Annotated in this window: 55 protein-coding genes and 2 pseudogenes (2 of these 57 running past the window's edge); 26 read left to right on the top strand and 31 right to left on the bottom strand. The window is 68.3% G+C overall.

All coding sequences use genetic code 11. The features are described 5' to 3' along the window. The 3 genes from ACBJ59_RS43005 to ACBJ59_RS42995 form a co-directional block, all read right to left on the bottom strand. Nucleotides 1–668, bottom strand: partial view of an aldose epimerase family protein gene (locus ACBJ59_RS43005; protein ID WP_375115860.1) — the 5' portion only. 265 nt of this gene lie to the left of the window's left edge; the window shows 668 of its 933 coding nt (coding positions 1–668); the start codon lies at nt 666–668; its stop codon lies off the left edge, out of view. After that, nucleotides 665–1,627: a LacI family DNA-binding transcriptional regulator gene (locus tag ACBJ59_RS43000; RefSeq protein ID WP_364128232.1), complete on the bottom strand. Its 963-nt coding sequence runs from the start codon at nt 1,625–1,627 to the stop codon at nt 665–667. The genes ACBJ59_RS43005 and ACBJ59_RS43000 overlap by 4 nt, the downstream gene beginning before the upstream one ends. A 266-nt stretch (nt 1,628–1,893) precedes the next feature. Further along, nucleotides 1,894–2,688 carry an NAD-dependent epimerase/dehydratase family protein gene (locus ACBJ59_RS42995; RefSeq protein WP_375115859.1) on the bottom strand — a complete coding sequence of 265 codons (795 nt, stop codon included), beginning with the start codon at nt 2,686–2,688 and terminating at the stop codon, nt 1,894–1,896. Nucleotides 2,689–2,920: 232 nt separating this feature from the next. Between ACBJ59_RS42995 and ACBJ59_RS42990 the strand changes: the two genes are divergently transcribed. The 5 genes from ACBJ59_RS42990 (at nt 2,921) to ACBJ59_RS42970 (ending at nt 7,668) form a co-directional block, all read left to right on the top strand. After that, entirely contained in the window at nt 2,921–4,135 is a 1,215-nt protein-coding gene (locus ACBJ59_RS42990) for an extracellular solute-binding protein (RefSeq protein ID WP_375115858.1), read from the top strand. After that, the gene (locus ACBJ59_RS42985; protein ID WP_364128224.1) at nt 4,132–5,061 is read left to right on the top strand and encodes a sugar ABC transporter permease; all 930 of its coding nucleotides are present in this window, start codon (nt 4,132–4,134) and stop codon (nt 5,059–5,061) included. Before ACBJ59_RS42990 ends, ACBJ59_RS42985 begins: the two co-directional genes overlap by 4 nt. After that, nucleotides 5,058–5,918, top strand: coding sequence for a carbohydrate ABC transporter permease (locus ACBJ59_RS42980; RefSeq protein ID WP_375115857.1), 861 nt, complete (start codon nt 5,058–5,060; stop codon nt 5,916–5,918). The genes ACBJ59_RS42985 and ACBJ59_RS42980 overlap by 4 nt, the downstream gene beginning before the upstream one ends. A 67-nt stretch (nt 5,919–5,985) precedes the next feature. After that, nucleotides 5,986–6,753, top strand: a complete 768-nt coding sequence (locus ACBJ59_RS42975) for an IclR family transcriptional regulator (protein ID WP_375115856.1) — start codon at nt 5,986–5,988, stop codon at nt 6,751–6,753. A 12-nt stretch (nt 6,754–6,765) separates the two neighbouring features. Then, nucleotides 6,766–7,668: a 5-dehydro-4-deoxyglucarate dehydratase gene (locus ACBJ59_RS42970; RefSeq protein ID WP_375115855.1), complete on the top strand. Its 903-nt coding sequence runs from the start codon at nt 6,766–6,768 to the stop codon at nt 7,666–7,668. A gap of 81 nt (nt 7,669–7,749) precedes the next feature. Here the strand turns inward: ACBJ59_RS42970 and ACBJ59_RS42965 are convergent, their stop codons facing one another. Then, a complete protein-coding gene (locus tag ACBJ59_RS42965; RefSeq protein WP_375115945.1) occupies nt 7,750–8,055 on the bottom strand; it encodes a pentapeptide repeat-containing protein in 306 nt (101 codons plus the stop codon). Between the two features lie 83 nt (nt 8,056–8,138). Next, nucleotides 8,139–9,605 carry an aldehyde dehydrogenase (NADP(+)) gene (locus ACBJ59_RS42960; RefSeq protein WP_375115854.1) on the bottom strand — a complete coding sequence of 489 codons (1,467 nt, stop codon included), beginning with the start codon at nt 9,603–9,605 and terminating at the stop codon, nt 8,139–8,141. Between the two features lie 89 nt (nt 9,606–9,694). Between ACBJ59_RS42960 and ACBJ59_RS42955 the strand changes: the two genes are divergently transcribed. From ACBJ59_RS42955 to ACBJ59_RS42945, 3 genes are all read left to right on the top strand, one after another. Continuing rightward, nucleotides 9,695–10,963 carry a glucarate dehydratase family protein gene (locus ACBJ59_RS42955; protein ID WP_375115853.1) on the top strand — a complete coding sequence of 423 codons (1,269 nt, stop codon included), beginning with the start codon at nt 9,695–9,697 and terminating at the stop codon, nt 10,961–10,963. A 541-nt stretch (nt 10,964–11,504) separates the two neighbouring features. Beyond that, the gene (locus ACBJ59_RS42950; RefSeq protein WP_375115852.1) at nt 11,505–12,713 is read left to right on the top strand and encodes a hypothetical protein; all 1,209 of its coding nucleotides are present in this window, start codon (nt 11,505–11,507) and stop codon (nt 12,711–12,713) included. 597 nt (nt 12,714–13,310) lie between these two features. After that, nucleotides 13,311–13,808 (top strand): DUF402 domain-containing protein, encoded by a 498-nt coding sequence (locus ACBJ59_RS42945; RefSeq protein WP_375115851.1) that lies wholly within the window; start codon nt 13,311–13,313, stop codon nt 13,806–13,808. Between the two features lie 283 nt (nt 13,809–14,091). Here the strand turns inward: ACBJ59_RS42945 and ACBJ59_RS42940 are convergent, their stop codons facing one another. Beyond that, a complete protein-coding gene (locus ACBJ59_RS42940; protein WP_375115850.1) occupies nt 14,092–14,733 on the bottom strand; it encodes a response regulator in 642 nt (213 codons plus the stop codon). Further along, nucleotides 14,730–15,929: a sensor histidine kinase gene (locus ACBJ59_RS42935; protein ID WP_375115849.1), complete on the bottom strand. Its 1,200-nt coding sequence runs from the start codon at nt 15,927–15,929 to the stop codon at nt 14,730–14,732. Before ACBJ59_RS42935 ends, ACBJ59_RS42940 begins: the two co-directional genes overlap by 4 nt. A 113-nt stretch (nt 15,930–16,042) precedes the next feature. Here ACBJ59_RS42935 and ACBJ59_RS42930 point away from each other — a divergent pair. The 3 genes and pseudogenes from ACBJ59_RS42930 to ACBJ59_RS42920 all read left to right on the top strand — a co-directional run. Then, nucleotides 16,043–16,696 (top strand): annotated as a pseudogene (locus tag ACBJ59_RS42930) (ABC transporter ATP-binding protein); the annotation flags it as partial. Between the two features lie 62 nt (nt 16,697–16,758). Continuing rightward, nucleotides 16,759–17,523: an ABC transporter permease subunit gene (locus tag ACBJ59_RS42925; protein ID WP_375115848.1), complete on the top strand. Its 765-nt coding sequence runs from the start codon at nt 16,759–16,761 to the stop codon at nt 17,521–17,523. Between the two features lie 280 nt (nt 17,524–17,803). Beyond that, complete coding sequence (locus tag ACBJ59_RS42920; protein WP_375115847.1) at nt 17,804–18,580, top strand: ABC transporter permease subunit; 777 nt, start codon at nt 17,804–17,806, stop codon at nt 18,578–18,580. Between the two features lie 415 nt (nt 18,581–18,995). On the opposite strand, the gene ACBJ59_RS42915 is transcribed toward ACBJ59_RS42920, so the two are convergent. The 3 genes from ACBJ59_RS42915 to ACBJ59_RS42905 form a co-directional block, all read right to left on the bottom strand. Next, nucleotides 18,996–20,681, bottom strand: a complete 1,686-nt coding sequence (locus ACBJ59_RS42915) for a ribonuclease J (protein ID WP_375115846.1) — start codon at nt 20,679–20,681, stop codon at nt 18,996–18,998. A 54-nt stretch (nt 20,682–20,735) separates the two neighbouring features. Beyond that, nucleotides 20,736–21,653: a 4-hydroxy-tetrahydrodipicolinate synthase gene (gene dapA, locus ACBJ59_RS42910; RefSeq protein ID WP_375115845.1), complete on the bottom strand. Its 918-nt coding sequence runs from the start codon at nt 21,651–21,653 to the stop codon at nt 20,736–20,738. Between the two features lie 712 nt (nt 21,654–22,365). Next, the gene (locus ACBJ59_RS42905) at nt 22,366–22,812 is read right to left on the bottom strand and encodes a GNAT family N-acetyltransferase (protein ID WP_375115844.1); all 447 of its coding nucleotides are present in this window, start codon (nt 22,810–22,812) and stop codon (nt 22,366–22,368) included. Nucleotides 22,813–23,817: 1,005 nt separating this feature from the next. Here ACBJ59_RS42905 and ACBJ59_RS42900 point away from each other — a divergent pair. Together ACBJ59_RS42900 and ACBJ59_RS42895 are read left to right on the top strand one after the other, a co-directional pair. Further along, complete coding sequence (locus ACBJ59_RS42900; RefSeq protein WP_375115843.1) at nt 23,818–24,534, top strand: GntR family transcriptional regulator; 717 nt, start codon at nt 23,818–23,820, stop codon at nt 24,532–24,534. Nucleotides 24,535–25,574: 1,040 nt separating this feature from the next. After that, nucleotides 25,575–26,231, top strand: coding sequence for a RadC family protein (locus tag ACBJ59_RS42895; protein ID WP_375115944.1), 657 nt, complete (start codon nt 25,575–25,577; stop codon nt 26,229–26,231). Between the two features lie 1,090 nt (nt 26,232–27,321). On the opposite strand, the gene ACBJ59_RS42890 is transcribed toward ACBJ59_RS42895, so the two are convergent. Next, entirely contained in the window at nt 27,322–28,122 is an 801-nt protein-coding gene (locus ACBJ59_RS42890; RefSeq protein ID WP_375115842.1) for an alpha/beta fold hydrolase, read from the bottom strand. A gap of 57 nt (nt 28,123–28,179) precedes the next feature. Between ACBJ59_RS42890 and ACBJ59_RS42885 the strand changes: the two genes are divergently transcribed. The 4 genes from ACBJ59_RS42885 to ACBJ59_RS42870 all read left to right on the top strand — a co-directional run bounded on the left by ACBJ59_RS42885 (nt 28,180) and on the right by ACBJ59_RS42870 (nt 30,158). Continuing rightward, nucleotides 28,180–28,653, top strand: a complete 474-nt coding sequence (locus ACBJ59_RS42885) for a MarR family winged helix-turn-helix transcriptional regulator (protein ID WP_375115841.1) — start codon at nt 28,180–28,182, stop codon at nt 28,651–28,653. A gap of 65 nt (nt 28,654–28,718) precedes the next feature. Next, nucleotides 28,719–28,985 (top strand): hypothetical protein, encoded by a 267-nt coding sequence (locus ACBJ59_RS42880; RefSeq protein ID WP_375115840.1) that lies wholly within the window; start codon nt 28,719–28,721, stop codon nt 28,983–28,985. A 160-nt stretch (nt 28,986–29,145) separates the two neighbouring features. Beyond that, nucleotides 29,146–29,634, top strand: a complete 489-nt coding sequence (locus ACBJ59_RS42875) for a GntR family transcriptional regulator (RefSeq protein ID WP_375115839.1) — start codon at nt 29,146–29,148, stop codon at nt 29,632–29,634. A gap of 41 nt (nt 29,635–29,675) precedes the next feature. After that, nucleotides 29,676–30,158: a GntR family transcriptional regulator gene (locus tag ACBJ59_RS42870; protein ID WP_375115838.1), complete on the top strand. Its 483-nt coding sequence runs from the start codon at nt 29,676–29,678 to the stop codon at nt 30,156–30,158. A 37-nt stretch (nt 30,159–30,195) separates the two neighbouring features. On the opposite strand, the gene ACBJ59_RS42865 is transcribed toward ACBJ59_RS42870, so the two are convergent. Together ACBJ59_RS42865 and ACBJ59_RS42860 are read right to left on the bottom strand one after the other, a co-directional pair. After that, nucleotides 30,196–31,218, bottom strand: coding sequence for a hypothetical protein (locus ACBJ59_RS42865; protein WP_375115837.1), 1,023 nt, complete (start codon nt 31,216–31,218; stop codon nt 30,196–30,198). Between the two features lie 46 nt (nt 31,219–31,264). Further along, on the bottom strand, nt 31,265–32,251 hold the full coding sequence (locus tag ACBJ59_RS42860) for a DMT family transporter (protein ID WP_375115836.1): 987 nt from the start codon (nt 32,249–32,251) through the stop codon (nt 31,265–31,267). Between the two features lie 175 nt (nt 32,252–32,426). Between ACBJ59_RS42860 and ACBJ59_RS42855 the strand changes: the two genes are divergently transcribed. From ACBJ59_RS42855 to ACBJ59_RS42825, 7 genes are all read left to right on the top strand, one after another. Next, complete coding sequence (locus ACBJ59_RS42855; protein WP_375115835.1) at nt 32,427–33,854, top strand: PLP-dependent aminotransferase family protein; 1,428 nt, start codon at nt 32,427–32,429, stop codon at nt 33,852–33,854. Between the two features lie 29 nt (nt 33,855–33,883). Then, on the top strand, nt 33,884–34,417 hold the full coding sequence (locus tag ACBJ59_RS42850; protein WP_375115834.1) for a CGNR zinc finger domain-containing protein: 534 nt from the start codon (nt 33,884–33,886) through the stop codon (nt 34,415–34,417). A 44-nt stretch (nt 34,418–34,461) separates the two neighbouring features. Continuing rightward, nucleotides 34,462–35,070: a GNAT family N-acetyltransferase gene (locus tag ACBJ59_RS42845; RefSeq protein WP_364128145.1), complete on the top strand. Its 609-nt coding sequence runs from the start codon at nt 34,462–34,464 to the stop codon at nt 35,068–35,070. A gap of 15 nt (nt 35,071–35,085) precedes the next feature. Continuing rightward, a complete protein-coding gene (locus tag ACBJ59_RS42840) occupies nt 35,086–35,961 on the top strand; it encodes a 1,4-dihydroxy-2-naphthoate polyprenyltransferase (protein WP_375115833.1) in 876 nt (291 codons plus the stop codon). 25 nt (nt 35,962–35,986) lie between these two features. Beyond that, a complete protein-coding gene (locus ACBJ59_RS42835; protein WP_375115832.1) occupies nt 35,987–36,985 on the top strand; it encodes an adenosine deaminase in 999 nt (332 codons plus the stop codon). Between the two features lie 66 nt (nt 36,986–37,051). Further along, nucleotides 37,052–37,765: a GAF and ANTAR domain-containing protein gene (locus ACBJ59_RS42830; protein ID WP_375115831.1), complete on the top strand. Its 714-nt coding sequence runs from the start codon at nt 37,052–37,054 to the stop codon at nt 37,763–37,765. A gap of 80 nt (nt 37,766–37,845) precedes the next feature. Continuing rightward, nucleotides 37,846–38,439, top strand: a complete 594-nt coding sequence (locus ACBJ59_RS42825) for a helix-turn-helix domain-containing protein (protein ID WP_375115830.1) — start codon at nt 37,846–37,848, stop codon at nt 38,437–38,439. A 97-nt stretch (nt 38,440–38,536) separates the two neighbouring features. On the opposite strand, the gene ACBJ59_RS42820 is transcribed toward ACBJ59_RS42825, so the two are convergent. From ACBJ59_RS42820 to ACBJ59_RS42775, 10 genes and pseudogenes are all read right to left on the bottom strand, one after another. Then, nucleotides 38,537–39,538, bottom strand: a complete 1,002-nt coding sequence (locus ACBJ59_RS42820; RefSeq protein ID WP_375115829.1) for an oligopeptide/dipeptide ABC transporter ATP-binding protein — start codon at nt 39,536–39,538, stop codon at nt 38,537–38,539. A gap of 167 nt (nt 39,539–39,705) precedes the next feature. Beyond that, nucleotides 39,706–40,200 (bottom strand): annotated as a pseudogene (locus tag ACBJ59_RS42815) (ATP-binding cassette domain-containing protein); the annotation flags it as partial. Between the two features lies 1 nt (nt 40,201). Next, entirely contained in the window at nt 40,202–40,903 is a 702-nt protein-coding gene (locus tag ACBJ59_RS42810; RefSeq protein WP_375115828.1) for an ABC transporter permease, read from the bottom strand. Beyond that, nucleotides 40,900–41,424, bottom strand: a complete 525-nt coding sequence (locus ACBJ59_RS42805) for an ABC transporter substrate-binding protein (RefSeq protein ID WP_375115827.1) — start codon at nt 41,422–41,424, stop codon at nt 40,900–40,902. The genes ACBJ59_RS42810 and ACBJ59_RS42805 overlap by 4 nt, the downstream gene beginning before the upstream one ends. 140 nt (nt 41,425–41,564) lie before the next feature. Beyond that, entirely contained in the window at nt 41,565–42,041 is a 477-nt protein-coding gene (locus tag ACBJ59_RS42800; protein ID WP_375115826.1) for a GNAT family N-acetyltransferase, read from the bottom strand. Between the two features lie 163 nt (nt 42,042–42,204). Further along, a complete protein-coding gene (gene dapB, locus ACBJ59_RS42795) occupies nt 42,205–42,942 on the bottom strand; it encodes a 4-hydroxy-tetrahydrodipicolinate reductase (RefSeq protein WP_375115825.1) in 738 nt (245 codons plus the stop codon). A 9-nt stretch (nt 42,943–42,951) separates the two neighbouring features. Beyond that, on the bottom strand, nt 42,952–44,262 hold the full coding sequence (locus tag ACBJ59_RS42790) for a M16 family metallopeptidase (RefSeq protein ID WP_375115824.1): 1,311 nt from the start codon (nt 44,260–44,262) through the stop codon (nt 42,952–42,954). Beyond that, nucleotides 44,259–46,598: a polyribonucleotide nucleotidyltransferase gene (locus ACBJ59_RS42785; protein WP_375115823.1), complete on the bottom strand. Its 2,340-nt coding sequence runs from the start codon at nt 46,596–46,598 to the stop codon at nt 44,259–44,261. Before ACBJ59_RS42785 ends, ACBJ59_RS42790 begins: the two co-directional genes overlap by 4 nt. Before the next feature lie 291 nt (nt 46,599–46,889). Then, the gene (gene rpsO / locus ACBJ59_RS42780) at nt 46,890–47,159 is read right to left on the bottom strand and encodes a 30S ribosomal protein S15 (RefSeq protein ID WP_090945762.1); all 270 of its coding nucleotides are present in this window, start codon (nt 47,157–47,159) and stop codon (nt 46,890–46,892) included. 198 nt (nt 47,160–47,357) lie between these two features. Beyond that, nucleotides 47,358–48,284, bottom strand: a complete 927-nt coding sequence (locus ACBJ59_RS42775; RefSeq protein ID WP_375115822.1) for a bifunctional riboflavin kinase/FAD synthetase — start codon at nt 48,282–48,284, stop codon at nt 47,358–47,360. 82 nt (nt 48,285–48,366) lie between these two features. Between ACBJ59_RS42775 and ACBJ59_RS42770 the strand changes: the two genes are divergently transcribed. Next, the gene (locus ACBJ59_RS42770) at nt 48,367–49,386 is read left to right on the top strand and encodes a TRM11 family SAM-dependent methyltransferase (protein ID WP_375115821.1); all 1,020 of its coding nucleotides are present in this window, start codon (nt 48,367–48,369) and stop codon (nt 49,384–49,386) included. 13 nt (nt 49,387–49,399) lie between these two features. Here the strand turns inward: ACBJ59_RS42770 and ACBJ59_RS42765 are convergent, their stop codons facing one another. From ACBJ59_RS42765 to ACBJ59_RS42755, 3 genes are all read right to left on the bottom strand, one after another. After that, on the bottom strand, nt 49,400–49,606 hold the full coding sequence (locus ACBJ59_RS42765; RefSeq protein ID WP_375115820.1) for a DUF397 domain-containing protein: 207 nt from the start codon (nt 49,604–49,606) through the stop codon (nt 49,400–49,402). 148 nt (nt 49,607–49,754) lie between these two features. Beyond that, nucleotides 49,755–49,967, bottom strand: a complete 213-nt coding sequence (locus ACBJ59_RS42760; RefSeq protein ID WP_375115819.1) for a DUF397 domain-containing protein — start codon at nt 49,965–49,967, stop codon at nt 49,755–49,757. Nucleotides 49,968–50,079: 112 nt separating this feature from the next. Then, nucleotides 50,080–50,940: a helix-turn-helix domain-containing protein gene (locus tag ACBJ59_RS42755; protein WP_375115818.1), complete on the bottom strand. Its 861-nt coding sequence runs from the start codon at nt 50,938–50,940 to the stop codon at nt 50,080–50,082. 299 nt (nt 50,941–51,239) lie between these two features. Between ACBJ59_RS42755 and ACBJ59_RS42750 the strand changes: the two genes are divergently transcribed. Further along, the gene (locus tag ACBJ59_RS42750; protein WP_375115817.1) at nt 51,240–51,434 is read left to right on the top strand and encodes a hypothetical protein; all 195 of its coding nucleotides are present in this window, start codon (nt 51,240–51,242) and stop codon (nt 51,432–51,434) included. Nucleotides 51,435–51,583: 149 nt separating this feature from the next. Here ACBJ59_RS42750 and truB read toward each other — a convergent pair whose 3' ends face one another. The 5 genes from truB to infB all read right to left on the bottom strand — a co-directional run. After that, complete coding sequence (gene truB, locus ACBJ59_RS42745) at nt 51,584–52,456, bottom strand: tRNA pseudouridine(55) synthase TruB (protein ID WP_375115816.1); 873 nt, start codon at nt 52,454–52,456, stop codon at nt 51,584–51,586. Beyond that, complete coding sequence (locus ACBJ59_RS42740; RefSeq protein ID WP_375115815.1) at nt 52,456–53,496, bottom strand: bifunctional oligoribonuclease/PAP phosphatase NrnA; 1,041 nt, start codon at nt 53,494–53,496, stop codon at nt 52,456–52,458. The genes truB and ACBJ59_RS42740 overlap by 1 nt, the downstream gene beginning before the upstream one ends. Beyond that, nucleotides 53,493–53,972 (bottom strand): 30S ribosome-binding factor RbfA, encoded by a 480-nt coding sequence (gene rbfA, locus ACBJ59_RS42735; protein ID WP_364130411.1) that lies wholly within the window; start codon nt 53,970–53,972, stop codon nt 53,493–53,495. The genes ACBJ59_RS42740 and rbfA overlap by 4 nt, the downstream gene beginning before the upstream one ends. 39 nt (nt 53,973–54,011) lie before the next feature. Continuing rightward, complete coding sequence (locus ACBJ59_RS42730; protein WP_375115814.1) at nt 54,012–54,308, bottom strand: DUF503 domain-containing protein; 297 nt, start codon at nt 54,306–54,308, stop codon at nt 54,012–54,014. A gap of 120 nt (nt 54,309–54,428) precedes the next feature. Next, nucleotides 54,429–56,263, bottom strand: partial view of a translation initiation factor IF-2 gene (infB, locus tag ACBJ59_RS42725; RefSeq protein ID WP_375115813.1) — the 3' portion only. It continues 1,336 nt past the right edge of the window; 1,835 of the gene's 3,171 nt are visible here — the last part of the coding sequence; its start codon lies beyond the right edge, outside the window — the gene reads right to left on this strand; it ends in the stop codon at nt 54,429–54,431.

Below are 56,263 nucleotides of genomic sequence, written 5' to 3'. Positions count from 1 at the left end.
CCGTCGTACCGCTCGCCCACGGCGTGCGGCTCGGTGAAGTCGAACGGCGTGCCCTTGACCGGCGCCAGTTCGCCCATGGGGATCTTGTCCTCGTCCACCGGCAGGTAGTGCTCGGACTCCATCCGCACGACGTGGTCGAGCACGTCGCCGCCGCCCTTGAGGTTGAAGTAGGAGTGGTTGGTCAGGTTGACCACGGTCGGCGCGTCGGTCTCGGCCGCGTAGTCGATGCGGAGGGCGTCGTCCTCCAGCGTGTACGTGACCGAGGCGGTCAGCGTGCCCGGGTAGCCCTGGTCGCCGTCGGGGCTGGTCAGCGTGAGCGTCACCGACGAGTCCGTGCGGGCGGCGATCGTCCACACCTTGCTGTCGAAGCCCTCGGTGCCGCCGTGCAGGCTGTTGGGGCCGTTGTTGGCCGGCAGCCGGTATTCGGTCCCGTCGAGGGTGAAGCGGGCGTTCGCGATGCGGTTGCCGTACCTGCCGACGACCGCGCCGAAGTAGCGGCTGCGCGTCAGGTAGTCCTCGATCGTGTCCAGCCCGAGCACGACGTTGACCCCGGACACCTCCAGCGTGCGCACGACGGCCCCGTAGGTGAGCACCTCGGCGCGCAACCGTCCCGACGACAGCTCTACGCGCTCGACCTGCTGGCCCGACGGCAGCGTTCCGAAGATCATGTTTGTGCCCTTCCCGTGGACTCGCGGACTATGAGGGCGGTGTCGAGGGTCACTGTCGCGCCCTCGCCCCCAGACTGCAGCAGCAGATCGACGGCCATCCTCCCCGCCGCCACGGCCGGCATGGCGACAGTGGTCAGCTTGGGCCGGTTGAGCCGTCCCGGAAGGATGTCGTCGAACCCGATCACACTTATCTGGTCTGGTACCCCTATCTCCATCGCCGCCAGCCCCTCAATGAGGCCGAGCGCGACGAGGTCGTTGTAGGCCAGCACCGCGGTGGCCCCGCACGCCGCCACTTCGGGGGCCACGGCCAGGCCGCCGGCCTCCGTCGGCTGGTTGGGGCCGAAGAAGATCAGGTCGAGCCCGGCCGCCTCGGCGGCCGCGCCCTGCATCTCGTTGCTGGTCCACGAGCCGATCGGCCCGGACACGAGCGCGATCCGGTGGTGACCGAGCCCGGCCAGGTGCTCCAGCGCGAGCTTGGCGCCCTGGGCGACGTTCATGAGCACGGCGGGCATGCCCTTGATGCGCCGGTTCACCACCACGAACGGCACGTCCTCGGCCAGGCGCTCGATCATCTTGTTCGACAGGCGGGGGCTGCACAGCAGGACGCCGTCCACCTGCTTGGTGAACGTCCTGATGAGCTCTTCCTCGACCCTCGGGTCCTCGTCGGTGTCGGCCACGAACACGTGGTAGTCACGCCCTCTGGCCTGCGCCTGGGCGGCCTTGATGAGGGGCGGGAAGAACGGGTTGGAGATGTCGGCCACGATGAGGCCCATGTTGAAGGTGCGCCCTGTGGTGAGCGCCCTGGCCGCCCGGTTGGGCCGGTAGCCCAGATCGTCGGCGGCGGCCAGCACCCGGCTCCTGGTGGCAGGATTGACCAGGTGCGGCGCGGAGAAGGTACGGGACACGGTGGACACGTGCACGCCGCACGCGCGCGCCACGTCCTTGATCGTCGCCGCCATCGCCGTCCTCCCTTGCAAACGGTTGCCAGATCAAACCTTGACCTTTACGCCTAGCGCCGTCAAGGTTCTTGCAACCGGTTGCCAAGACGGGGGCCCCTGACCCGTCCCTTTTGACCCCTCGCCTTCCTTCCCCGAGCGACCCCGGCGCGCACCCTTCGTCCTGCCGATGAGCCCCAGCCCGCGCCCCCGCCGATGGGGCCCGGCCCGCGCCTTCCTCCCTGGAAGGACCCCGCCGGAGTACGGCGGGGAAGCGGCTCAGGCGGGTGTCACCACTTGCCCCCCAGCTCGTTCAACGTGAAGATCCCCCCGGCCCGGTGGTGCAGCGGCTCCGACAGGTCGGGCTCACCCTGCTCCTCGATGAGCGCCGCGGCGAAGGGCTCAGAAGAGTCTTCGGAGACGAACCCGATGGCTTCCGCCTCCTGCAACGACCACCACCGCCGCGGGCTGTCGGAGACGCCCCAGACCACGTGATACCCCGGAGCGGTGAGCCCCGCCTCGACCAGCCGGGCCAGGTCGTCGGGCGAGATCCAGGTGGCCAGCCCCCGCGTGTCGGCGGGCCCCTCGTTGCAGGTGCCGAGCCGTACCACGGTGACGTTCATGCCGAAACGATCGTGGAAGAGGCTGCCCAGGGCCTCCATGACGACCTTGCTCACGCCGTAGTAGGTGTCGGGCCGCGGGAAGGCGTAGTCAGGCAGGTCCTCACCGGACTCCGGCCTGGTCTGGAAGCCGGCCGCGTGGTGGCTGCCCATGAGGACGACGTGCTCGACCCCCTCCTTGTACGCCGCCTCCAGCAGCACCTGGGTCCCGTGGATGTTGGCCTGCACGATGTCGGCCCAGGGATGTTCCCTGCTCTGGCCGCCCAGGTGCAGCACGGCGTCCACGCCCTTCATCGCCTCGGCCACGGCGACCGGATCGGCCAGGTCAGCCGTCACCCACTCCTCCCCCGGCCCCGGTTCGATCGGGTGAATATCGGAAAGCCGCAGCGTACGGCCTTCACGGGCGAGCCGTGGGCGAAGCAGCGTCCCGACCTTTCCGGCGGCTCCTGTCATGAGAATGCGCATGCATCCATGATGTACACGAATCTGGCCGAAATTCACATCCTTGAATATTGACCGTGAGCCATGCCACTAGTTACGTTCACAGGCACACATCCAAGTCCACGACTCATGTCCACATATGTGAACAGGAGGCGGTCTGATGTCACGTCGTCTGCTGGGAGTCGCCATCATGGCGACTCTGGCCGTTGGACTGACAGGCTGCGGTTCCGGGGGATCAACAAGTTCGGACAACACGTTGGAGATCTGGATCAGGCAGGCGCCCGATTCCGACTCCGCCAAGACCGCCAAGAAGCTGGCCGACGCATTTACCAAGGCCAGTGGGGTGCCAACGAAAGTCGTCGCCCTTTTCGACGACTTCGAGACCAAACTCAACCAGCAGGCGGCGCAAAAAGACCTTCCCGACATCGTCATCAACGACACCGCCCAACTGGGCAACATGCAGTCTCAGGGCTGGCTCCAGCCGGTCGACAAGGCCGCGCTGGCCGGCGGCGACAAGCTGGCGGAAACGGCCTGGAAGGCCGCCACCGGCAGCGACGGCAAGCAGTACGCGGCCCCGTTCTCCGCCCAGGCGTTCGCGCTGATCGTCCGCAAGGACTGGCGCGAGAAGGTGGACATGGAGCCGCCCGCGACCTGGGAGGACCTCGCCAAGCTGGCCACGGCGTTCACCGAGAAGGACCCCGACGGCAACGGCCAGAAGGACACCTCCGGCTTCGTCGCCCCGGCGGGCACCAAGCGCGGCTACGCCTCCTGGTACGCCTCCTCGCTCGTCTACGCCAACGGCGGCGACTTCATCAAGTCCACCGGCAACGGCAAGTACGCCGCCACGGTGAACGACCCCAAGACCGTCGAGGCCGTCCAGTACCTGCAGGACCAGTTCTGCAAGACCAAGACCGTCAACCCCGGCGCCGTCAGCAACGACACGACCGTCACGCACGAGGTCTTCGAGAAGGGCCAGGGCGGCATCTACCTGGTGGGCCCGTACGTGCTGGCCAGGTTCGTCAACAGCATCGGCACCGACAAGATCGAGGTCCTGCCCGTGCCCAAGGGCCCGTCGGGCGGCCCCGGCACGCTCGGTGAGGGCGAGAACGTCTACATGATGGCCGGCTCCAAGAACCAGGAGGCACAGAAGAAGTTCGCCGAGTTCGCGATCTCGCCCGAGGGCCAGAAGATCGGCATGAACAAGGACGCCAACGGCGCCATCGTCCGCCTGCCCGTCAACACCACGGTGGACATGTCCGCCGAGCGGCAGGATCCGCGCTGGAAGGTGTTCCAGGAGTCGTACGCGAACGCCGTCTACGCGCCGCCGGTGCCCAACTGGGCGCCGATCCGCCAGACCTCCGCCGACTCCATCAACGCCGTCTGGGCCGACTGCTCCGCCGACGTGAAGTCGGCGATGGATCAGCTCAACACCAAGCTGACCCAGGAACTGCAGAGCCAGAAAGCGTCATGACCAGCACACTCGCCCCGTCCTCTCGCCGGACGGCGCCCCCCGGCCACCGCCCCAAATCGGTGCGGTGGCGGGGGCCGCTGATCGCCTGGCTGTTCCTGGCACCCGCGCTGCTGCTCTTCCTGTACTTCAAGTTCATCCCGATGTTCGTGGGCCTGTGGAAGAGCCTGTTCAAGGTCCAGACCTTCCTCGGTGACGAGTGGGTCGGCACGCAGAACTACCAGACGATCATCTCCGACGACGAGTTCGGCGCGGCGATCTGGCACAGCGTCGTGCTGGCGCTGGGCACCACCGTCGGCTCCATCGTGCTGGGCCTCGGGCTGGCGCTGCTCATCGAGGGGCCCGCCCGATACCTGTGGTTCGTCAGGACCGCGGCCTTCCTGCCGGTCGTCACCACGATGGCGGCCGTGGCCGAGGTGTGGCGCATCATGTTCCACCCCGCCGACAGCGGGATGCTCAACATCGTCATCGGCTGGGTGGGCATCGATCCGCAGCCCTGGCTGGCCAGCGAGGACTCCTCGTTGTGGTCGATCATGCTGATGAGCATCTGGCGCGGCACCCCGTACGACATGATGATCTTCCTGGCCGGTCTGGTGGGCGTGGACCGCACGCTGTACGAGGCGGCGGCCGTGGACGGCGCGTCGACCTGGCGGCGGCTGCGGCACATCACGCTGCCGGCGCTGCGGCCGGTGTTCTGGATCCTGTTCACGCTGGCGGCCATTCGCGGCCTGCGGGTGTTCGTCGAGGTCTACGTGCTCACGAACGGAGGGCCGAACGGCTCCTCCGAGGTGCTGATGACCTTGATCTACAAGCTCGGGTTCCAGAAGAACGAACTGGGGGTCGCCTCGGCGGGCGGGATCGTGCTGTTCCTGGCCACGCTGGCACTCACGGTGATCGTGCAGATGCTGCGCAGGAGGCAGACGAGATGAGGTTCGACAGCGCGCTGGGACTGGAGTCGCGGCGGGGCCCGCTGGCCGTCGCCGGAAAGATCCTGATTTATGGGCTTATGGTGGTGATTTTCACCGGGCCGCTGGTCGGGCTGCTGATGAGCTCGTTCAGCAAGACGCTCGACCCCACCTCCTTCACCCTCTGGCCGGACGACTTCACCCTGGAGAACTTCATCCAGGCCCAGGACAAGAACGTCTATCTCTACCTGCTCAACTCGTTCATCGTCGTGGGCTTCGGGCTGCTGCTGCAGATGCTGGTGAGCGTCTTCGCCGCGTACTCGCTGGCCCGCAAGAAGTTCCGCGGCATGACGTTCGTGATGCTGCTCATGCTCACCACGATGATGCTCCCCGAGGAGATCATCGCGATTCCCCTCTCCCTCGTCCTGGCCGACCTGCCGCTGCTGCATCTCAACCTGATCGGGACGTACGCCGGGATGATCCTGCCGGTCGGCGCCTGGGGCTTCTCCATCCTCGTGATGACCGAGTTCATGAAGGAGGTGCCGGTCGAGCTGGAGGAGGCCGCGCGCATCGACGGCGCCGGCGAGCTGCGGATCTTCGCCACGATCATCATGCCGCTGTGCCGCCCCGCGCTCGGCGTGATCGGCGTCTTCGGCTTCACGATGATCTGGGACCAGTACCTGCTCCCCCTGATCGTCGCGCCGGAGTCGGACATGTGGACCCTGCCCATCGCACTTCGCTCGCTCCGCTCCGACGAGGAGGTCGGGATCGGCGTGCTGCTCGCGGCTTCGCTGCTGGCGCTGCTGCCCTCGATCATCGCGTTCCTGGCGTTCCAGCGGCAGTTCATGCGCGGTCTCACAAGCGGCGCGGTCAAGGGTTAGGTGTCCATGTATCTGGACGGTATCCAATATCCTGGATCTCCGAAGCCGCCGAAGGATACGAGATGGGATGAGTATGGAGCCCCAGCTGGTCAAGTCCGCGGAACGGACGGTGCGCATCCTCGAAACGCTCGCCGAATCACACGACCACATGACGCTGTCGGAGCTCCAGCAGCGGACCGGCTTTCCGCGCAGCAGCCTGCACGCCCTCATGCGCACCCTGGTCGAGCTCAACTGGGTGGAGACCGACTCGGCCAGGTCGGCGTTCGGGATCGGGCCGCACGCGCTGCTGACCGGCACGGCGTACCTCGACAAGGACCCCGCGCTGCCGTTCGCGCAGGAGAGCTTGGAGGACTTGCGGGACGAGATCGGGCAGACCGTGCACTTCGCCCGGCGGGACGGCGCGCACGTGCTCTACCTCGCGACCCGGGACTCCCGCGAGGCCGACCACATCATCCCGAGGGTGGGCCGGCGGCTTCCCGCCCACGTCACGGCGCTCGGGCAGGTGCTGCTCGCCCAGCTCACCGATGACGAGGTCGAGGCGCTGCTGCCGCAGCCCCTGGCCGGGCTGACCGAGCACACCCTCACCGACCTGACCAAACTGACAGGAGAGCTCGACCAGGTCCGCACCAGGGGCTGGTCGTACGAACGCGAGCAAGGCACGCTGGGCGTGGCCTGCGTGGCCGTGGCGGTCGACTACCGCATCCCGGCCACGGACGCGATCAGCTGCTCGATGCCGGCGGGCCTCGCGGCCGGCGAGGTCGAGCGGATCACCGAAGCGGTTATCAAGCACACCCGAAAGCTGGCTGCGACCCTCCGCAGGGAGGGCATCCGCTAGAAAGGATCGTAGATGCGGCTGGACGGCGTTCTCTTCTTTCCGGTCACCCCGTTCGGGCCCGGCGGCGACCTCGCCGAACCCGCGCTGGCCCGGCACGTCGCCGAGGGGGTCGCGGCGGGGGCTGGAGGGGTGTTCGCCGCGTGCGGCACCGGCGAGTTCAACGCACTCGACGTCGAGGAGTACACCCGGGTCGTGGCCACCTCGGTCACGGCCACCGCCGGCCGCGTCCCGGTCTTCGCCGGCGCCGGCGGCCCGCTGCCGACCGCCAGGTCCATCGCCCGCGCCGCGGCCGCGCAGGGCGCCGACGGGCTGCTGCTGATGCCTCCCTACCTGGTCACAGGCCCTGCCTCCGGCCTGGTGCGGTACGTCCGCGAGGTGGCCGAGGCGGGCGGGCTCCCCGTCGTCATCTACCAGCGCGGCACCGCCCGCTTCACCCCGGAGGCGGTGGCCGAGCTGGCCCGGGTGCCGAACGTCGTGGGCTTCAAGGACGGCCTGGGCGACTTCGACCTGCTGCAGCGCATCATCCTGACCGTGCGTCAGGTGACGGAGGACTTCACGTTCTTCAACGGCCTGCCGACCGCCGAGCTGACCGTACCCGCGTACCGGGGGCTCGGGGTGAGCCTGTACTCGAGCGCGGTGTTCGCGTACGCACCGGAGATCGCGCTCGCCTTCCACAAGGCGGTGACGGGCGGGGACGAGGTGCTGGTGCAGCGGCTCCTGACCGGCTTCTACCTGCCGCTCGTACAACTGCGCGACCTCGTGCCCGGGTACGCGGTGGCGCTGGTCAAGGCGGGGGTGCGGATGCGGGGGCTGGAGGTGGGGGGCGTACGGGCACCGCTGGTGGACCCGACGACGGAGCACCTGGCGACGCTGGAGCGCATCATCGCCACCGGCCTGGAAATAGCCGCCCCCTGACCCCACCACCACACGACCACTGGCCCACCACCAGCACTCCCCGCACAACGCTGGCCAACCACCCACACCCCGCGCACGACCTCAAGCCACTACCGACACTTCCCACCGCGCCGGGCCCCCACCCGCACCCTCACGGGACCCGGCCCACCACCGACCAGCCGGCCGCCGACGCTCACCGGCCTGGCGATGTGGAGATCCCCACCTCTCAGCCAGACCGGCGAGCCACACTCCGAACCCCGAACCCAATGAGCCCAGCACGGCCAAGCACAGCGCAGTAAGCTCAGCCCAGCGCAGCATGGCACAACACAGCTCCGCCCAGACCAGCACGGCATGGCGCAGCTCAGCCCAACGCAGCTCAGCCCAACGCAGCTCAGCCCACCCCAGCACGGCCAAGCACAGGGCAGCTCCGCCCAGCCGAACTCCGCCCAGCCGAACTCCGCCCAGCCGAACTCCGCCCAGCTCAGCTCAGCTCAGCTCAGGCGACCATCCACCCTCCGCGGGATGGACAGCGGGTTGCCCTCCTTGAGCTCATCCGGCAGCAGCGCCTCCGGCCAGTCCTGGTAAGCCGTGGGCGCCAGCCACCGACCGATCGCCGTGGCCCCCACAGACGTGTAGGACGTCGTGGCGGCAGGCCACGGACCGCCATGATGCATGGCCCAGCACACCGCGACCCCGGTCGGCCACCCGTTCCAGATGAGCCGCCCGGCCTTCCGCTCCAGGACGTCGACGAGCTCCGTGGCCTCATCGGCGTCCGTGCCGTGCAGGGTCGCGGTCAACGACCCGTCGAGCCGCTCAAGCACCGGCCGCAGGTCCGAAATTTCGCGATAAGTCACCACGATCGACGCCGGACCGAAGCACTCCTCGCCGATGTGCGGCAGCTTGGCCGCGAACGTGTCGAGATCGGCGGTGAACACCTTGGGCGTGACCGCCCAGCTGCCCTCCCCCGGCTTGCCCTCGGCCAGCAGGTCCAGCTCGCCCAGCCGCTCGACGCCCCCGAGGTATCCGTCCCGGATCCGTTCGGCCAGCATGGGCCCGCCGGTGGTGCCCCCGACGGCCTCCACGAGCGCGTTGCGCAACTCGTCACCCTCGGGCACGAACACGAGACCCGGGTTCGTGCAGAACTGCCCGACCCCCATCGTCAGCGACCCGGCGAACCCCGTGGCCACCTCCTTGACCGGCGCCGACGGCAGCACGACCACGGGATTGACGCTACCGAGCTCGCCGAAGAACGGGATCGGCACCTCCCGCTCGTCGATCAGCTTCTGGATCGCCTTCCCACCGGCCACTGACCCGGTGAACCCGGCGGCGACCACGCCGGGGTGCTGCACGAGATCGATACCGGCCTGCATGCCCTGGACCAGGCCCAGCAGGTCGGGGTTCGGCAGCGCCTCCCGTACGATCTTCGCGACCCGCTCGGACGTGTTCGGATGCCCGGGGTGCGCCTTCACGACGACGGGGCACCCGGCGGCCAGCGCGGAGGCGGTGTCACCCCCGGCCACCGAGAACGCGAACGGGAAGTTGCTGGCCGCGAACACGGCCACGACGCCCTTCAGCGGGTGCTTCATCCGCCGCACGTCCGGCCGGGGCGGCGTGAGCGAAGGATCGGCATGATCGATGATGGCCTCCAGGTAGCCACCATCCCTGATCACGTCGGCGAAGAGCCTGAACTGCCCCGCCGTACGCGCCACCTCGCCGCGCAGACGTACCTCGCCGAGCGCGGTCTCCTCGTCGGCGAGCTGCCACAGCTCGTCCACGTGTGCGGCGAGCGCGTCGGCGACGGCCTCCAGCGCGACGGCCCGCTCGGCCGCCGAGGTCGCCCGCCAGGCCGCTCCGGCGGCGGCCGCAGCAGAAACGATCATGTCGACCCCGGCGCTGTCGGTCTCGGGCAGGGCGGCGCCCACGGTTCCGCCTGTCCTGGGGTCGTGTCCGTAGATCATCGAATGGCCCTTCGGAGTCTTGACACTTCTTCAGCCTGATTCTTACAGTTGCGGCAACTTGTCCACAAATCTGGCTATTGTTCACATATATGGACGGCGAGATGATCATCAGGCAGATCCACGTAACTCCCGTTGCCTTCCGGGATCCGCCCCTCTTGAACGCCGCCGGAGTCCACGAGCCGTGGGCTCTCCGTACCATTGTCGAGGTCGTCACCGACGAAGGTCTGACCGGGTTGGGCGAGACCTACGGTGACCTCGATCATCTCGGCAAGGTGCGCGAGTGCGCGCAGGCGCTGATCGGCCTCGACGTTCATGCCCTGAACACGATGTACGCCCGGATCGGCGCGATCATCGGCGAAGCGGTGACCGACCTGCACGGCCTGACCGGCGTCACCACGACGGAGAAGAGCATCGACCGCATCTTCTCCCCGTTCGAGGTGGCTTGCCTGGACATTCGCGGCAAGGCCGCCGGTGTCCCGGTGTCGGACCTCTTGGGAGGCAAGGTCCGGGACGCGGTGCCGTACAGCGCGTACCTCTTCTACAAGTGGGCAGGCCATCCCGGCGAGGAGCCGGACCGGTTCGGCGCCGCGCTGGACGAGGCCGGCATCGTCGATCAGGCGGGGCTGCTCATCAAGGAGTACGGCTTCAGGTCCATCAAGCTCAAGGGTGGCGTCTTCCCCCCTGACCAGGAGATGGCCGCGATCCGCGCGCTGCACGAGGCGTTCCCCGACGTACCGCTCCGTCTCGACCCCAACGCCGCCTGGTCGGTGGAGACCTCGATCCGCGTCGGCCAGGAACTCGACGGAGCCCTCCAATACCTGGAGGACCCGACCGCCGGCATCCCCGGCATGGCCGAGGTGGCCGCCGCCGTCCCCATGCCCCTGGCCACGAACATGTGCGTGGTCACCCCGGAGCACCTCTCCCCCGCCATAGCGTCCCATGCGATCGGCGTACTCCTCCTGGACCACCACTATTGGGGCGGCCTCGTACGCTCCTCGCACATCGCCGCCATGTGCGACGCCTTCGGCCTGGCCATGTCGATGCACTCCAACTCCCATCTCGGGATCAGCCTGGCGGCCATGACGCACCTGGCCGCCGCCACGCCGAACCTCACGTTCGCCTGTGACACGCACACCCCCTGGCAGGACGGCCAGGACGTGATCCTCCCCGGCGCCCTCCGCTTCGTGAACGGCGCCGTACCGGTCCCCACCGGCCCCGGTCTGGGGGTGGAACTGGACCGGGACATGCTGGCGGTGATGAACGAGCAGTACGAGAGATGCGGGATCACAGCCCGCGACGACACTTCGTACATGCGACGCATCGACCCCTCCTTCTCAGCAAACAGACCCCGCTGGTGACCCCTCCCGAACCACCCCTCACTGGCGCCCTGCGAGAGGCACCCCCAGGCGAACCCCGCAAGCAGACCCCGCTCGCAAACCCCGCAAGCGGACCGCTCGCAAACCCTGCTGGCAAACCCCGGCAAGCGGAGCCCACTGGTGAGTCCTCGCAGCCGGACCCGCTCGGAGCGCCTCGCAACCGAACCCTGCCCGCGCATCCCCATTCGCATACCCGGGCAGTCCCCGACAAGCAGCCCCCTCGCGAACCCTCACAACCAGCCCCCGAACGAACCCACTGACGCATCCACCGAGACGCGCCACCCTTACGAACACCAGCAAGGGGAAGACCCTTCCGCCGAAGGGCTGGACCGAGACCATCCAGCGAACCGCCCACCGAGACCGTCCAACGGGCCACCCGCCGAGACCACCCACCAAAACCACCAACGAAGAAAGCCGGCCGGGCGAACCAGACCCTCCGATGAGCTCCGGCAAACAGACCGAACACCCGATAAACATCGGCAATGAGACACCCAATGATGAACATCCTCAAGGAGACCCGCTGGTGAACGTCGCCTACCTCTACCCGTGGGACGTGGTCGGGGACCCGTCAGCCCCCAGCCGTCTGGCAGACCTCGGCGTCCAAGCGGTCGCCCTGGCAGCCAGCTACCACTCGACGAGGGCGGCCACGCCGTACCACCCCGCCCACCGCGTACTGGATGTTCCATATCCGGCCTTCTACCTCCCGATCCGCCCGTCCTCCTGGTCCCGCCTGGTCCCGGCCACCCCCACGTGGACCCCCGCCGACGCCTACCTCCAGGCCAGGGATGCCCTGAAGGCCGCAGGCCTCCAGGTACACGCCTGGACCGTCCTCACCCACAACTCCCACCTGGGCAAAGCCAACCCCGACCTGGCCGTACGCAACGCCTTCGGCGACCCGTACCCCTATGCCCTCTGCCCGGCCCAAGAGGACGTCATCGAGTACTGCGAACACCTGGTCCAGGAGATCCTGGAGGTCGGCGAGCCGGACGGCCTGATCCTGGAGGCCTGCGGCCCGATGGGCTTCGGCCACCAGAGCGTCCACGAGAAGACATCCGGCGCTGACTGGACCCCCGTGGACAACGACCTTCTCTCTCTGTGCTTCTGCGCGAGTTGCGCCCCCCGCTATCCCGAAGAGACAAAGACCGCAGTCCGCACCGCCATAGACCGCGCCACCAACCAAGCTCGGGACACCACCGACCACACTCCACACACCACCAACCAGGCACTCAACACCGCCGACCACGCTGCCAACACCACCGACCAGGCCCCCAGCACCATCGAGGACGCCCTCGGCACATTGGCCGACGAGGTACGCACCATCCGCGTCACCCTGTCAACCGCTCTCCGTCAACGCCTTATCGCCACCGCCCGCAGCACCGCCCCCGAGGTTCCCATCACCCTGCACGCCAACCCGGACCCCTGGGCCACCGGTGCCTTCGCCCCTCTCCCCTCAGGCGAACCAGCAGCAGACGTCCTCGTCGCCAACTGCTGGGGCGACCCCGCCACCGACGCCATCCGCCTCACCCGCCTGAAGGAGCTCTCCACGCCAGGCCAGCGAGTAGGCGCCTACGTCCTAGCCCTCCCACCCCGCCCGGCCAACCCCGACACCCTGGCCGACCAGCTCAGAACGTACGCCAAGGCAGGAGCGTCAGAGTTCCACCTGTACCACGCAGGCCTGGCCTCTCTCCAACGCCTGGCAGCCCTCTCCCAAGCGCTCCGCCTCTACCAATAACCTCCTCCCCGCCATGGCCCCCGACCCAAATCCCACGTAGCACCCTCTCAACCGAGCCCACCACGCCCAACGACCCGACATCTCACCCACGCAAACTCGACCTCACATCACACCAGCCCGGGGCCAACCGGATACAGCCGAAGCCCACCCGCCTCAACACCACGTCGCCATCGGCGGCGCGCCGGGTGGCTGGAGCTGGTTGATCCCCCACCACATAAAAGCCGCCCGCGCACCACCCCCCACCGCATGAAGCCGCCCTCGCACCACCGCCCTCTCGGCGCACCACCTCACCTGCACCACCGCCATCTCGCCACACGGCCCCTCCCGCAGTACCGCCTCTTCCCACACGACCTCACCGGCATCAGCAATCCAAAAGCGCGAATCGCTGGTCCCACACCAAAACCCGTCAGCCTCCACCACCACCTCCTCCGCCGGAGAAGCGGCCGGGATGGCGCCACCTCACCAACCCCCCATCCCAAGAGCCCTGACGTCTCCTCCACGCGCACCTCCGCTGGTCCACCTCAGGACCCCATTCGATCCGCACCCCCATCACCAGCCCTTCGTGTGCATACCGTCCGACACGGATAGGTTCATCACATGACTGATGTGCGAATCGTCTTTCGAAAGTACGGCGGCGCATTGCACTGGAACCACCCCGGCCGCCTACTTGGCGAGGATGAGCACGGCGTCTGGGCGGAAATCCCAGGAGGAACAGTCGCCCGCAAGGGCGAAGGCCCGCCTGTCACGTGGGAGTCAACCGCGATCATGTTGTTCCCCCGGGACGCCTGGTGGACCGCATCCTTCAACATGCCACCCCACAAAAGCGAGATCTACGTCGACGTCACCACCGTTCCCGAATGGAAGGACGACGAGGTCACCATGCTCGACCTGGACCTGGACGTGATTCGCCTGAGGAACGGACGCCTGATCCTCGACGACGAAGACGAATTCGCCGAACACCAACTCCTGCTTAATTATCCACCTGAATTAATCACACGAGCAGAAGAAACCGCACACTGGCTACTGGACGCAGTCGGAGAGAGAAAAGGCCCTTTCGGCGGCGCACATCTGGAATGGCTCGCAAGAGCCACCTAATCCCATTCAACCCAAATTTCAGCACTCACACCCAGCATCCCCAACATAATCACATGCTCACGCCCACGCAAGTCAAGCCAAGCAAGCCAGGCCAACAACCCAAACAATCGATCAAGCAATCATCCAAGAAATATGCCCGACACATCACCCTGGCACAACCACAATCGCGATCACCACACTACGACCGCTTTGCCGCTATTACCGAAATCCGCCACCTCCACCGCAGAACCCACAACACCAACACCGCAGCACCATCATCCTAACCGCACCACCGGCGACAATCTCATCCGGCAGCCGAAACCAACCCACTCTCATACGCCACAATAACAAGCTGCGCCCGATCTCGAGCCTCCAGCTTAGCCAGCAACCGCGTGATATGTGTCTTAACCGTAGCCAAACTCACCTGCAAATAAGCAGCGATCTCACCATTCGACAACCCTCGCGCAATCAACATCAGCACTTCCCGCTCCCGCTCCGTAACCCCCTCGAGCCCCTTCACCCGAGGCAGTACGGGCGTACGCGTGAACTCCTCGATCAGCCTGCGGGTAACCGTGGGAGCCAGCAGCGCCTCCCCACCCGCCACCACCCGAACAGCAGCAAGCAAATCCGCAGGCGGCGTATCCTTCAGCAGAAACCCACTCGCCCCAGCCCGAAGCGCATCGTAAACATAAGCATCCAGATCGAACATCGTCACAACCAAAACCCGAGCAACGTCCTTGATACGCCGAGTAGCCTCAATCCCATCCATTTCCGGCATCCGTACGTCCATAAGAACCACATCAGGACGCTCCTCCAACGCCACGGCAACCGCCTCGGCCCCGGTCGCAGCCTCTCCGACCACCTCCAGGTCAGGCTCGGAGTCGACCAGCACCCGGAAACTACCCCTGAGCAACGCCTGATCGTCGGCAATGACCACTCGGATCACTTGACCTCCTCATAGGGAAATTCCGCGAATACTCGAAACCCCCGCCCCGGAAGGCTCCCGGCTTCAAACGAGCCACCGTACATCATGACCCGTTCCCGCATCCCAATAAGCCCATGCCCGGCACCGGCTGAGGGCAAAGTACGCCGCCCCGGCCCATCATCGGTCACCTCGATCCGTACATTCTTGCTGTCAGCGACCACGGACACCCGGCAGCGCGCGGGCGCGGCATGTTTCACAACATTGGTCAGCGCCTCCTGCACAATGCGATAAACCGAGAGCGCCACGCCCTCAGGCAGCCGTTTCCACTCCTCTGACCCTTCGCGTAGCCCTTCCTCGTCACCGGCCTCAATGCGGAGCTCGAGCTCAACGTCGACCCCCGCCAGCCGAGCCTGTCCCGCCAAGCCCCGGATTCCCGCCAGGCCGGGCGCGGGCACCAGATCGGGCACCGCAGTGGACCTCAGCACACCGAGCAGGTGTCGCATTTCGACCAGCGCACTTCGGCTGGCGGTCTCGATCACGCGCAAAGCGTCGTGCGCCTCTTCCGGCTTGGTCGCCAGGACGTGATTGGCGACGCCCGCCTTGACGGCGATCAGCCCTACGTTATGCGTGACGACATCATGCAGCTCGCGAGCAATCCTTAACCGCTCCTCCGTCACAGCCTGCGCCGCCAGCCGCTCGGCGTCACGAGCCGCGAAAAATCTGCGCTCCTGCACGGCGCGGCCGATCGTCCATGCCCCTCCCAGTGCCCCGATGCCCAAGAGCGGCTGGTCGAGGTGCAGCAGCCAGTTCGGAGCCGTGTCGTGCGGCGCGCCCGCCATGGTCAGGCCCAGGACAGCGGCCAAGCTGACCGCCGCGATGGCCGACGTGGGGATCGCCGGACCGCGCCCGTCGGACAGAGCAACGACATAGAGGGCGTACGAAGGCGCGAGGTAAGCGAATCCCACGGTGTCCACCAGCACGGCATAGACGGCGAGCACCAGGGTGAAGCAGAAGACCGGCAGAGGCCACAGCCTGCGCAGGGCCAGCGGCAGCCCCAGTGCGAAGGGAAGGGCGATCCGCATCCATGGAGGCATGGCCGTGGCGTGAAGTGTCACCGTGAACAAGGTGAACCCCAAGAACAACCCGACCAGCGCATCGAACATGATCAGCTGATGCCGGCTCAGGCGCCTGGCGAAGAAGGGGTGCGTGTCGTCCACGCGTTGAACCGTAGCCGCTGAACCCGCGTGCCCACGTCAACCCACGGTCTGACCTTGAGGTTCGAACCGTGGTCCGACGCGCCGGCCACCCACCGTCCCGCATCCTTTACCGCGTGATCGAACTCCAACACCTCACCAAGCGCTACGGCGGCACGCTCGCCGTGGACGACCTGTCCTTCATGGTCCAGCCCGGCCACGTGACCGGCTTCCTGGGGCCCAACGGCGCCGGCAAGTCCACCACGATGCGCCTGATCCTCGGGCTCGACGCCCCGACATCCGGCCAGGCCCTCGTCAACGGGCGTCGATACACCGCGTTGAGAAGGCCCATGCACGAGGTCGGGGCCCTCTTGGACGCCGGCGCCGTCCACGGTGGACGCAGCGCCTACAACCACCTTCTCTGCCTGGCCCGCACCAACGGCATCGGCGCGATACGCGTGGCCGAGGTCCTCGAGCAGGTCGGACTTTCGGGCGTGGCGCGCAAGCGCGTAGGCGGCTTCTCCCTCGGCATGAAACAGCGGCTCGGCATCGCGTCCGCACTGCTCGGTGATCCGGGCGTGCTGATGTTCGACGAACCGGTCAACGGCCTTGATCCCGACGGCGTGCGCTGGATCCGCGATCTGATGCGTTCGCTGGCCGCCGAGGGCAGGACCATCCTGCTCTCCAGCCATCTCATGAGCGAGATGGCTCTCACCGCCGAGCGCATCGTCATCGTCGGCCGCGGCAGGCTCGTCGCCGAGGCCACCGTCGCAGAGCTGACAACGCGCTACCCATCGCTCGAAGACGCCTATATGGCCTTGACCGCCGACAGTGTCCAATATGGAGCGGCCCGATGAAGACGGTCCTTTCCTCTGAATGGCTGAAGCTCCGCTCGGTGAGAGCGACCCATCACGCGATCGGCATCGCAGCCCTGATGGTGGTCCTGGGCGTCATCTGGACGTTCTACGTGAGCAGCCTCGCCGACGAGCGCGGCACGCTCCGCGCAGCCGCCCCCGAGGAGGGTTTCCTGCCGCTGGTCCAGATCAGCCTGGCAGTGCTCGGCGTGCTGGCGATCACTTCCGAATACGCCACGGGCATGATCCGCACCAGTCTCGTCGCCGTCCCGAAACGCAGCACCTTACTCCTGGCCAAAGCAGGCATCGTCGGCCTGGCCACGTTCGTGGCCGCCAATTCGACCCTCCTGCTCACTTATGCCACGAGCCGCCTGATCGCGAACGATCGTCACCTCGGCTTCAACGAGACCTCATTCGCCGACGACCTGCCGATGCTGTTCGCGTCCGGCCTCTCGGTGACCGCCCTGGCCCTGGTAGGTCTCGGCCTCGGCGCGGCCATCCGGTCCACAGCGGGAGCCATCGTGTCGGTCGTGGCCATGCTGTTCGTGCTGCCCGGCGTGGTCAACTACCTGCCTCCGCCGTGGAACACGCGCATCGCCACACTTCTTCTGCCGAACCTCGTTCCGCAGATAGCGGATCAGCGACTGTCGTCCCGCCTCGGCGACGGCCTCCTGCCTCCCTGGGCCGCGCTCGCCGTGCTCCTCGCCTACCCGATCGTCGCCCTCACCATCGGCTACTACGAGTTCAAGCGGAAAGACGCGTGACCTTCCCCATTCCAACCCCGCAGCCCCACACCAGTCCTCCACCCGCCCACCCCAACCCCCGCGCTTTGGGGGATCACACCCGCGCGTGCGTCACCTCACTCGAAGTGGACCACCTGCACCAGCATGTCCCGGCCGCCCACATGAACCCCCGCCCATCCACTCAGCCTGCCTCTGGCCCAGCCACCCGGGCCGGCGACAACTGCCCACGACCGCCTGCCGTGAAAGCAACCACGAGAACGAATCCATGGATGAGACCGCTCGGCTACGCCCCGGTACGCACGTGAACATCCTCACCTCCGAATGGCTGAAGATCCGCTCGGTCCGCTCGACCTACCTGATCCTCGCCCTCAGCCTCAGCACCGTCCTTCTCGGCCTGGCAATCGCCGTAATGGCCGCGGGCACGCACGACGCTGCTCCCCCCGAGCAGCAGAGCAGAGCCCGGATCGCCAACCTGGAGGAGGCCCTCGTGATCGTTCCCCAGCTCTGCATGGGCATCCTGGGCGTCCTGATCATCACATCCGAATACGTAACAGGCCTGATCAGGACGAGCCTGACCATCGTCCCCCGTCGCTGGCCCGTCCTGGCCGCCAAATCCGCGATTGTCGGCACGCTGGGCCTGATCGTCGGTGCGCTGGCTGTCTTCGGCACCTATTTCGCGGCTCGAAGCGCGCTCGGCGACCGCTTCTCCGGTGCATACTCCACTGCATTCGGAGACCGGCTACCACTCCTGCTCACGCACAGTCTGACAGTGGCGATTTTCGCGCTGCTCGGCCTGGGGCTCGGCGCGCTCCTGCGCTCCACGGCAGGCGCGACGGCGATCATCGCAGGCCTCGTCTATGTAGTCCCCATCATCATCGGCAACATCCCCGAACCGTGGAGCGAACGCCTCGGCTCACTGATGATCGGCGCACTACCCCGTCAGATCACCGGCGACCTCATCACCACTTCGGTGTACGGCTCGCTCCTGCCTCCCGCGGCAGCCGCCGCGGTCATGATCGCGTACGCGGCCGTTCCCCTGCTTGCGGCCATCTGGCTGGTACGCCGAAGGGACGCCTGACATGTGGACCCGACCGGTTCCCAAGATTTGGATGTCAGCGCTCCTCCGACGCCATGCCCTCACGCATCAGGGCGCAAGCCGCCTGCTCCAGCAAGCACGCCGGCCCCGCACCACAGCCTGGCGAACAACGGCCCAGCCAGACCGTCCAAGACGGCCCCGTGGCCTTGCCTGTCACCTCGCAACCACGACAACAGCCGCCACCACCGCCACAGCACAGCAACAGCAACAGCAACAGCAACAGTGGGACCCGGACGAAGCCACCTGTACATACGGTCTTCCAACCGCGCGCGCCTTCGACCTTCCACCACAGGTGCGGCAGACAGATACACATGCCCTTCCGCAGGTACGACAGCCCACGGCGCACGCCCATCCACCGGTACGGCAGACGAAAACGTCTGCCGTACCGTCAGGAGGCTCAGACTTCGAGCACCACAGGGATGATCATCGGGCGACGGCGATAGGTGTCGCTGACCCAGCGCCCCACCGTACGACGCACGACCCGGCGGATCTCCTGCATGTCGACGACGCCGTCCGCGGCCTTCTCCTGGAGGGCCCTTTCGATCTGCGGAATGAACTCGTCGAACTGCATGGGGTCGATGCCCGACCCGCGCGCGTGGATCTCGGGGCCGGCGGTGAGCTTGCCCGTGTTGGAGTCGACCACGATGACCACGGAGATGAACCCCTCGTCGCCCAGGATCCTGCGGTCCTTGAGCGAGGTGTCGGTGATCTCACCCACGGACGAGCCGTCGACATAGACGTACCCGGCATGGACCGCGCCGACGATCTTGGCGCGCCCATCGACCAGGTCCACCACGACGCCGTCCTCGGCGATCACGATGTGGTCATCGGGAACGCCGGTGAGGGCCGCGAGCTTGGCGTGCGCGCGCAGATGACGCCACTCACCGTGAACGGGCATGAAGTTCGACGGACGCGTCAGGTTGAGGACGTACAGGAGCTCGCCGGCGGCCGCGTGACCGGAGACGTGCACCTTGGCGTTGCCCTTGTGCACCACCCGGGCGCCCCACCTGGTCAGCCCGTTGATGACCTTGTTGACGGCGGTCTCGTTGCCCGGCACCAGGGACGAGGCGAGCAACACGGTGTCGCCCTCGGCGATGCGAATCGGATGATCGCGGTTGGCCATTCTGGACAGTGCCGCCATCGGCTCGCCCTGAGAGCCGGTGCAGACGAGCACCACATCCTTGGGCGGCCATTCCTCGATGTCGCGCGAGTCTACGATCAGCTCCGGCGGCACCTTGAGATATCCGAGGTCACGGGCCACGCCCATGTTGCGCACCATCGACCGTCCGACCAGGGCCACCTTGCGGCCGTGCCTGGCAGCGGCATCCATGACCTGCTGGATGCGGTGCACGTGCGAGGCGAAGCTGGCCACGATGACGCGTTGCTCGGAGGTGCGGATCACCTCATCGATGACCGGCGCGATCTCCCGCTCACTGGTGACGAATCCCGGCACCTCGGCGTTGGTGGAGTCGGACATCAGCAGATCGACGCCCTCGGTGCCGAGCCTGGCGAACCCGCCGAGGTCGGTGAGGCGGCCGTCGCTCGGCAACTGGTCCATCCGGAAGTCGCCGGTGTGCAGGACGATGCCCGCAGGCGTCCTGATCGCGACGGCCAGAGCGTCGGGGATCGAGTGATTGACCGCGAGGAACTCGCAGTCGAAAGGCCCGAAGACGTGTCGTTCGCCCTCGATGACCTCGAGTTTGGTCGGTTGGATTCGATGCTCGGTCAGCTTGGCCTCGATCAGGGCAAGCGTGAGCCTGGAGCCGATGAGCGGGATGTCGCGCCGCTCGCGCAGCAGATACGGCACCGCCCCGATGTGGTCTTCGTGGGCGTGGGTCAGCACCACGGCCTCGACGTCGTCGAGCCGATCCCTGATGTACTCGAAGTCAGGCAGGATGAGGTCGACACCCGGCTGGTCGGGCTCGGGGAACAGTACCCCGCAGTCGACGACCAGCAGGCGACCGTCATATTCGAAGACGGCCATGTTCCTGCCGATTTCCCCCAACCCACCGAGCGCGACGATGCGCAAGCCGCCTTCAGGCAGCGTCGGCGGGGGGCCAAGCTCAGGATGCGGATGGCTCATGCCTGGCCCCCACGGTCAGATCTTGTTCTCAAAACTCCCGGTTCCTCCCCGTTCCTATACGTCTGTCAACTTCACCCCGCCGGCCACCAGGCAAGCACGCAGCTCGGCGATTTGCTTCTCTGTTGCGTCCACGAGCGGCAGCCGCACCGGACCGGCCGGCACCCCCACCATGCTCAGTGCCGCCTTTGCCATGATCGCGCCGCCCGCACGCAGCATGATCCCGTCCACCACGGGTGCCACCTGGCTGTTTACGGCCAGGGCCTGGGCGACGTCGCCGTTCTTGTGCAGGTGGATCATACGCGCCAACTCGGCACCCACCACGTGCCCGACGACGCTGACGAACCCGGCCGCGCCAAGGGAGAGCCAGGCCAGGTTGAGCAGGTCGTCGCCGGAGTAGAAGGCGAGATCCGTCGAGGTCATCACCTGGCTGGCGGCGAACAGGTCTCCCTTGGCGTCCTTCACGGCGACGATGCGCTCGTGCTGCGCCAGCCGGATCAGGGTCTCAGTCTTGATCGGTACGCCGCTGCGTCCCGGAATGTCATAGAGCATCACGGGAAGGTCGGTCGCGTCGGCGACGGCGGTGAAGTGCCGATACAGGCCCTCTTGCGGGGGCTTGTTGTAGTACGGCGTCACCACCAGCAGGCCGTGCGCACCGGCACGTGCTGCCTGCTTCGCGAGTTCGACGCTGTGACGGGTGTCGTTAGTGCCGGCGCCGGCCACCACTGTCGAGCGATCGCCGACCGCATCGAGGACAGCGTTGACGATGCGCTGCTTCTCGTCGTCCGAAGTAGTGGGCGACTCGCCGGTCGTCCCATTGACGATCAAGCCGTCATTGCGCTGCTCGTCCACCAGATAGGTGGCAAGCCGTCGCACAGCCACATAATCGACCTCGCCGTCGGAAGTGAACGGCGTGACCATCGCGGTCAGCATACGGCCGAAGGGCGCGTCGGTGGTTCCAGTTGGCGATGCCATAGTGCGAACGCTACCTGGATTCAGAAATCCATTGGACGTCGCCACCCCGCTTTGCCTGCCTGGAACCGCTTTTTGCCCCCTTTCGCCGGCATCTGGCCCCCCAGCCACCCGACGCCTGGCGGCTCAGCCGACTCCAGCAGCCACACCACCGACCACGTTCTCCAATCACACCATACGGCTCAATCCGGGTCCCCGGCGCACCACCGCAAACGGGGATCCAGCAGCGATCCGCCCCGGATCCCCTTAATCCCACCCATGTCCACCTGCATGGCGGCGAGTCCAAGCCCTCCAACCCAACTGGACCGTCTGTCGCCGATGTCACGCGACCACCACCGTTTGGCGAGACATGCATATCCGCGAGTGACGCCTCACCACCTGCAAGGGCGCGCCCACACTCCACTTGGCCGTTGCGTGCAGCTCGATCGGTTACCGAAGCGGCGCCCGGAAGGACACCCGACCCATGAACCGTTACGGGCTGGACAGCCGCCCAACCGGCAAACGCCACGGTGGGGCGGGACTCCAACGCATCCGACTCTGCCCGCCCGGGACGACCGAAAGACCCCCGTCCTCGGTCCCGGCAGGCTTGTGGGCACGCACCCGGCCGCGTCGGCTGGGCACGTACCTGGCCATGTCGGCGACAGGTGTGTCGACGTGCCGGAGCACGTCGGACGAGGTCGAGTCGCGGCTTACGACATCGCCACGCAATCCATCCCTACTTCGACAGTTCGATCTGGTATCGGATGAAGCCGCGATTCTCGGCCACTTGGTCGTACAGGCGCCGCGCCGTGCTGTTTGACTCGTGCGTGTTCCAGTACACACGGGAGCAACCGCGCTCCCGAGCCCAATCCGTGACAGCTTCGATCAACGCCCGCCCCACGCCTCTGCCACGGACATCCGGTGCGGAGAACAGGTCCTGCAGATAGCAGACGTCAGTGTCGGGCGCCGAGGTGTTCCCGTGGGTGAGGAAGTGCGTGATGCCCACCAGGCGCCCGTCCAGCCGCGCCCCCAGGGCGTGCAACCGGCCGTCCGCCTGGAACTCGTGCCATGCCCGGTCGTACATCTCGTCCGGCTCGACTCTCTCGTAGAAGTCGATGTACGCACGGAACAAGCCCTCCCAAACGTCCCGATCGGACGGGAGAAGCCGGCCAATGTCGATCATGAAGGTCCCTCGAAGTGATGCATCCCGTCGTGCGACGGGACAGCCATGGTGCTGTTCGGCGATCCAGAGGCATGGCCTGGTCGTAGGTCGCCGGAACGGCTTCGACGTCACAAGTTAGAAGAAGGTGACTCTTCCCGGTTACGGCCACTCCATGGCGATACCGGATGACCACTTGCCTCATGGCGTCAAAGAACCGGCTCTGATCATGGAGGAATACCCGTACGCCGTGCCCTCGCGACCTACGTAACTCCAGAGCGCGAGACCGTAACCCCCAGAGCACAACCGCCGGGCGCCGAGCACCCGGACCGCATCTCGATCCCAAGGCATGAGATGACTGCTGCGAACATGCGGGGGCGAGGTTGAGCGGCAAGGTGACGGAAGGCGCGTGCAGTGGCAAGCGAGGGCGTTTAGGCGCGGATGCGGCGGCGCGAAGCGAGGATGCGAGACGCGAAGACGTACAGCCAACCCGAAGCACAGGCACCGCGAAGGCGTACGCCCGAAGCCCTGCGGTGCAAGGCAGGTGCAACCGAGATGCGCACTCAGCCACATGCGCCCCTACAACGTCCAACCTGAACTTGCGTAACTTGAAGATTCGCGAGGTAAGGATGGCAGAGTAAGGACACGAGCTTTGAGGATGTCGCTGGTGAGGATGGGGATGGGCGCTTGCGGAGGTGGCGGGCCGGACGTGCCGGTGTCGGCCGAGTCTGCGTTCGAGACGCCTCACAGCTTCCCCAATAACCGCATCCGACCAGGGCGTTCGTTACCCGGGAGCGTCGTGGCTCCAGGGGCCGGACATGGAAGAGGTCGCCGATATGTGCTCGGGGGTACACACATCGACGACCTCTACCGGAGAATCGGCACCCCTTACATCTGCGTTACAGGGTTTCTCCGATAATTTTCCGCCATCGCAAAGTTGGGGCTCCAGCAGTCATCGATGACGGTCGGTTACCTGCCGAATACGGCAACATGGGGCAACGCCTCACACGAACCCCCAGGGATGGACTAGTGGCCACCTCAGATCCGGTCTACCTGCGTGTCGTCGAAGACATCCGGCGACAGATCACCGACGGCACCCTTCCCCCCGGCGCGCCGATTCCCTCGCGGGCGCAGCTGACCCGCAAGTATCAGGTCGGCGAGACTGCCGCTCGTCACGCACTACGTGTGCTCGCGGGCGAAGGCCTCATCATAGGCCGCGTGGGCTCGGGTCATTACGTCAGGGAACGCCCCGACCTAACCCCGCTGTACCGATGGCGGTTTCTCGATCACCCTGCCCCCTTCGCCGCCGATCTGCAATCTCAAGGCAGACGTGTGACGTGGGACTGGCACAGCGAACCGGCCGAGGCGGGGCCGGATATCGCCAGGCGGCTACGGCTGCCGGAGTCCGCCACGCTGACCAAAACGCATTATGTCTTCCGCGGAGACGGCAGACCGCTGCAGCTTGCCACGTCCTATGAGCTACGGGAGTTCGCTCCTCACACGGACGAGGAGCGCCGGAGCCTGGTCGCGAGGATGTACGCGCATGGCATAAAGATCACGGAGATCGTCGAAAGCGTACAGACCCGCATCCCTCGCCCGGTGGAGAGCGATGCGCTGGATCTGGCGGCGGGCGTGCACGTTCTGCACGTGGAACGTACCCATTGGGCAGGCGATCGGCCCGTCGAGACCAGCGACATCGTCATTCCGGGCGATCGCTTCCGGGTCACGTACAGCATGCCCGTTTAGACGGGGAGGCGCGGGAGGCCTCTTGGTGAGCGCGTTCTCACCGGGGCCTCCCGGTCTGACCCAGTGATGACCTGTGCCGCCCCTGGGAGAAGGGCCGGCCCGACTCGACTCGTCAGGCCCGACGATCACGCACTCGCCGGGCCAGCGTCGGCTCATGAGCGTGGAAGATCATCGGCGTTGCGCGCCCCACCGTGCTGATCCCAGTGCTTCCTGGGGTTGGCATCACGCGTGAATTTCCCGTCCGCCAGCACGATCGTGCTGCGTCAGGGCGCCTGAGGAAACCGGTGTGGGTCATGCTCCGGTCCGATCTCGGCATCGGCCGAACGCTCGTCGGAGTTTGTGGCATGCCCGGCACGCCGCGAACCTGCCAGAGCACGCGGAAGGCGGTGGGGCTTGGTGCCAGAGCGCGAGGTATGTGGGGCTGGTGTCGCAGTCGGGTACGCCGGCTACGGCGGGGTCCCGGCTGCCCTTCCGACAGTGGCACCCGACTGCCCTCCGACCGTGGCACGGTCCATGCGGGCGGATTGGCGGCGCCCTCTCCTCATGTCGCGCTAACACGGCGCATGGGGGGGCCGATTCGCCGTGACGCCAGGCCTTAGCTGACGCACCCGCCCACCGCGTGGGGAGGCGTCGCGTGGGGAGGCACCGCGTGGGGAGGCGCGCCGAATCGCTCTTGCACATGGTCTCTGAGCACCTCCATTCACCACCTGCGTCGGATGGACTGGTCGGAGGGATGGTCGTGCAGGCGATCCCGTGGTTGTTGGCGACCCGCCGGACGCTGTCGCTGTACGAGATCGTCACGCGGACGACCGCCTGGGCGCGATGGTGATCGACGAGGCATGCCAAGGAGCCCGGCTGGACTCGCCTGAACGTCCACCCGCGTGCGATGGCCGCCGGGGACGTTGCGTACACACCATCGCTGTTGGGCGTGCCGGCAGGTGGCGGGACATGACGGACAAGCGGTCACGAACCACTTCGGGGCGAATGTGCAGGTCAGAGATTGTCGGTGGGCGTTGGTACAACGGTTGCGGAGGTTGCCGATGCGAGTCAAAGATCTGTCCAAGAGCGATCGGCCGCGCGAGCGGCTCATGTCCATCGGTGCTGCCGCCCTGGCGGACCGGGAGCTGCTGGCCGTGCTGCTCGGCTCGGGATTCCGCGGGGCGAGCGCCCTCGACCTGGCCAGCCAGGTGATCGAGCACTGCGGGGATCTCGACGCCCTCGCGCGTTCCGATCCGCATCGGTTACTCACTTTGCGCGGTATCGGTCCGGCCAAGGCCGCACGGGTGACGGCGGCCTTCCATCTCGTACGCCGAGCGCAGGCGTGGCCCGAGCGAGAACGCATCACCAGCACGTCCGACCTGGCCCATGCCTGCGCTCCGTTGCTGCGCGACCGGACGCAGGAGCGGTTGGTCATGGTGGTGTGCGACACCGGTGGGCGGGTGCTGAAGCGGTCGGTGCTTACCGAGGGTGGGAGCGATCACACGGTGATGCCCGTACGTGAGTTGATCACGGAAGTGCTCACCTCGGGCGGGGCGATGTTCGGTCTTGCGCACAACCATCCTGGCGGATCACTCGACCCGAGCCCGGAGGACCTCGAGGCCACGGCCATGATCCTTGAGGCCGCACGGACGGTGGGGTTGCGGCTTCTCGACCATCTGATCGTCGCGGACGGATCCTGGAGGCGAATCCCCCTTTAGGGCAATTCATGTCTTATAAACCAACTCCACAGCGAAAGTTAACTTCTGTGATGCGCAAAGGGCATGATCCCGCATATAGCGCCGAACCGAGGTTTTCCAAGGGACGACCATGAGAACCTAATGGCGCGGGTAGGCCGTTATGGACGTCAGCCGGCCATTACTCGTCATGGCGTGGTTCCGCGCACCTCCTGGAAGCGCGGGATCACGCCATGGTCTCCCGCTGATCCCGGGTGAAGCCCATTCCTCCCTCTGAGATCTGGGCAGGCGCGTCGCCCGGGATCGCGCGAAGACACACGGTGCGTTTTCCACGGATGTGACGGCCACGGTTTGATTCGGTGGTCATCGCTCGATGTGGTCGTCATGGCCTGGTGCGGTGGTGATGACACGTACTCGACTTGCGGCCGCGCCTTTCTCGCGGTCGGGAGGCCCGGACTCTGCGGCCACTGCTTACTGCTGCCGCCCCCGCTGTCTCGGTCCAGGACGGGCGAGGGGTCGGCGTTGCGGACGAGGCTCAGTGTGCCGCAGTCGCCGAGACTCGGCGTGCCTTGTCGCCCCGAGGATGGGACGCGGGGTCCGTTCGGCAACGGTGTGGCGCCAGCGCCTTTGGCTTTCGCCGCGGCTCCACAACAAAAGTCGGAGCCACCGGTCATGTGAACCCTTCACCGGCCGGTGGTGCAGGCATCAGAATGTGTCTGCGGCCATCGCGCTCGATGTCCTTCTGAACTGCGTCTTCAAAAGGACCGCGATGGCCGTCACCATTTCTTCCACCTCGGCAATTCGACGACCAATCGGTCAAGGGGCGCAAGGAAGAGCGCTCCTTCACAAGGCCGACAGCACAACGGACTGCCATCGTGCCGCGAATGTCCGTGGTTCGATCCTGTGCTCGCAGGGACAAGCGGACCAAAATTGTGCAGGTCCGCACCAAATTCCGGCATTGGTTGCAACTACGGCGGGATACGTGAATTTAGGGTCTGTTTGCTGAGCGTGGGGATTTGTGGAGGTGCCGTCATATTGGCAACGGCATGGTGACGATGGCATCTTCGCGCTCCGCGGCTGCGGCCGCCTTGCCAAGCTGGCGGGGCAGTTGTGTTCATCTGGTTGCCAGGTGGTCAGCGGGTAGGCCGTCCAGGAAGTCTGCGAGGATCTTGTTGAAGACGTCCGGACGCTCCATGTTGGGATAGTGCCCGGCCTGGTCGATCGACGCTGTACGGCCGTTCGCGACGGTCCGGGTCAGGCGTTCGGCCATGCCGATGTGGTCAGGCGAGTCGACGGCGCCGTTGATGGCCAGCACGGGAACGTCGATCGTGGCCACGCGCTCCCACGTGTCGCGTACCGGGATGAGCAGGTTGGGCTCGCCGGCGGTGTGCTTGGCCATGGTGCCCCTGGCCATGCGTCGCAGGCGGGCAACGACCTCGGGATCGAGATCGTCGAGAGGGCGGTGCGGACCCGCGCCGAGGAGCGTGAACGCCTCCACGGAGGCGTCCAGATCGCCGGCGGCCATCGCCGAGTGCCAGGTGGTCATGGCCTGGGTGGTCCAGGGGTCGGTGAAGTAGGGCTCGCTGGTTCCGGCACCACCGACCACCACGGCGCTGACCAGGTCCGGGTGCTCCAGCGCGGTGTCGACGGCGACGCTCGCGCCCATGGAGACGCCCACCAGGACGGCGGGGCCGGTGTCCAGGTGGCGTAGCAGCGCGGCCAGGTCGTCGGTCAGCCGGTACGGCTCCGTACCGTTGGCGGAGCGGCCGTGACCGCGGGCGTCAGGGGCGATGACCCGGTAGCGCGAGGCGAAGGCCGGGATCTGGTCCTCCCACATGCGGTGGTCGAGGAAGCCGCCGTGCAGCAGAACGAGGGGACGGCCGGTGCCGGTGTCGAGCCAGAACAGATCCTTCATGACAACCAAGGTGTCACTTCTGGAGAAGGATGACAACTAAGGTGTCATCATGAAGGGGTGAGTGAGACGGATCCGGCCCAGGTGTCCGGAGAGCTGACCGACCGGCTGACCGAGGTGTTCGACCTCGTGGGGCCGCTGTACCGGCGTGCCCAGCGCAAGGTGGAGCAGGACGCGCCCATCGAAGGGCTGTCGGTCGGGGTTCGGGCGGTGCTCAATCTGCTCCGCGAGCACGGGCCCATGACCGTTCCCCAGATGGGGCGGGCTCAGGCGCTGAGCCGGCAGTTCGTACAGCGCATGAGCAACGACGCGGCCGAACGAGGTCTGGTGGAGTTCGTCGGCAATCCGGCACACAAGAGGTCCTCGCTCGTCCGACTCACCGGGGAGGGCCGGGCCGCGATCAACGCCGTGATGGACCGTGAGCGGGCGGTGCTGCGCCAGGTCGGTGGTGACCTGACCGAGGCGGAGGTGGCCGCCTGCCTCCGAGTACTCTCCCGTCTCCTCCGGCTTCTCGACGACGTCGAGGTGGATTAGGGCGCGTCGCATGGGTGGCGGGCAGGACGGTCGAGCGGTCTGGCCCGGCGCCCCAGTACGTGGCTGTGCTGGGGCTCGTCGGCGGACCGGCGGACTTGGCGTCGGCGGTGGCCGTGCTGTTCGGCGGGTTCGGGCAGGTGGCGAAGGCGGGAGCGGTCGTGGCGCGGGCCGTCCTGGCGCGGGCCGTCCTGGCGCGGACCGTCCTGGCGCGGGCCGTCCTGGCGCGGACCGTCCTGGCGCGGACCGTCCTGGCGCGGGCCGTCCTGGCGCGGGCCGTCCTGGCGCGGGCCGTCCTGGCGCGGGCCGTCCTGGCGGTCCTGGTGTTCGCGTGAGAGTTGTCGGTGGCGACCGGCTCATCGTCCGCGGAGTCGAGCGGGATGCGATGGACGCGCTCGCCGTCTGACGGGCACCCCGGCGGCATGACCATGCCAATGGGGACTGCCTCGGCGGTCTTTCCGCAGGCAGGGCCGGTGCCTGTTCTATAATCCGGGCGTGCTGGATCGCGCGGGGCCCGTGCCCATATACAAGCAGGTCGCCGACCTGGTTCGCGATCAGATCGAACGCGGTGAGCTCGGCGCCGGCGATCCCGTCCCCAGTGAGGCCACCCTCGAGAGGCACTACGCGATCGCCCGGACCACCGCCCGGCGGGTGGCCAGGGAGCTGCGGGAGCAGGGGCTGGCGTACACGATTCGGGGCGAAGGCACGTTCGTCGGGCGGCCGGGCACGCCGCGGTCGCCGAGGAGGATGCCTATTTATCGGAAGATCGCCGGAGAGGTCGCCGAACGTATTCAGCGGGGCGAGATTCCCCCCAACCGGGCAATTCCCGGCGAGAAAGTGATGATGCGCCAATATGGCGCCGCAAAGGTGACCGTACGCCAGGCTGTCGCGCATCTCCGGGATCAGGGCTGGGTCTTCACGGTGCCATATCGGGGCACATACGTGACCGACCCCGAAAAATGGCCCATAAATCAGGGTTCTTGATTGCCCCTCCTTTGGCGGGGCCCTTGGATTACCCTTGAGGCGTGCTGAATCGCGAGGGTGACACCTATCTATATCTGCAGATCAGCGAGGTCATCAGGGCGCGCATCATGGCCGAGCTCTCCCCTGGAGATCTCGTGATCAGCGAGGCGGGGATCCAGCGGGAGTTCAAGGTCGCGCGCACCACCGCGCGCAGGGCGATTCGGGTGCTGCGGAACCAGGGGCTGGTCCACACGCGGCAGGGAGAGGGAACGTTCGTCAACGTCCCCGGGCAGACCGGCCCCTCGGGGCGGCGGACGCCGTTCTATCGACATATCGCCGGTGAAATCCGGGAGCGGATAAGAAATCGCGAGCTCGTGGCGTGCCATCTGATTCCGAGCGAGGTCGAGCTGGTCCGTGCATACGGGGCCGCGCGCGAGACCGTACGCCGGGCCATTGCCGTGTTGCGTGAGGAGGGATGGGTGTACAGCGTTCCGCATCGCGGGAGTTATGTCGCTCCCGAGGAGCGGTGGCCCTCCTGCGATTAGGGCAGGAATGGCACCGGGCGCCGCCGGCCGGCCAGGGTCAGAAGACCGGGATGATTTCCTCCGGGTCGATGAAATCGACCTGTACGCCCTCCAGGTCCAGCTCAGGAATGGCCGGGAAGGCGATCCCCCAGCGTTCCACTATCGCGCGGATTCGCGCCATCGCCACGCGCCAGTTCTCCGCCTGCTCGTCGTACGACAGGACGCCCAGCCCTGCCTCCCTGGCGTGGTCCATGAGGACGCGGTGGTTGCCCAGGAAGTACGGCGGGAGCTCCCAGAAGCCCTCAGGCGGTTCCCAGAGAATCATGCTGAGGAAGACGAAACCCGCTCTGAGCTGACGGGTGATGAGACTACGCGTGTCCTCCGTGAGGCCCGGCCATTCGTTCTCCAGGATGGTCATGCAGATTTGCAGATGGCGGGACTCGTCGCGGCCGATGCGCTGGAACATCTCGCTGAAGACCGGGTGCGTGGTGCCCGACGCCATGCCCCTGAACAGGGTGGATGCGGCCATCTCCCCCATCATGAAGCTCGTGAACAGGACCGGCAGCGAATATCTCCCCACGGCTGAGGTGTAGCCGGTCCAGTAGCGACCGCCGTTGTGATAGAGCCAGCCGATGTTGTTGTGCGCGGCGGATTCGAGGTCGTCGGACGGGGTCCAGTCGAGCGGGCCGCCCGGCCAGAGTTTGGCGATGGTGCGCTGGCAACATTCCTCGTGGTTCATCTCGTCACGGGTGATCGAGAAGAAGCACTTCCTGACGGGGTCCTCTTCGTGCTTCTCGAAAGCCTGGATGGTGGCCCGGGCGAAGACCGCGGGCCCCGAGGCGTCGAAGTTCGCCAGGACCGCGAACCAGTACATGATGCCCAGGCGCTGCTCCCGCGTGAAGTCGTCCGGGCTCAGGCCGTCCCAGGGAAGGTCGGCCGGGTTCCAGAGCACGCGCTTGGACTTCTCGTATATGGCGGCGAGTTTCTCCGTCTCCACTCGCCATTCCATGGGATAGATGTTGGGTTGCGGGATCTCCGGCGCCGGCCAGAAGCCGCCTTCTGGGATCGTGAGGTCCGCCATGGTTGTGACACCTCCTCTCCCATCCTGCGGGGTGGCGTCACGGCTTTCAAGTACGGGCGCGCTGGGTGATGGCCACGCAGACGAGTACGGCCAGCGCCGCCGCCACCGTCGCGGGGCCGAAGCGCTCGCCCATCAGGAACCACGCCCAGATGAGGGTCAGGAGGGGCTGGGTGAGCTGGGTCTGACCGGCCCGGGCTATGCCGCCCCTGGCCAGGCCCGCGTACCAGGGGATGAAACCGATGAACATGGAGACCGCCGACACGTAGGCGAAGCCGGTCACGGCCTGGGGGGTGAGGGTGATGGGGGTGGTGAGGGCCAGGACCGCCGTGATGGGGGCCGTCAGGGGGAGTGACAGTACGAGGGTGTGGGAGATGACCTGCCAGCCCGGGGTGTGCCTGGACAGGCGGGCGCCCTCCGTGTAGCCGACCGCGGCCGAGAGGAGGGCGCCGATCAGGAGCAGGTCGGGCCACGACGGTCTGCCCTGGTGCTGGATGAGGGTGAACGTCGTGATGGCGATGGCGCCGGCCGTACAGGCTGCCCAGAACAGGGGGCGGGGGCGTTCCGAGGCCCGCAGGACGGCGCAGGCGGCCGTGGCCGCCGGGAGCAGGCCGGTGATCACGGCGGCATGGGCCGTGCTGGCGCCCAGGTCGAGGGCCAGGCCGCTGAAGACCGGGAAGCCGAAGACCACGCCGAGAGAGATCAGGGCGTAGGCGGGCCATTGGGACTTCCGGGGAAGGAGAGGGCGGTTGGTGGCTTTCAGGCAGGCTACGGCTATGGCGCCTGCTATCGCGGCTCGGCCTATTGCCACCAGCCACGGGTTGAAGCCCTGCATCGCGTGGACGGTGGCGGGGAAGGAGCCGGAGAACGCCAGGACGCCCAGGAAGGCCAGGGCCGTGCCTTGGCGGTGGCGCTTGTGCCGGTCGGTGGTGGGCGGCTGGGCACTGTCCGTGGAGGTCGGCGGCTGAGCGCCGTCGGATTGCGCCGAGCCGGACCGTTCGACGCCTCGCCGACGCGGCGACCTTGGGGGACCCACGGCCACGGGATCCGCGGGCAGCCCCGGGGCAGCGGGCGCGGCGCCCAAATGAGCGGATGCGGGGCCCGGATGAGACGACGCGGCGCCCGGGTGGGTGGCGGTGGGCGGTGGGAGGCGGTTCGAGGGGGCAGGGACCGCTACTCCTTCTGGAGCAGTAGCGCTATTCTCATCCTTCATGGACAACGATAGCAGTATCGCCCAGATCGCCGCGATGCTGCGCGAAGAGGCCGACCGGCTGGGGCCGGGGGCGCGGTTGCCGTCCAGCCGGGAGATCATGCGCCGGCACAACGTCAGCCCCGTCACCGTGTCCCGGGCCATCGGGCAGCTGACCGCCGAAGGACGGGTGGTGACGAGGCCGGGCAGTGGCGCGTTCGTGGCGCAGCGGGTCAGCCGCGCGCAGGACGCCGCCGACCTGTCCTGGCAGACCGTGGCCCTCGGCGATCGGGTGGTCGACGACGGGCCGGTCTCGATGCTGCTGGGCGCGGCGCCCGAGGGGGTGGTGCCGTTGACCGGCGGGTACCTGCGGCCGGGGTTGCGGCCGGACCGGCAGCTCGCGGCCGCGGCGGCGCGGGCCGTACGCCGGCCGGACGCCTGGGCCATGCCGCCCCTGACGGGCCTGCTGGAGTTGCGGCGGTGGTTCGCGACGCAGGCCGGTGGCGACATGACCGCGGCCGACGCGTTGATCGTGAGCGGCGGGCAGGCGGCGCTCACGCACGCGTTCAGGGCGCTGGCGGCGCCGGGGACGCCGATCCTGGTCGAGACGCCCACCTATCCGGGGGCGCTGGCGGCGGCCAGGGCGGCGGGGCTGCGCGCCACGGCCGTGCCGATGGACCGCGACGGTGTACGGCCGGAGCTGCTGGCCGAGGCGTTCGCCGTCACCGGGGCGCGGGTGTTCTTCTGCCAGCCCACCCTGCACAACCCCACCGGCGCCACCCTGTCGCCGGAGCGCCGGGAGCAGGTGCTGCAGGTGGCCAGGGCGGCGGGGGCGTTCGTCGTGGAGGACGACTTCGCCCGCTACCTGACCGAGCAGCCGCCCCCGTCGCTGGCGTCCATGGACCAGCACGGCACCGTGGTGCACATCGTGTCGCTGACGAAGATCCTGTCGCCGAGCATGCGGGTGGCGGCCGTCATCGCCAGGGGGCCGGCCGCGCACCGGCTGCGGGCGAGCCAGCTCGTGGAGTCGTTCTTCGTGGCGCGGCCGCTGCAGGAGACGGCGCTGGAGTTCGTGGGCTCGCCGGCCTGGCGGCGGCATCTGGCGACCGTGCACGCCGAGATCATGACCCGCCGCGACGCGCTCGCCGCGGCGCTCGCCGCGCGCATGCCGGAGGCCGAGCCGCACCTGCTGCCCGCCGGCGGGATGCACCTGTGGGTCCGGCTGCCGGCGGAGGTCGACGAGAACGCCCTGGTGGAGGCCGCCAGGCGGAACGGGGTGCTGGTGAGCCCGGGGCGGATGTACTACGCGTCCGAGCCGCCGGGGCCGCGCATCCGGGTCACGCACATGGCCGCCGCCCATCTGGCGGAGCTGGGGGAAGGAGTCCGGCGGCTCGCCGAGGCGCTCTCCGAAGCGACGGCGATCGGCTCTCCGAGGACGTGGCGATCATAGGCGTCCGACCCGCCGAGTAGAGTGACGGCATGCAGTTCTCCGCGGAGCTCGTACGTGACGCGGAGCTCGTACGAGACTTCGTGAACACCTTCGACGTCGAAGTCCAGGCGGACGAGCTGTCCTCCCCCGCCGAGCTGGCCCTGTGGCTGCGCGAACGCGCCCTCATCGGCCCCGGCGACCGCGCCACCGACGACGACCTCCAGACCGCTCACTCCCTCCGCGAGGGCCTCAGGGCCGCGCTCAGGCGCGAGGCCGCCGATCTCCCGGCGCTCCCCCTCAAGGTCGGCGTGCGGGCGGGGGAGCGGCCGGAGCTGGTTCCCGCCACGGGTGGTGTGCAGGGCGGGCTGGCCGGCATCGCCGCGGCAGCCACGGGCGCGTCGTGGGACCGGCTCAAGGTGTGCGCGGAGGGAACCTGTCAGTGGGCGTTCATCGACTCGTCGAAGAATCGTTCCCGCTCGTGGTGTTCTATGCGGGTATGCGGCAACCGCACCAAGACACGGGCTTACCGGGCGAGGAAGCGGGGTTCGCGTCATCTCCAAGGCTCAAACACCGATACGGTGTAACTCGTGCCTTGTGGCACGAACGGCAGGCGAAGGAGCGGGCCGAGATGGCAGACGTAGGCGTCCGGGCGGCCCGGCGCGAGGATGTGCTCCAGGTTGCGAACACTCAGATCCGCGCCTGGCGCTACGGCTATCGGGACTTCCTCCCCGAAGGCCCACTCGAGCAGATGACAGGCGCGGCGGCCGAGAAGATGTGGCTGCGCCAGTGGGACGAGGCGATCGTCGCACCTCCCACGTCCATGCATCGGGTTCTGGTGGCGGTGGAGACCATCCTCGACACCGAGGGCTTCCCGGCCCTCGGCGCGGGTGGCAGCGCCGCCCTCGTCACCCCCCGCGGCGGAGAGCGCGTGGTCGGCCTGGCCTCCCATGCCCCCGCCGAGGATCCCGACCTCGACCCCAGCGTGGTGGCCGAGATGCTGACGCTGCTGGTCGACCCCGACTTCGTACGCCGGGGCCACGGCAGCCGCCTGCTCAACGCCACGGTCGACTACCTTCGTGAGGACGGCTTCCGCCAGATCGTCACCTGGGTGTTCGCCGACAACTACGCGGTGCTCGGTTTCCTGGAGTCGGCCGGCTGGGGCGAGGACATGGCCGAACGTGTCCTCGACATGGGCCGCCCGATCCGGATGGTCAGGCTCACCACAGACATCAGCTAGAGGTTGAAGAAGGATATGGCAACCCCCGGCCAGTGGCTCGCCGGCGCCCGCCCGCGCACACTGCCCAACGCCGTCGTGCCTGTCATGGTCGGCACCGGCGTCGCGATCGGCGAAGACGGCTTCGTGTGGTGGCGGGCGATCCTGGCGCTGCTCGTGGCGCTCTCACTGCAGATCGGCGTCAACTACGCCAACGACTACAGCGACGGCATCCGTGGCACTGACGACCAGCGGGTCGGCCCGATGCGGCTGGTCGGCTCGCGCGCGGCCACGCCGCGGCAGGTGCTGATCGCCGCCCTGGGCTGCTTCGCGCTCGCCGCGGTGCTGGGCCTCGTGCTGGTGCTGGTCACGCGGGCGTGGTGGGTGCTGGTGGTGGGCGCGCTGGCGATCGCGGCCGCCTGGTTCTACACGGGCGGCAAGCACCCGTACGGCTACCGCGGGCTCGGCGAGCTGGCCGTGTTCGTGTTCTTCGGGGTCGTGCCGGTGGTGGGCACGGCGTACGTGCAGACCGAGCAGCTGAGCTGGCCTGCGCTGTTCGCGTCGATCCCGGTGGGGCTGCTGTCGTGCTCGATGCTGGTGGTCAACAACCTGCGTGACGTCGGCACGGACGGGCAGGCGGGCAAGCGCACGCTGGCGGTGCTGCTGGGGGCCGAGCGCACCCGTACGCTCTACGTGGCCTGCCAGGTCGTGCCGTTCGTGGTGGCGCTGGCGATGATCCCGATCACGCCGTGGGCGGCGCTGGTGCTGCTGGCCGCGCCGCTGGCGATCCAGCCGATCCGGACGGTGCTGGGCAAGGCGGTGGGCCCGGCGCTCATCGCGGTGCTGCAGCAGACGGGCAAGCTGCAGATGGCGTACGGGGTGCTGTTCGCGGTGGGCCTGGCCATCATCTTCTAGCGGGCGACCGTTCTAAGGTGGGACGGTGAAGGATTTCATCGCCGGACTGCCCAAGTGCGAGCTGCACCTGCACATCGAGGGCACGCTGGAGCCCGAGCTCAAGTTCGAGCTGGCCAGGCGCAACGGCCTCGAGCTGCCCTATGCGACGGTCGAGGAGATGCGGGCGGCCTACACCTTCGACAGCCTGTCCTCCTTCCTGACGATCTACTACGAGGGCATGCGGGTGCTGCGCACCGAGCCCGACTTCTACGACCTGGCCATGGCCTACCTGCGCAAGGCCGCCGAGCAGAACGTCCGCTACGCCGAGATCTTCTTCGACCCGCAGGCGCACACCTCGCGGGGCGTGCCGTTCGACGTGGTGATCCGGGGGCTGCGGCGGGCGCTGATGGACGCGCACGCGCAGCTCGGGGTGCGGGCGCAGCTGATCATGTGCTTCCTGCGCGACTTCCAGGCCGAATACGCGATGGCGACGCTGCTGGAGTCGCTGCCGTACAAGGAGTGGATCGCCGGGGTCGGGCTGGACTCCGACGAGAAGGGCAACCCGCCGAGCAAGTTCGCGGCGGTCTACGAGCGGGCCCGGCAGGAGGGCTACCTGCTGACCCTGCACTGCGACGTGGACCAGGACAACGCGATCGAGCACATCCGCCAGGCCATCGAGGACATCGGCGTCGACCGGATCGACCACGGCGTCAACATCCTGGAGGACCAGCGGCTGGTCGAGGCCGTGCTGGCGCGGGGCATCGGGCTGACCTGCTGCCCGATCTCCAACGGCTACGTCACCGAGTCGATGAAGGCCGAGGGCATCCGCAAGCTGATGGACCTGGGTGTGCGGGTGACGATCAACTCCGACGACCCGGCCTATTTCTCGGGTTACGTGGCGGAGAATCTGGTGGCCGTCCAGGAGGCCCTGCAGCTCGGCCGGGAGGACCTGGCCCAGCTCCAGCGCAACGCCTTCGAGATCACCTGGCTGCCCCGGCGGCTCAAGGACGCCTATGTCGCCGAGGTCGACGCTTATGTCTCGTGACGGCGTCACCGAGCCGCTAGCCTAGGAACACAACCGTGCACCCCGACGCAGCGAGCGCGAGGGATCGTGGTCAACCGGCTGAGCGTGCCCAGCGGCATCGAGGAGTTCGAGCGGGCACTCGCTGAGTGCGTCACCATCGCGGAGCGGGCGATGCCCGACTCCCCGATGCTCAGCGTCGCGCTGTGCGCGGAGGGCGGCCTGCGCACCGTGGCCCGCTCGCACGCCCGGGCCGAGCTGCTCGACGGGTTACAGGTGGCCGCGGGGCAGGGGCCCGTCCTCGACACGATCGACAGCGGGCGGCCGGTGACGGCGCGCGATCTGGCTGCCGGCTCCCCGTGGCCGCGTTTCACGGCGGAGTGGCCGGAGATACGCGCCGTGCACTGCGAGCCGCTGGAGTCGGAGGGCGCGCTGCTCGGCGTGCTCACGCTCTACTCCTACCGCTCGGCCGGGTTCGCCGGGGAGACCCGGGTCGCCGTGGGCGTCACCGCCGCCCACATCGGCCTGCTGTTCCGTACGGCGCTGGACGTGGCCCGCATGCGTGAGGTGGCGGCGCAGCTCAAGGAGGCGCTCACCACCCGTGCGATCATCGACCAGGCGCTCGGCATCGTCATGGCGCAACGCCGCTGCACCGCCCAGCAGGCGTTCGAGGTCCTCCGCCACGTCTCCCAGGACCGGAACGTCAAGCTGCACCAGATCGCGGCCTCGATCGTGGAGCAGGTGAGCGGCGAGCCGGCGCAGCGCTCCCGCTTCGAGGAGCCGCCGCCCCGCATCGAGCGCTGACACGCACGAGGTCGCGGACGGCGGGACGCCGGCGGCGAGGCATCATGGAGTGAGCTTTTCCGAGGAAGGGACCTGACCACGTGCGGCACGAGAAGACCCCCGTTCTGGCGGTGACCCCGGGGCCGGCCTCGGGGGTCAGGGGGGCGATCGCCGGCAACCTGCGGCGCACCCGGCTGGCCCGCGGGTTCAGCGTGCGCGAGCTGGCCGAGCTGACCGGGGTGAGCAAGGCGCTCATCTCGCAGATCGAGCGGGGCGTGGCCAACCCGACGATCGAGGTGCTGACCAGGCTGGCCACCTCGCTGGTGCTCACGTTCGCCGAGCTGACCAGGACCCACCTGGTGGAGCCCGAGGTGATCCGCCGGGGCGAGGGCGAGCCCCAGGTGGTCGGCGACACGACGGTGCGCAGCCTGTTCGCGGCGGCGGACCGGCGGCGGTTCGAGCTGGCCGAGGGCGACCTGCCGCCGATGACGCGCAGCGCCAAGAGCGCCCACGAGCGCGGGTCCGTCGAGCACGCCTACGTGGTCTCGGGCACGGTCAGCGTCGAGACCGACGCGTGGACGGTGCGCCTGGGCGAGGGCGACGCGGTGCGCTTCGCGGCCGAGCTGGACCACGTCTACGTCACCGGCGAGGCGGGCTGCCGGGTGCTGACGCTGATCTCGTTCTCCGAGGACTGACGGGCACCGACGAGAGCTGAGGAGGACCGGCTAGGGCCAGTCGCCGGAGCCGTCGGGCACGCTGGCCGGCAGCTCCCGGGTGTAGGCGTGGCCGGGGTCATCGAGCACCCGCTCCACCGGGCCGCTCTCCACGCACTCGCCGGCCCGCAGGACGTAGAGGCGGTCGGCGAGCTGGCGCACCACGGCCAGGTCGTGCGTGATGAACAGCAGGCCCATCGACAGCCTCTCGCGCAGCCCAGGCGAGCAGGGTGAGCACCTGGGCCTGCACGGAGACGTCGAGCGCCGACACGGGCTCGTCGCAGACCAGCAGCCGGGGCTCGCCGGCCACCGCGCGGGCGATGGCCACGCGCTGCCGCTCGCCGCCCGACAGGTTGGCCGGCCGCAGCCCGGCCAGGGCCGGGTCGAGGCCCACCAGCTCCAGCAGCGCGGCCACGTCGGCGGGGCGGCCGTCGGCCTCGAGCGCCTCCTTGAGGGTGGCGCGCACGGTGCGGGCGGGGTTGAGGGTCGAGTACGGGTCCTGGAAGATCATCTGAACGGTCCGCCGCGCCCGGCGCACGTCCTTGCGGGCCATCCGGGTGTAGTCGGAGCAGTCCTGCCCGCCGAGCAGGATCGTGCCGGAGTCCGGCCGCTCCAGCCCGGTCACGCAGCGGGCCAGCGTCGTCTTGCCGGAGCCGGACTCGCCGACGACGGCCACGATCTCGCCGGGGGCGACGGTCAGGCCGACGCCGGCGAGGGCGGGCCCGGTGGCTCCCGGGTACGTCTTGCGCAGCTCCCGCACGTCGAGCACCGGCTCGGCGGAGGCCCGTACGGGCGCCGCGACGCCCACCGGCGGCGGCGCCACGGGCAGCTCGCCGGCCCGCACGCACGCCGACGACCACCCGGTGCCCCGGAGCTCGGGCGTGCCCGCCAGGCACCGGTCGGCGACGTGCGCGCACCGGTCGGCGAACCCGCACCGGCCGGTCACCGCGTCGTGCGCCGGCACCGACCCCTGCACCGACGGGATGGCCGCCAGGCGACGATCGGCGGGCGGTTCGGCGGCCAGCAGCGCCCTCGTGTACGGGTGCCGCTGCTCCTTCCGCAGCTCGGCAGCGTTGGCCACCTCCATGACCCGCCCCGCGTACATGACCACGACCGGTCGCACATCGAGAACGCCACCCGCAGGTCGTGCGTGATCAGCACGAACGTCATGTCCCGCGCCCGCTGGACGCGCCGGATGAGCGCCAGCACCTCCCGCTGCGTGGTGGCGTCCAGCGCGGTGGTGGGCTCGTCGGCGACCAGGATCCGCGGCCCGGCCGCCAGCGCCGCGGCGAGCCCGACGCGCTGCCGCATCCCTCCCGAGAGCTGGAACGGGTACCGCCCCGCCACCTCGGCCCCGAGCCCCACCTCGGCGAGCAGCCGGGTCACCTCGCCCTTGGCGTCGATCCCGCACGGCAGGCCGTCGGCGATCTGCCTGCCCGCCCTGCGCAGCGGGTTGAGCAGCGTGAACGGGTCCTGCATGAGCAGGGAGACGGTGCCGCCGCGCATCCGCCGCAGCGTCCGGGGGTCGTCGTCAACCCGGCGGCCGTCGATGTGCACCTGCCCGTCCGACTCCAGTCCGGCGGGCAGCAGCCCGAGCAGCGCGCGCACGGTCAGCGACTTGCCCGACCCCGACTCGCCGACGATCGCCACCGACTCCCCCGGGCCGGCCTCGAAGGACACCTCGGAGAGCAACGTACGCCCGGAGGCGGGCTGCCGTACGGTCAGGCCGTTCACGCTCAGCATGTCAGCGTGCCCTTCCGCGCCGGTCGACGCGCTCGTGCAGCCAGTCGCCCACGACGTTGAGCGCCGCCGCGGTGGCGATGATGGCCAGGCCGGGGGCGATGACGGCCCACGGGTTGGTCAGGAACTGGGTACGGTTGTCGGCCAGCGTCCGTCCCCAGTCGGGCGACCCGGCGGGCACCCCGAGGCCGAGGAACGACAGCGACGACAGCGACACCAGCGCGTACGCGAAGTTCACGAACGCCCCGGCCAGGCTGACGGAGGCGACGTTCGGCCAGATGTGCCGGGTCATGATCCGCCAGGAGGAGAGGTTCTTGAGCAGGGCGGCCTCGACGTAGGGCCGGTGGCGCTGCTCCAGCACCGCGCCGCGCACGACCCGCGTGTCCGTGGGCGCGAACAGCACCACCAGCACGGCGATGGCCGGCCCGTAGCCGCCGCCGAGCACGCCCGCCACCACGATGGCGACCAGCAGCGCGGGCAGCGAGAACATCAGGTCGGCCCAGCGCATGGCGAGGGTGTCCGCCCAGCCGCCGAGGTATCCGGCGGCCAGCCCGATCAGGTTGCCGATCAGCATCGACCCGGCGGCCACCGCGAGCGCGCCTGGCACCGCCGTACGAGCCCCGGCGACCAGCAGTTGCAGCACGTCCCGGCCCAGGTCGTCGGTGCCGAGCGGGTGGCCAGGACCCGGCAGGGAGATGCCGGTCATGAGGGAGTCCAGGCGAACGACGCGTCGGGGGCCTTGAGCTTGATCGTGACCTCGGAGGCCCCGGTGGCCTCGACGGAGTCCACGTCGGCGTAGGCGTAGGCGAACGCGGTGGTCGAGCCCTTCCTGGCGTGCAGGTTCAGGCTGGCCACGACGTCGGCGGCGGTCAGCGGGGTCTCGTCGGAGAAGGTCACGCCGGAGCGGATCCGGTAGACGTACGTGGTCGCGTCCTTCCTGGTCCACGACTCGGCCAGGGACGGCTGGAGGCTGCCGTCCTGGCCCACTCCCACCAGGGCCTCCTGGACGAGGAGGGCGACGACGTAGTTCATGATGCCCGCCTCCTTGCCCGCGTCCAGCGAGCCGATGGAGGACGGCAGGGCCACCCGCAGCGTGTCCAGGGGAGCCTGCCCGGACGGTGGCGCGGTGGCGTCGTCGGAGCCGCACGCGGCCAGGAACGCCGGGAGGGCCGCGACGAGCGCGGCGGACCGCAGGATGGAACGCCGGGAGAGGGGCAGTTCGGCCACCGGGGGACCCTACTTTCACGCGACCGGCCAACCCGCCTAGCTGCAGTGTCTACCGGCAAAATCCAATTGGCGCATGAGAGTATTCGGTCGTTCCGTCGCCGGTCAAACCCACTCCTCGAATGGGGAATACGGGGTCAGGGTCAGGCGCGGCGCATGACCACGCGCGGCGCGACCTCGATGCCCAGCTCGCGCTCGTGCTCGACCAGCGCCCGCAGCTCCGGGCCCCACTCGGCCTCGGGCATCACGGAGAAGCCGTGCCGGGCGTACCACGGCGCGTTCCAGGACACGTCCCGGTACGTCGTCAGCGTCACGGCCGGCGCGCCCGCGGCCCGCGCGTGGTCGATCACGGCCGTCACCAGGCGCCCGCCGATCCCCTGGCGCATGCTGCCGGGGTGCACGGCGAGCTGGTCGAGGTGCAGGTTGCCGTCGACCCATCCGATCAGCGCGAAGCCGGCCGGAGGCGTCCCCTCGACCAGCACGGCACTGGGGTCGTCGACCTCTTCGATCATCGTGGTGCCGGGCGGGAACACGATGCCCACCTGCTCGAACAGCCGGTCGGCGGCCAGCTCGATGGAGACCAGCCCGGGCAGCTCGCCCGCTTCCGCCCATCGCACCATGGCGACACGATCTCATGTTTCGGGCGGATGTCGCAGCTCGTATTAGGGTTGAAGATCGTAGGCCCGGCTGTGCGGAGCCGGGACCCTCTCCTCACGACGTGCCCACGGCCTGTTCGGGCGTGGGCACGTCGTGTGCGGTCATGTCGCGTGCGGCGTGGAGACCTCAGAGGTCGAGCAGCGGCTCCAGGCCCACGGTGAGACCGGGCAGCTCGCGCACCCTGCGCACGCCGAGCAGCACGCCCGGGGTGAAGGCGGCCCTGCTCATCGTGTCGTGCCTGATCGTGAGGATCTCGCCGTCGCCGCCGAGCAGCACCTCCTGGTGCGCGATCAGCCCGGACAGGCGCACCGCGTGCACGTGCACGCCGCCCACGTCGGCCCCGCGGGAGCCGTCGAGCGCGGTGCTCGTCGCGTCGGGCATCGCGCCCATCCCGGCCTTGGCCCGTGCCTCGGAGACCAGCTCCGCCGTGCGGCGGGCCGTGCCGGAGGGCGCGTCGGCCTTGTTGGGGTGGTGCAGCTCGACGATCTCGACGGACTCGAAGTGGCGGGCCGCCTGCTGGGCGAAGTGCATCATGAGCACGGCCGCGATGCCGAAGTTGGGGGCGATCAGGCAGTTGGTGCCGGGGTTGGCCGCCAGCCAGCCCCGCACGGTCCGCAGGCGCCCCTCGTCGAACCCGGTCGTGCCCACCACGGGGTGGACGCCGTGGCCGATGGCCCATTCGAGATTGCCCATGACCACGTCGGGATGGGTGAAGTCGACCACCACCTCGGCACCCGACAGGCCCTCGATGGGGTCGTCCTTGTCGAGCGCGGCCACCAGCTCCATGTCGGTGGCCGCCTCGACCGCCTTGCACACCTCGACGCCCACACGCCCTTGGGCGCCGAGCACACCTACCCTGATCACAGGAAAACCCTATCGGACGGCGTCGGTGAAGTCCTTGTCGCCGTACGGGCCGATCACGGCGAGCGTGAGCGGCCGGTTGAGCACGTCGCGGGCCACCTCGGAGATCTCGTCGGGGGTGACGGACTCGATGCGCGACAGCACCTCGTCCACCGACATCAGCTCGTCGTAGACCAGCTCGTTCTTGCCGATGCGCGACATGCGCGAGCCGGTGTCCTCAAGACCGAGCACGAGCCCGCCGCGCATCTGCCCCTTGCCGCGCATGATCTCGTCGGCGCTCAGGCCCTCGGCCACCACCCTGGACACCTCGTCCCGGCAGATCTTGAGCACGTCGTCGATCTTCGACGGCAGGCAGCCCACGTAGATGCCGAACTGGCCGGTGTCGGCGTAGGCCGAGGTGTAGCTGTAGGCGGAGTAGGCCAGGCCGCGCTTCTCCCGGATCTCCTGGAACAGCCTGGACGACATGCCGCCGCCTAGCGCCGCGTTGAGCACGCCCAGCGCGAACCGGCGCTCGTCGGTGCGGGACAGGCCGGTCGTGCCGAGCACCAGGTTGGCCTGCTCGGTGGGCCGGTCGAGCACCGCGACGCCGGAGTGCGTCTCGGCACCCGGTCCGCTCGTGCGCGGCGGCGCGAACTCGGCCGGGCCGACCAGCGCCCCGGCCCGTTCGTACGCCCGGGTGACCAGCTCGACGACCTCTTCGTGCCGGATGTTGCCGGCGACGGACACGACCGTGCGGCGGGGCCGGTAGTAGCGGCGGTAGTACTCGGCGATCCGCTCCCGCCCGAGGGCGTTGATGGAGTCGACCGTGCCCAGGATGGGCCGGCCGATCGGCGAGTCACCGTAGAGCGCGGCGGCGAACTGCTCGTGCACCACGTCAGAGGGGTCGTCATCGTGCATGGCGATCTCTTCGAGGATCACGCCCCGCTCGGACTCGACGTCCTCGTCGGTCACCAGCGAGCTGGTCACCACGTCGGCGAGCACGTCGACCGCGATCGGCAGGTCCTCGTCGAGGACCCGCGCGTAGTAGCAGGTGTATTCCTTCGCCGTGAAGGCGTTGATCTCGCCGCCGATCCCCTCGATGGAGGCGGAGATCTCCATGGCGTCGCGCGTGGGCGTGCCCTTGAACAGCAGGTGCTCAAGGAAATGGGTGGCCCCCATGTGCTCGGGGGCCTCGTCACGCGAGCCGATGCCGACCCACATGCCGACCGCGACGCTCCGCACGGTCGGCATGGTCTCGGTCACCACGCGCAGCCCACCCGGGAGGACGGTGCGCCTTACCACCCCGGCTCCGTCCTTGCCGGGGTGCAGCGTGGTCGTCGTCACGAGTTCCGGTCGTCCCCATCGCTGCGGGTGCTGCGCACGCGCGTACGGGTGCGGCGCGGCCGGTCGGACTTCTCCTCGGCGGCCGGAGCGGCGTCCTCGGTCTGCTCGGGACCCTCGGCGGGACCCTCGCCACCGGTGGCGCCCTTCGCCTCCTTCTCGGCGGCCTCCTTCTCGATGACCTCGACCGGCACCAGCGAGAGCTTGCCCCGGCCGTCGATCTCGGCGATCTCGACCTGGACCTTCTCGCCGACGCTCATGACGTCCTCGACGTTCTCGATCCGCTTGCCGCCGTGCAGCTTGCGGATCTGGGAGACGTGCAGCAGGCCGTCCTTGCCGGGCATGAGCGAGATGAACGCGCCGAACGCCGCGATCTTGACGACCGTGCCCAGGTAGCGCTCGCCGACCTCCGGCATGTGCGGGTTGGCGATCGCGTTGATCGCCGAGCGGGCGGCCTCGGCGGACGGCCCGTCGGTGGCGCCGATGTAGATCGTGCCGTCGTCCTCGATGGTGATCTCGGCGCCCGTGTCGTCCTGGATCTGGTTGATCATCTTGCCCTTCGGGCCGATGACCTCGCCGATCTTGTCGACCGGGACCTTGATGGTGATGATGCGCGGCGCGGTCGGGTTCATCTCCGCCGGGGAGTCGATCGCCTCCTGCATCACGTCGAGGATCGCCAGGCGGGCGCCCTTGGCCTGCTTGAGCGCGCCGGCCAGCACGCTGGCCGGGATGCCGTCGAGCTTGGTGTCGAGCTGCAGGGCGGTGATGACGTCCTTGGTGCCGGCGACCTTGAAGTCCATGTCGCCCATGGCGTCCTCGGCGCCGAGGATGTCGGTCAGCGTGACGTAGGTGTCACCCTCGCCGATCAGGCCCATCGCGATGCCCGCGACCATCTCCTTGAGCGGCACGCCCGCGTCGAGCAGCGCCATCGTGGAGGCGCAGACCGAGCCCATCGAGGTGGAGCCGTTGGAGCCGAGCGCCTCGGAGACCTGGCGGATGGCGTACGGGAACTCCTCGCGCGTGGGCAGCACGGGGATCAGCGCCCGCTCGGCCAGCGCGCCGTGACCGATCTCGCGGCGCTTGGGCGAGCCCACCCGGCCGGTCTCGCCGGTGGAGTAGGGCGGGAAGTTGTAGTTGTGCATGTAGCGCTTGGTCCGCTCGGGGTTGAGCGTGTCGATGACCTGCTCCATGCGCAGCATGTTGAGGGTGGTGATGCCCATGATCTGGGTCTCACCGCGCTCGAACAGCGCCGAGCCGTGCACCCGGGGCACCACGTGGACCTCGGCCGACAGCGCGCGGATGTCCTTGGTGCCGCGGCCGTCGATGCGGATGCCCTCCTTGACGACCCGCTCGCGCATGAGCTTCTTCATCACCGAGCGGAACGCGGCGGAGATCTCCTTCTCCCGGCCCTCGAACTCGGGCAGGAGCTTCTCGGCGGCCAGCGCCTTGACCTTCTCCAGCTCGTTCTCGCGCTCCTGCTTGCCGGCGATGGTCAGCCCGGCGGCCAGCTCGGTCTTGATCGCGGCCTCGACGGCGGCGTAGACGTCTTCCTGGTATTCCAGGAACACCGGGTATTCGGCCGTCTCCTTCGCGGCGACCTGCGCGATGCGCGACTGCGCCTCGCACAGCACCTTGATGAAGGGCTTGGCGGCGTCGAGACCCTGGGCGACGGTCTCCTCGGTGGGCGCGACGGCGCCCTCGGCGACCAGCTTGAGCGTGTCCTTGGTGGACTCGGCCTCGACCATCATGATCGCGACATCGCCGTCGTCGAGCACGCGGCCCGCCACGACCATGTCGAACGTCGCCCGCTCCAGCTCGTGGTGCGTCGGGAAAGCCACCCACTGGCCGTCGATCAGCGCGACGCGCACGCCGCCGATCGGGCCGGAGAAGGGCAGGCCCGCGAGCTGGGTGGACAGGGACGCGGCGTTGATCGCGACCACGTCGTAGAGGTGGTCGGGGTTGAGCGCCATGACGGTGGCGACGACCTGGACCTCGTTGCGCAGGCCCTTGACGAACGACGGGCGCAGCGGCCGGTCGATCAGCCGGCAGGTGAGGATGGCGTCCTCGGAGGGACGGCCCTCACGGCGGAAGAACGAGCCGGGGATGCGACCCGCGGCGTACATCCGCTCCTCGACGTCGACCGTGAGCGGGAAGAAGTCGAACTGCTCCTTCGGATTCTTGGACGCGGTGGTCGCCGACAGCACCATCGTGTCGCTGTCGAGATAGGCGACGGCGGAACCCGCCGCCTGGCGCGCGAGCCGTCCGGTCTCGAACCGGATCGTACGCGTGCCGAATGAGCCGTTGTCTATGACGGCTTCAGCAGTGTGGACACCCTCCACGGGGGACCTCCTTGTGGTCGGTCTCCCGCGCCCTTTTTCTCACCGGCACCCTCGTTAGGTGCAGCGCCGGTCTTCGATCGAAGCGCCCGGTCATTCTTACCGGAAGCCACTACCGAGGACCGGCCCGCAGGCGTCGCGGGTCGCATGGTGCTGAACGGACGCGGGGGCTGTGTGTCTCGGATTTTCAGTTTTACGTCAGGCGCTGGGCTGTTTCACGCCGCCACGCGCCTGGCCCTATGGGGTCCTACCCCATATGAGAAGGGAGCGGCGCGGACGCCGCTCCCTTTCATGCTATCGGCGCAGGCCGAGCCGCTCGATGAGCGAACGGTAGCGCTGGATGTCGACCTTCTGCAGGTACTTCAGCAGGCGGCGCCGGCGCCCGACGAGCAGCAGCAGACCACGACGGCTGTGGTGGTCGTGCTTGTGCGTCTTCAGGTGCTCGGTGAGCTCGCTGATGCGCTTGCTGAGCAGCGCGATCTGCACCTCGGGCGAACCGGTGTCGCCTTCGGCCGTCGCGTACTCACTGATGATGGTCTTCTTGGCAGCGGTGTCGAGGGACACGGCTCTCCTTCGAACTACGGACACGCGCGAATGAGATGAGGTCGCGAACAACCGTGCGTGCCTACAGTCGCCGCGTGAAGGCCGTCATGGGCAGCGCGCAGCACCGCCGCTACAGAGCCGACATGAAAGGTTACCACCTCATGTCCAGTGCTCGGGCGGCCCGTCATGGACGAGTGTCAGCTCGTCAGGCGCCGGGCGTCAGGTCGTCAGGCGCCGGGTGGCCGCCACGTCGGCGTGGATCTGGGCGATCAGCTCGTCGATCGAGTCGAACCGGGTGTTGCCGCGCAGCCGCGCCGCGAACTCCACCGCCACGTGCACGCCGTAGAGCTCCAGATCGTCCCGGTCCAGCGCGTACGCCTCCACCGTGCGCGGCACGCCCTCGAACGTCGGGTTGGTGCCGACCGAGATCGCCGCCGGCCAGCGCTCCCCCTCGTACAGGGCGGGCAGGTTGGCCACCGGAACGCACTCCAGCCATCCCGCGTAGACCCCGTCCGCCGGGATCGCGGTGTGTTGCGGGGTCTCGACGTTGGCCGTGGGGAAGCCGAGCTGGCGCCCGCGCTGGTAGCCGCGCACGACCACGCCCTCCACCCGGTGCGGGCGGCCGAGCCGGTCCGCCGCGCCCGCCACGTCGCCCGTGACGAGCCGCTCGCGGATCGCGGTCGAGGAGACGGCGTCGAGCTCGGGCACGGCCTCCACCTCGAAGTCGTACTTATCGCCCAGCGTCCGCAATGTCTCTACATCCCCGCTGGCGCCCTGCCCGAACAGGAAGTTCTCCCCCACCACCACGACCGCGGCGCGCAGCCGCTCGGCCAGAACGTTCTGGGCGAACTCGTCGGGGCTGTTACGCGACAGGCCGAACGTGAACGCCACCGTGTCGATCTCGTCCACCCCGAGCCCGCCCAGCAGCTCGGCCCTGCGCCGCGCGCTGGTCAGCCGCGGCGGGTGCGACCCGGGCCGCACGACCTCGTCCGGATGCGGCTCGAACGTGACGGCCACGCTGCGCAGCCCCCGCTCGCGAGCGACGGAGACGGCTCGCTCGACCACCCGCTGGTGCCCTCGGTGGACTCCGTCGTACACGCCGATGGTGACGACAGACCTCTCCGAACCCTGCACACTAGGCCCCATTCGCTCGTCGCCGGATCAACCCGTACAAGCCTGCCATGCGGCTCGGCATTCCCTCCAATCGAGGGGACTATCATCGGGCATCATGCCTCGTTACGCGCTTCTGATCCTGCCTGCCTTCAACCGGGTCTACGGTGAGAGCTCCATCCGGCTGACCCGCAGTGAGCTGGCCGTCTTCAGCGCGCGTGCCCTCGGCGGCGTGGTGCTGGACAGCGAGGAGACGCGGATCGGCGGCGTCCCCTACGTGACGTTCGAGACGACCCGGCCGCTCGACGACGCCGACCTCGCGCTGCTGTCCAACCTCTCCTCCGTCTACGCCGTCTTCGGGATGGAGGGCGAGCTGCTCAGGCCGCAGACCATGCGGCCGCGCGACCGGCTGAGCAGCGACCTGATCACCATCCAGAAATACGCCGGCAAGACCAACGAGCACTTCACCAAGCTGCTGCTCAACGTCACCGCGCTGGCGGGCGACAAGGGCCTGGCCGACGGGCTGTCGGTGTTCGACCCGCTGTGCGGCCGCGGCACGACCCTCAACCAGGCCCTCATGTACGGCTACGACGCCTACGGCCTCGACGTCGACGCCAAGGACTTCGAGGCCTACACCGGCTTCGTCAAGACCTGGCTGCGCAACAAGCGGCTCAAGCACACCGCCGAGACCGTACCGGTGCGCCGCGAGCGGGCCCTGGCCGGGCGGCGGTTCAACGTCACCTTCGGCCTGTCGAAGGAGGCGGTCAAGGCCGGCGACGTGCAACACCTGACCGTGGTCAACGCCGACACCCTCAAGAGCCGCGAGTTCTTCAAGCCGCGCTCGTTCGACCTCCTGGTGACCGACGCCCCCTACGGCGTCCAGCACGGCAGCAAGGGCGGCGCGGGCCTGTCCCGAAGCCCTCTGGAACTGCTCGCCCGGGCCGTGCCGGTCTGGGCCGAGCTGCTGCGGCCGGGCGGGGCGATGGGCATCGCCTGGAACACCTACGGCGGCAAGAGCGCGGAGCTGGCGAACATCTTGGGAGACGCCGGCCTCGAGGTCGTGACTTATCCAGACTTCGAGCATTGGGTGGACCAAGCGATCGTCCGCGACATCATCGTCGCCCGCAAACCCGCCTGAGAGCTCCCCGGGATCACTCCGGCACGTCGAACCGGTTGCTCTTCACGGCCTCCACAAAGGTGCGCCATTCTTCGTCGCTGAAGTCGAGAACCGGGCCGTCACATCCGCGCTTGCTGTCCCTGACCTTGACCCGGCCGTCGCAGATGGCCACTTCCACGCAGCTCCCACCGTTGCACGCCCGCCGCCATGCACCGTGATGGGCAGAGGATCCGTCCGCCATGCGCTCTCCCTTGGAGATCGGCCAGTGACGCCCGTACGCGACACACCGCTCTCGCGATACCAAGCTTCAGTGAGTTTGCAGTCACCCTACTAGTGCCCACGTCTACACAACCGGAGTTGGCGACGACAGCCCCGGCCACGCGTCGCGACTAGAACAAGTCGTGCTTGCCTGCCTTGACCTCCTCGACGAAGCGGGCCCAGGCATCGACCGCGTAGAGCCGGTATCCCTTCTCAGGACTCTTGGAGTCGCGAACGGCGATCATGCCGTCGATGTAGGCGACTTGCACGCACTGACCGCCACTGCAGTGACTGGCGGCTCGCCACTTCAACGCCGGTGAGATCGCGTCCTCTGATGATTTCATCACCAGGCCCCTGTCTGTCCGTTTCAGCGTCGAAAAACGGGCGATCTATTCGCCGCTGAAGCAACCGATCAAGAATTTGCAATGGTCTCACGAGACGCCAAGATCCGTATTTTCATGTGTGGTAGCACTGCCTGATCTCTTCGACCAGCTTGACGGAAGCCGCAGGTGACAGTGCGGTCTTCCGCAGCTGGTCAATGGCCTCGCGATAGATGGCCACGGTCGCCGGTTTTTCCAGATATTCCACCGAGTCGATCGCCTCGTGGAAGACGATCCAGGCCGGCGTCGGCTCACGGAGCTCGAAGAGCATGAACGAGTCGTCCATCCCCATGTACGCCCCTCTGCGGAACGGCACCACCTGCAGCGTCACCCGACGCGTCTCCGCTATCCGGACGATGTGGTCGAGCTGCTCGTACATCGTGCGAGGACCCCCCACCTCCCGGTGGAGCGCCGCTTCGTCCAGGAAGACGCAATAGGGCAACGGCGGGTCCTCCGACAGCCGCGCCTGGCGCTTCATCCGGGCCTGCACCCGCCGCTCAAGCACTTCCGAAGCGATCCCGGGAAGGATTCCGCGGATGAGCGAGCGCGCGTACTCCTCAAGCTGGAGCAGCCCCGGTAGATATGTGATCTGCAGCTCGGTGATCGCAGACGCCGCGGACTCGATATCCATATACGTGTAGATAGCGGCGTCCCCTAGATCTCCGAACTCCTGCCTGAGCCCCTGCTGGCGTGACTCTGATGCCAAGGCCACCAGCTTGTTCACCATGTCCTGGTCACTGACGCCGTAGATCTCGCTCAGCTCCCTGACGTCACGTTGAGTCGCCCCACGCTGCCCATTTTCCATACGGCTGATCTTGGTCGGGCTTACTAGCAGCTTGTTGGCGACCTCTTCGATCGTCATGCCGGTGTTCTGCCGCATCTTCTTCAGCTGGGTTGCAAGCTGACGTCTGCGCAACGTCAGGTTCGTCGTGGGCATTGCTCGTCCCGAAGATCGTCAATGCCCACGCGATCCCCTTTTCTCGGTAGACAATGCATGCCACTTGAAAGTGGCAATTGCCAAACGGTTTCACGGTCTTTCACCAGTGACAAGTACCGGTGACACTACTAACAGGAGGTGCTCCTTGCGTGATCCGCCAAGTACTTAGGGAAGTGTCCCGGCGCCTGCCGGGACCATATCTGGACAGAGTCGTCCGCTCACTCCAGTCACAAGAGTTCGCCGTTCACTCTAGAGACGGCCCCTGCGACTTCTCAACGGAATCGAGCGATTCACCAACCATGAGCATTCAGCGGCAGCAGCCGCCATCGCGGGCGAAGGCCCCGCAACCCATCATCGTCATCATCCTGGTCCTGGTCATCAGCCTCCAGGCCGGCTACAGCCCAGACCAGATCCGAGAAGTCATCTCCATCGTTCTCGTCGCGCTCATCGCGCTCATCGCGGCGCTCGCCGTGCGTTCCCCGGTCGACGAATAGATGAGAGGCCCGCAGCGTATGCCGCTCCGCGCTGTGGAGCCTCTACCGCGAAGCTCGCGGTAATCCCGCGGCACCGCACGACCGGCACCGCACCAGCCACGGTGCCCGGTCAGAACCGGTGTCGTCCACTGGAGCACAGGACCGTGGAATCAACCGACGAAGACGGCCAGGGGCTTGGCCACCCGGCCCTGCTCCTCCACCAGCGCCAGCAGCTCACCCTCCGGTCCGAACACCCCGATCGGGCCCGTGCCGAGCCCGGCCGCGGGCAGCCGCCCGCCGTGCCCGATGACGCGGGCCTCCTCGGCCGTGACGTCCCGGCGCGGGAACGCCGCCGCCACCGCCTCGCCGATCGGCAGGATCACGCACTCCCCGGCCAGTTCCTCGATGGTCTTGGCCAGGGTGAGGTCGTAGGGCCCCACCCGGGTGCGCCGCAGCCGCGTCAGGTGCCCGCCCACCCCGAGCGCGGCGCCCAGGTCGCGGGCCAGCGCGCGGATGTAGGTGCCGCTGGAGCAGGTCACGACCGCGTCGACGTCCACGACGTCACCAGACGCCCGGATGTCGAGCACGTCGAACTGGCGCACGGTGACGGGCCTGGCGACCAGCTCGACCTCCTCGCCCGCCCGCGCCTTCTTGTAGGCCCGCTGGCCGTTCACCTTGATCGCGCTGACCTGCGGCGGGATCTGCATGATCTCGCCGGTCAGCGCCGCGACGCCCTTGTGGATCTCGGCCTCCGTGACACCGGCCGCCGAGGTCGTGGCGGTGGCCTCGCCCTCGGCGTCATCGGTGTTGGTGCTCACGCCGAGCCGGATCGTGGCGGTGTAGACCTTCTCGGTCAGCGTCAGGTGCCCGAGCAGCCTGGTCGCCTTCTCCACGCCGATCACCAGCACGCCCGTCGCCATCGGGTCGAGCGTGCCGGCGTGCCCCACCCGGCGGGTGCCCGCGATGCGCCGCATCTTGGCCACCACGTCGTGGGAGGTCCATTCGCCCGGCTTGTCGACGATGATCAGACCGCTCTCGGCCATCAGGAAACCTTCCCCAGCTCGCGCCGGAACTTCGCCATGGTCTCCTCCACGGTGTCGTGCGAGGTGTACCCGGCCGCGTTGTGATGCCCGCCGCCACCCAGCGCCGCGCACACGGCCGCCACGTCGGCGGTGCCCTTGGACCTGGTGGACACCTGCCAGTCGCCCTGGTCGTCCTCCTTGAGCACGACCGTGACCTCGGCCTCGTCGGTGCGGCGCACGATGTCGATGATTCCCTCGAGCTCCGCGTACGGCAGCCCGTACGCGGCCCGGTCCACCCGCGTCACGTACGTCCACACCAGACCGCCCTCCAGCTCCACCCGGTCGAGGGCGGCGGCCAGCACCTTGAGGTAGCCGAACGGCGAGCGGTCCCACAGCTCGCGGGCGATCTCGTCGGTGTGCAGCCCGGTGGCCACGAGCCTGGCCGCCATCTGGTGCACGGCCGGCGTGGTCGAGGAGTAGCGGAACGACCCGGTGTCCGTCACCAGGCCGGCGTACAGGCAGGTGGCGATGTCCCGGTCGAGCCGGCCGCCGAGCCGGTAGACGAGCTGCTCGGCCAGCATGGCGGTGGCGGCGGCCTTGGCGTCGATGAGGCTGAGCGTGCCGAACCCCGCGTTCGACGGGTGGTGGTCGACCACGACGAGCTCGCGCGCCACGGCCGCGTTGGGGCCCAGCAGCCCGAGCCGCTCGAACGTCGAGGAGTCGAACACGATCATCAGCTCGGGCGCGGCCGGATAGTCCGACGGCGGCACCAGCATCTCCTGCCCCGGCAGGAACCGCAGCAGCCGCGGCACCGCGAAGTGCCGGTCGCCGAACGACGCCACCACCCGCTTGCCCATCGAGCGCAGCACGAACGCGACCGCCAGCATCGAGCCGAGCGCGTCGCCGTCGGGGGTGACATGGCAGGCCAGCGCGACCTCGTCGGCCTGGCTGATCAGCCGCAGCGCCCGATCCCACGAGGACTCCGGGATCGGGCAGGTGTCCGCCGGCCGCGCGTCCAGGCGCGCCGGGCGGTCGGCCCGGTCGCGTACGTCGGGCGTCACGCCTGGTCTTCCCTACTGACTTCCGAGCTCAGCTCGGACACCGCGTCGACACCCTCCTCGTCGGGCTTCCTGTAGGGATCGGGCTCGCCCGCGTACGACGCCGTCTGGGCCTGCCGCGCCACCTCGGCGTCGCGCGCCCGGGCGGCGTTGATCAGGTCGTCCAGATGACGGGCGCTGTCGGGCAGCGGGTCGTGCTTGAACGTCAGCGTCGGGGCGAAGCGTACGCCGGTCTGGCGGCCCACCTCGGAGCGGATGATCCCCTTGGCGCTTTCGAGGGCGGCGGCACTGTCGGCCCGCTCGGCGTCGGAGCCGAACACCGTGTAGAACACCGTCGCATCGCGCAGGTCGGCGGTGATGCGGGTGTCGGTCACGGTGACGAAGCCCAGGCGCGGATCCTTGATCCGTCGCTCCAGCATCTCGGCGACGATCTGCTGGATGCGATCGGCGAGCTTGCGCGCTCGTGCGGCATCCACCATGTTCGCTCCCCCTCACGCACGACCTGGCCGTGCAGTCGTTCAATCTTCGTCGTTGTAGAGCCGATGCCGGGCCGACAGCAGCTCGATCTCGGGGCGGAAAGCCACCATCCGCTCGCAGGCGTCCAGCAGTTCCTTGCAGTTACCCGCGGAGGCGGACACTACCGCCACGCCGACCTCCGCCCTGCGGTGCAGGTCGAGATGGCCGGTCTCAGCCACCGCGATGCTGGGGTAACGGCGCTGCAGCTCGGCGATCAGCGGCCGTACGACAGAGCGCTTCTGCTTCAGCGATCTGACGTCGCCGAGCAGGATGTCCAGGGTCAGAGCACCCACATACATCGTTGTCAACCACCGCTTGGCCTGGTGTGGTGAACGCACGCCCGGCCTGCTGCGGTGGGAACCAGGCCAGGGCGTGCGAGAGGCGCCCCGCGGATGTCCCGCCGGGCGCCCGGCCGCGCGTCACACGCGCGGCTTCTCCCGCATCTCGAACGTCTCGATCACGTCGTCGATCCGGATGTCGTTGTAGCCGACACCGATACCGCACTCGAAGCCCTCGCGGACCTCGGTCGCGTCATCCTTGAAGCGACGCAGGGACGAGACGGTCAGGTTGTCCGCGATGACGACGCCGTCGCGGATCACCCTGGCCTTGCTGTTGCGGACGATCACGCCGGAGCGGACCAGCGAACCGGCGACGTTGCCGATCTTCGGCACCTTGAAGACCTCGCGGACTTCGGCGGTGCCCATCTGGACCTCTTCGAACTCGGGCTTGAGCATGCCCTTGAGCGCCGCTTCGATTTCCTCGATCGCCTGGTAGATGACCGAGTAGTAGCGGATGTCGACGCCCTCGCGCTCGGCCAGGTCGCGCGCCCGAGGCTCGGGGCGGACGTTGAAGCCGATGATGACCGCGTTGTCGTCGGCGACGGCCAGGTTGACGTCGTACTCGGTGATCGCGCCGACCGCGCGGTGCAGGACACGAAGCCTGACCTCGTCGCCGACATCGATCTTGAGCAGGGCGTCTTCCAGGGCCTCCACCGAACCGGAGACGTCACCCTTGATGATGAGCTTGAGCTCGTCGACGCGGCCCTTCTCGAGGTTGCTGAACAGCTCCTCGAGAGTCAGGCGGCGGCTCGACTTCGCCATGTCGGCGCTGCGCTTGCGCGCCGCGCGCTGCTGGGCGATCTGCCGGGCCATCCGGTCGTCGGTGACCACGATGAAGTTGTCACCGGCGCCGGGAACGGCCGTCAGACCCATCACCAGGACCGGACGGGACGGCGTGGCCTCCTCGACCGCGTCGCCGTTGTCGTCGAGCATCGCGCGGACGCGGCCGAAGGCCTCGCCACACACGATCGAGTCGCCGACGCGCAGGGTGCCGCGCTGGACCAGGACGGTCGCGACAGGGCCGCGGCCCTTGTCGAGGTGAGCCTCGATCGCGATGCCCTGGGCGTCCATCGTCGGGTTGGCCCGCAGGTCGAGCTCGGCGTCCGCGGTCAGCAGGATGGCCTCGAGGAGCTCGTCGATGCCCGTGGCGTTCTTCGCCGAGATGTCGACGAACAGCGTCGAGCCGCCGTATTCCTCCGCCACCAGGCCGTATTCGGTGAGCTGGGCCCGGACCTTGTTCGGGTCGGCGCCCTCCTTGTCGACCTTGTTGACCGCGACCACGACCGGCACCTCGGCCGCCTGGGCGTGGTTGAGGGCCTCGATCGTCTGCGGCTTCACACCGTCGTCGGCCGCGACCACCAGCACCGCGATGTCGGTGGACTTGGCGCCTCGGGCACGCATGGCGGTGAACGCCTCGTGACCCGGGGTGTCGATGAAGGTGATCTTCCGGTCTTCGCCCTCGTGCACGGCGGCGACCTGGTAAGCACCGATGTGCTGGGTGATGCCACCCGCCTCGCGCGCCACCACGTTGGTCTTGCGGATGGCGTCGAGCAGCTTGGTCTTACCGTGGTCGACGTGACCCATGACGGTCACGACCGGCGGACGCGCGGCCAGGTCGGCCTCGTCGCCCTCGTCCTCGCCGAACTCGATGTCGAAGGCCTCGAGAAGCTCGCGGTCCTCCTCCTCCGGGCTGACGACCTGGATGTTGTAGTCCAGCTCGGCCCCGAGCAGCTGCAGCGTCTCCTCGTTGACCGACTGCGTCGCGGTCACCATCTCGCCCAGGTGCAGCATGATCTGCACGAGCGAGGCCGGGTTCGCGCCGATGCGGTCGGCGAAGTCGGACAGCGACGCACCGCGCGGCAGGCGGATCGTCGCGCCGTTGCCGCGAGCGACCTGCACACCGCCGATCGCCGGCG

Source organism: Nonomuraea sp. MTCD27, assembly GCF_041950495.1.
Lineage (GTDB): Bacteria > Actinomycetota > Actinomycetes > Streptosporangiales > Streptosporangiaceae > Nonomuraea.
The sequence above is the reverse complement of the archived record's forward strand: the minus strand, read 5'-3'. Positions and strand labels throughout refer to the sequence as shown.

Excerpts from the sequence above, each read along its gene's own strand:
- ACBJ59_RS43000 (WP_364128232.1), bottom strand. The coding sequence starts at position 1,627 with ATGGCGGCGACGATCAAGGACGTGGCGCGCGCGTGCGGCGTGCACGTG.
- ACBJ59_RS42995 (WP_375115859.1), bottom strand. The coding sequence starts at position 2,688 with ATGCGCATTCTCATGACAGGAGCCGCCGGAAAGGTCGGGACGCTGCTT.
- ACBJ59_RS42985 (WP_364128224.1), top strand. The coding sequence starts at position 4,132 with ATGACCAGCACACTCGCCCCGTCCTCTCGCCGGACGGCGCCCCCCGGC.
- ACBJ59_RS42980 (WP_375115857.1), top strand. The coding sequence starts at position 5,058 with ATGAGGTTCGACAGCGCGCTGGGACTGGAGTCGCGGCGGGGCCCGCTG.
- ACBJ59_RS42975 (WP_375115856.1), top strand. The coding sequence starts at position 5,986 with ATGAGTATGGAGCCCCAGCTGGTCAAGTCCGCGGAACGGACGGTGCGC.
- ACBJ59_RS42970 (WP_375115855.1), top strand. The coding sequence starts at position 6,766 with ATGCGGCTGGACGGCGTTCTCTTCTTTCCGGTCACCCCGTTCGGGCCC.
- ACBJ59_RS42960 (WP_375115854.1), bottom strand. The coding sequence starts at position 9,605 with ATGATCTACGGACACGACCCCAGGACAGGCGGAACCGTGGGCGCCGCC.
- ACBJ59_RS42955 (WP_375115853.1), top strand. The coding sequence starts at position 9,695 with ATGGACGGCGAGATGATCATCAGGCAGATCCACGTAACTCCCGTTGCC.
- ACBJ59_RS42945 (WP_375115851.1), top strand. The coding sequence starts at position 13,311 with ATGACTGATGTGCGAATCGTCTTTCGAAAGTACGGCGGCGCATTGCAC.
- ACBJ59_RS42925 (WP_375115848.1), top strand. The coding sequence starts at position 16,759 with ATGAAGACGGTCCTTTCCTCTGAATGGCTGAAGCTCCGCTCGGTGAGA.
- ACBJ59_RS42915 (WP_375115846.1), bottom strand. The coding sequence starts at position 20,681 with ATGAGCCATCCGCATCCTGAGCTTGGCCCCCCGCCGACGCTGCCTGAA.
- dapA (WP_375115845.1), bottom strand. The coding sequence starts at position 21,653 with ATGGCATCGCCAACTGGAACCACCGACGCGCCCTTCGGCCGTATGCTG.
- ACBJ59_RS42905 (WP_375115844.1), bottom strand. The coding sequence starts at position 22,812 with ATGATCGACATTGGCCGGCTTCTCCCGTCCGATCGGGACGTTTGGGAG.
- ACBJ59_RS42895 (WP_375115944.1), top strand. The coding sequence starts at position 25,575 with ATGCGAGTCAAAGATCTGTCCAAGAGCGATCGGCCGCGCGAGCGGCTC.
- ACBJ59_RS42890 (WP_375115842.1), bottom strand. The coding sequence starts at position 28,122 with ATGAAGGATCTGTTCTGGCTCGACACCGGCACCGGCCGTCCCCTCGTT.
- ACBJ59_RS42865 (WP_375115837.1), bottom strand. The coding sequence starts at position 31,218 with ATGGCGGACCTCACGATCCCAGAAGGCGGCTTCTGGCCGGCGCCGGAG.
- ACBJ59_RS42855 (WP_375115835.1), top strand. The coding sequence starts at position 32,427 with ATGGACAACGATAGCAGTATCGCCCAGATCGCCGCGATGCTGCGCGAA.
- ACBJ59_RS42850 (WP_375115834.1), top strand. The coding sequence starts at position 33,884 with ATGCAGTTCTCCGCGGAGCTCGTACGTGACGCGGAGCTCGTACGAGAC.
- ACBJ59_RS42845 (WP_364128145.1), top strand. The coding sequence starts at position 34,462 with ATGGCAGACGTAGGCGTCCGGGCGGCCCGGCGCGAGGATGTGCTCCAG.
- ACBJ59_RS42840 (WP_375115833.1), top strand. The coding sequence starts at position 35,086 with ATGGCAACCCCCGGCCAGTGGCTCGCCGGCGCCCGCCCGCGCACACTG.
- ACBJ59_RS42810 (WP_375115828.1), bottom strand. The coding sequence starts at position 40,903 with ATGACCGGCATCTCCCTGCCGGGTCCTGGCCACCCGCTCGGCACCGAC.
- ACBJ59_RS42800 (WP_375115826.1), bottom strand. The coding sequence starts at position 42,041 with ATGGTGCGATGGGCGGAAGCGGGCGAGCTGCCCGGGCTGGTCTCCATC.
- ACBJ59_RS42775 (WP_375115822.1), bottom strand. The coding sequence starts at position 48,284 with ATGGGGCCTAGTGTGCAGGGTTCGGAGAGGTCTGTCGTCACCATCGGC.
- ACBJ59_RS42770 (WP_375115821.1), top strand. The coding sequence starts at position 48,367 with ATGCCTCGTTACGCGCTTCTGATCCTGCCTGCCTTCAACCGGGTCTAC.
- ACBJ59_RS42765 (WP_375115820.1), bottom strand. The coding sequence starts at position 49,606 with ATGGCGGACGGATCCTCTGCCCATCACGGTGCATGGCGGCGGGCGTGC.
- ACBJ59_RS42760 (WP_375115819.1), bottom strand. The coding sequence starts at position 49,967 with ATGAAATCATCAGAGGACGCGATCTCACCGGCGTTGAAGTGGCGAGCC.
- ACBJ59_RS42755 (WP_375115818.1), bottom strand. The coding sequence starts at position 50,940 with ATGCCCACGACGAACCTGACGTTGCGCAGACGTCAGCTTGCAACCCAG.
- ACBJ59_RS42750 (WP_375115817.1), top strand. The coding sequence starts at position 51,240 with ATGAGCATTCAGCGGCAGCAGCCGCCATCGCGGGCGAAGGCCCCGCAA.
- truB (WP_375115816.1), bottom strand. The coding sequence starts at position 52,456 with ATGGCCGAGAGCGGTCTGATCATCGTCGACAAGCCGGGCGAATGGACC.
- rbfA (WP_364130411.1), bottom strand. The coding sequence starts at position 53,972 with ATGGTGGATGCCGCACGAGCGCGCAAGCTCGCCGATCGCATCCAGCAG.
- ACBJ59_RS42730 (WP_375115814.1), bottom strand. The coding sequence starts at position 54,308 with ATGTATGTGGGTGCTCTGACCCTGGACATCCTGCTCGGCGACGTCAGA.